This window comes from Rugamonas sp. GW822-FHT03B10 (genome assembly GCF_058801745.1).
On record NZ_JBXANP010000018.1, the window covers coordinates 1 to 55389 of the forward strand.

A 55389-nucleotide genomic window follows, 5' to 3' on the forward strand; every position below is an offset into this window, starting at 1 on the left:
GCTCTCTCCAAGACTTGGGTGCTTAGTCTTGGACAAACGTTCCCAGGGGAAGTTCAACACTTAATGGGGACATAGCCAAAAAAAAAGCCCGCTACGGGAGCGGGCTGAATCTATTTCCTTGGAGGAGAATAGAGGAGACAGGTGAATGATGCTGCATTGCGCAAACTTAATCCAATTTAAGTTTGTGATGAGAGAAATTTCCCAAACGCATAACTCCTGACCGCCTGGCAAAATTTAAACCGGGGTCAGGTCATGCCGGCGCGCAATTTGCGCGATGGCATGACCTGACCCCGGTTTTGGGTTACTTGTTGGCTTCCATGGCGTAGGGCAGCACGCGCGATGCCATGCGGGTGTCCGTCTTCAGCAATCCGACCTCGTCGGCCAGGATGTGCACGGCCTCGTTCAGCAACACGTCCTTGGCCGCCTTGGCCGCCTTTTCCGCGTCCAGCTCGGCCGACAAGGCCCGTTCGTCCGCCTGCAGGCCGTCATCCGTGCGCAGCGCGCCCTTCACGGCCGCCACCTTGGCCCCGGCCTTGCCGCCGGCCTGCTTGACCAACGCCTGTTGCCTCAGCAGTTCCTTGGGATCGGGCACCAGCACCGGGTCGTCGCCACCGGGCACGGCCGCCACCGCCAGCCGCGATTCGCGCAGCTTGGCGCGCGCTTCCTGGGCGTCACGCTCCTTGCGGCGCACGGTCTCGTTGAGCGAGATCAGGTTGTCCTTGCGCTGCTTTTTGACCAGGTTGATGTCTTCCTGCAGGTACTGGAAGTCCTTGTCCTTGGCCACGCGCGCCTCGTGCTTCTTGTCCAGCAGCGGCACGATCTCCTTCAGCTCGCCAGCCGGGATGTAGGTGGCCGGACGGATCGACGTCCACGGCAAGGCGTTGTCGTAGCTCGATTCGCCGAAACTGTCGGAGTCGGCCATCACGGGCAGCTTGATGTCGGGCGTGACACCGCGCAGCTGGGTGGTGCCACCGTTGATGCGGAAGAACTGCGCCACCGTCATCTTCAATTCGCCCAGCCGGGCCTTGTCGCCCTGGGCGAAGCGGTCCAGGTTGATCAGCTGCTGCACCGTGCCCTTGCCGAAGCTCGGTTCGCCGATGATGATGCCACGGCCGTAATCCTGGATGGCGGCGGCGAAGATCTCGGACGCCGAGGCCGAGCCACGGTTGATCAGCACGCCCACCGGGCCATCCCAGGCCAGGCCGGGATTGGTGTCGCTCTCGACCTCGATGCGGCCTTCGGCGTTGCGCTGCTGCACCACGGGGCCACGGTCGATGAACAGGCCGGTCAGCTCCACCGCCTCGTTCAGCGAGCCGCCGCCATTGCCGCGCAGGTCGATCAGCACGTTGTCCACCTTATCCTTCTTCAGCTCGCCCAACAGGCGGGCCACATCGCGCGTGGCGCTCTTGAAGTTGGGGTCGCCCTTGCGGCGCGCCTCGAAGTCCTGGTAGAACGTGGGCAGCGAAATCACGCCCACGCGGCGCTTGGCCGTGCCGTCACGCACTTCGAGGATCGATTTCTTGGCCGACTGCTCCTCCATGCTGATCTTCTTGCGCACCAGCGACAGCGACACGTGCTTGCCGTCCGGTCCGGCGTCGGCCGGCAGCACGTCGAGCCGCACGGTGGAATCCTTGGGACCACGGATCAGGGCCACCACGTCGTCGATGCGCCAGCCCAGCACGTCCGTCATGGGCGAGTTCTCGTCCTTGGCCACGGCCAGGATGCGGTCGCCGACCTTGATCTTGCCCGACAGCCCGGCCGGGCTGCCCGGCACCACCTCGCGCACCACCGTGTATTCGTCGCGCGTCTGCAGCACGCAGCCGATGCCCTCCAGCGACAGGCGCATGGCGATGTCGAAGTTCTCCGACGCGCGCGGGCCCAGGTAGTTGGTGTGCGGCTCGATCGACATGGCGTAGGCGTTCATGAAGATCTGGAACACGTCTTCATTGTTGAGCTTGCGCGAGCGGCTCAGGTAGTTCTCGTAGCGCTTGTCGAGCGTCTCGCGGATCGCCTTGTCGTCCTTGCCGGCCAGTTTCAGGCGCAGCCAGTCGTTCTTCACACGCTTGCGCCACAGTTCCTTGATCTCGGCGTCCGTCTTGACCCAGTCCGCCTTCTCGCGGTCGTACTGGTAGCTTTCATCGACGCTGAAATCGAATTTGGTCTTGAGCAATTCACGGGCGTAATTGATGCGCTCGTTGAAACGTTGCTGGTACAGGTTGTAGATGGCGAACGGCACGCTCAGGTTCTCGCCGTTGATGGCGTCGTCGAGCCGGGTGCGCGAACCGGCGAACTGGTCCAGGTCGGGCTGCGTGAAGAACAGCTTCTCCCCGTCCAGCGACTTGAAATAACGGTCGAAGATCTTTTCCGACATGGCGTCGTCGAGCGGGACGGCCTTGTAGTGGTAGCGCGACAGCACGCGCGAAGCCCACAACGCCGCCTGCGTCTGCTGCGGCAGGGGTTTCAGCTGGGCGTCGCCCATTTTCTCCGTCTGCGCCGACACGGCGCTCAGCGATACGGACATGGCCAGCGCGACCAACAACATGTGCTTCTTCATCGGCTTACTCCGAACTTTGATGTGTGCATGAAACTGCGCACGGGACTACCGGCGCATGGAACGACGGGGTTGCGGCATTTTTTTCCGCTTCAATTCTACAGGATAGCATCTGCCGCACGACTCGTCGCCGCACAGTTTCCGCGCCAAGGCTTAAGCTTAACTGAAGACGACGCCCCTTGGCGCGCCGCATTATCCCCATGCCTGGGCCCACTGGCGCCATGCCAGCCACAGCGCGGCCGTGATCAGCAGGTAGGGCCAGGAGCGCAGGGCGATCTTCCAGTCCACTTTCGAGGGCCAGCAAGCGAGGAATTGGGGCGCGACCGCGAACGCCAGCGCCAGGTCCAGCCACTGGAAATGCCAGCCGGGCCGCGTGCGCCAGGCCGCCACCAGCACCGGCAGCAGCACCACCAGGAACGGCGCCAGCGCGGCCGGCGCGGCGTTGTACCAGCGCACGCGCGTCAGCAGCACGGAACCGAGCTCCCAGCCCTGCCCCACCCGGCGCGGGATGATGGTGAACGAGCCGGGCCGGGCGCCCGTCAACAGGCCGATGCTGAAATGGGCCAGCTCATGACAGGCCGTGCCGGCCGCCGTGAACACGAAAAAGACCGGATGGCGGGCCGACAACGAGCGGATCAGCAGCGCCAGCAGCACCGACGGGGCCAGATACAGCAGCATGTCGCCATGGCGGCACAGCCAGGCCGGCGCCAGCGCGCCGCAGCTGAGCAGGCTAGCCATGGCGGACTCCGATGGTGCTCATCGCGCAATGTCCACGCTTAATGTCCACGCTGAATGTCCACGCTGAATGTCCACGCTGGATCTCAACACCTATTCGGCGTAGAAACAGCGGCCGCAAGCCTGGCGGTAACTTTCATTGCCGCCGATACTGATCTGCTCGCCCTCCTTGATGCGCTTGCCATGCTCATCGACGCGGATGTTCATCGTCGCCTTCTTGCCGCAAGTGCAGATGTTCTTCAGTTCTTCGATATCGTCGGCCAGGGCCAGCAGGTAGGCCGAGCCGGGGAACGGCTCACCCAGGAAATCCGTGCGCAAGCCATAGCAGATCACGGGCACGCCGCGGGTCTGGGCCAGCTGGTGCAGTTGCCGCACCTGGCGCGGCGACAGGAACTGCGATTCGTCGATCAGCAGGCAGGCCACCTTGGGAATGCCGGCCAGGAAGTCCGTGTCCGCCGTGAACACCTCCACCTCGCGCTGGGGGCCCAGACGCGACGTGACCCGGCCCACGCCATAGCGGTCGTCGATGGCCGCCGTGTAGAGCCGCACCTGCTGCCCCTGTTCCTCGTAGTTATGCGCCACTTGCAACATTGCCGTGGATTTGCCCGCGTTCATCGCGGAGTACCGGAAATAAAGTTTTGCCACTGCTGCCTTTGCCTCTGCCTTTGCCCATGTTCTTGCGCCTTGCCGGCTGGCCGATTATAAACCGCCGTCCGCCAAAAAAGCGCATACTTGTCGCACTGGCACCGCGTCCAGCGCGGCCAGCTCGCATCAACCAATCCGGGATTGGGAGCGTCCATGCAAACACCCGCCCTGTTCAGTCTGATCGGCAACACGCCGCTGGTGCAGATCACCCGGCTCGACACCGGACCCTGCCAGCTGTTCCTCAAGCTGGAATCGCAGAACCCCGGCGGCTCGATCAAGGACCGCATCGGCCTGGCCATGGTGCAGGAGGCCGAGGCGGACGGCCGGTTGCGCCCCGGCGGCACCATCGTCGAGGCCACCGCCGGCAACACGGGCCTGGGCCTGGCGCTCGTGGGCCGGCTCAAAGGCTACCGCGTGCTGCTGGTGGTGCCCGACAAGATGTCGCCGGAGAAGGTGCTGCACCTGAAGGCGCTGGGCGCCGAGGTGCGCACCACCCGCTCCGACGTGGCCAAGGGCCACCCCGACTATTACCAGGACTACGCGGCCCGGCTGGCCGGCGAGCTGCCCGGCGCCTGGTTCGCCGACCAGTTCAACAACCCGGCCAACCCGCGCGCGCACGAGACCACCACCGGCCCGGAAATCTGGGACCAGACGGGCCACGATGTGGACGCCATCGTCGTCGGCGTCGGCTCCTCGGGCACGTTGACGGGGCTCACGCGCTACTTCCGGCGCGTGCACCCGCAACTGGAATTCGTGCTGGCCGACCCCAAGGGCTCCATCCTGGCCGACTACGTGCGCACCGGCCGCGCCAGCGACACCAGCGGCTCGTGGGCGGTGGAAGGCATCGGCGAGGACTTCGTGCCCGCCATCGCCGACCTGAGCGCCGTGCGGCTGGCCTACACCATCGACGACCAGGAAAGCTTCGCCAGCGCGCGCGCCCTGCTGCGGGCCGAGGGCATCCTGGGCGGCTCGTCCACCGGCACGCTGTTCGCCGCCGCGCTGCGCTACTGCCGCGCCCAGAGCAAGCCCAGACGCGTGGTCAGCTTCGTGTGCGACACCGGCACGCGCTACCTGTCCAAGCTGTACAACGACGGCTGGATGCACGACCAGGGCTTGCTGCCGCGCGTGCCCACCAACGACCTGCGCGACCTGATCGGCCGGCGATACGACGAGGACGAGGTGGTCAGCGTGGCGCCCACCGACAGCCTGCTGGTGGCCTTCAACCGCATGCGCAGCGCCGACCTGGCGCAACTGCCCGTGATCGACGGGGGCCGCCTGGTGGGCATCATCGACGAATCGGACCTGCTGCTGAAGGTGGACGACGACCCCGCGCACTTCGCCGCCCCCGTGGGCGAGACCATGAGCGCGCGCGTGGAGACGCTGTCGCCCACGGCCGGCCTGCACGCGGTGCGCGCCACGCTGGACCGGGGACTGACGGCCGTGGTGGCCGACGGCGGCGTGTTCTACGGCCTGATCACCCGCTTCGACCTGCTCAACCACCTGCGCAGGAAGCTGTCATGAGCGGGCCCGATAACTCGCGGCCGCCAGCGCTGGCCACGCGCGTGATCCACGCCGGGCAGGCTCCCGACCCGTCCACGGGCGCCATCATGCCGCCCATTTACGCCACCTCCACCTACGTGCAGGACAGCCCCGGCGTGCACAAGGGGCTCGACTATGGCCGCTCGCACAACCCCACGCGCTGGGCGCTGGAGCGCTGCGTGGCCGACCTCGAGGGCGGCGCGCAGGGCTACGCCTTCGCCTCCGGCCTGGCCGCCATCTCCACCGTGCTGGAACTGGCCGACGCCGGCGCCCACATCGTGGCCGGCGACGACATGTACGGCGGCACCTACCGCCTGTTCGAACAGGTGCGCCGGCGCAGCGCCGGCCACCAGTTCAGCTACGTGGACCTGACCCGGCCCGACTGCCTGCTGGCCGCGCTGCGCCCGGAGACGCGCATGGTGTGGGTGGAGACGCCGACCAATCCCATGCTCAAGCTGGCCGACTTGCAGACCGTGGCCGAAATCTGCCGCGTGCGCGGCATCATCGCCGTGGCCGACAACACCTTCGCCAGCCCCATGGTGCAGCGGCCGCTGGAATTCGGCTTCGACATCGTGGTCCACTCGACCACCAAGTACCTGAACGGGCATTCCGACATCATCGGCGGCATGGCCGTGGTGGCGGGCGAGGCGCACCAGCACGCGTGGCGCGAACAACTGACCTTCCTGCAGAACGCGGTGGGCGCCATCGCCGGCCCGTTCGACAGCTTCCTGGCGCTGCGCGGCGTGAAGACGCTGGCGCTGCGCATGGAACGCCACTGCGCCAGCGCGCTGGAACTGGCGCAGTGGCTGGAAGCGCAGCCGGAGGTGCGGCGCGTGTACTACCCCGGCCTGGCGTCGCACCCGCAGCACGAACTGGCGCAGCGCCAGATGGCCGGCTTTGGCGGCATCATCTCGATCGACCTGAAGACGGATATGGCCGGGGCGCGGCGCTTCCTCGAAAGCTGCCGCCTGTTCGCGCTGGCCGAGAGCCTGGGCGGCGTGGAGAGCCTGATCGAACACCCGGCCCTGATGACCCACGCCACCATCCCGCTGGCGCAGCGCGCGGCGCTGGGCATCAGCGACAGCCTGATACGGCTGTCGGTGGGGATCGAGGATGTGGACGACTTGCGGCGCGACCTGCGCACCGCGCTCGACGCGATCTGATTGGCGGCACCTAATTGCGCAATTACGATCTGGCCTGGCAGACGTCGACCCAGTCGCCGGCCGTGATGTCGGCCATCTGCTGCGGCGACATGCGCACGGCCGTGTGCACGCCGCCGGCGGCCGGCATCACTTCGTCGTACGTGCGCAGCGACGTGTCGAGATACACGGGCAGCGGCTGCGCCAGCCCGAACGGACACACCCCGCCGACCGGATGGCCGGTCAGCGCCACCACCTCCTCGGCCGGCAGCATCTTGCCCTTGCCCAGCGCGTCCTTGAACTTCTTGTTGTCGATGCGCGCGTCGCCGGCCGCCACCAGCACGATGGCGCGGCCGTCGCCGAGCCGGAACGCCAGCGTCTTGGCGATGCGGCCCGGCTCCACGCCGTGCGCCTCGGCCGCCAGCGCCACGGTGGCCGTGCTCACTTCCAGTTCGATGATGGGTATATCCAGCTGGCGGGCCGCGAAAAAGGCCCGTACCGATTCCAAACTCATTAGCTGTTCCTTATGGCCACCTCCGTCGTCCCCGCGCAGGCGGGAACGACGGAATTTGGGGTTAACTTATGTTCTTATGATATTACTGGCCCGGATGGTAGCGCCGTTCCAGGTTCTTCTCCACGTCTTCGCGGTAGAACAGCACGTCCTTGAATTCGCCGCGCGCGTACATGGCCGCCTGGTCGTTGAAGTGCGGCGAGGCCGGGTCGCCGCTTTCGCCGCCGGCCAGGATGCTGCGCGCCTTGATGCGCGGACCGAACTCCACGGCCGCCACGAAGCTGTTGCCACGCTCGCCGTAGATGCGCCGGGTGTTGGCCTTGGACGTCATCCCGAACGCGGCCAGCGAACCCCAGTTGGCCGACGCGAACGCCACCGGCAGACTCGGTTTGCTGTCGTCGAACGGCTGCACGATGTCGCCCGTCAGGCGCTGGAAGCGGTTGATCTCGCCCCACGGCGTCTGCCAGCGGCCGAAGTCGGCGGCCAGCTTGTCGGAGGCGCGCGCCAGCGCCGTCAGCCGGTCCATCGGCGTGATGGCGTTGGCGACGTAGTCGAGCACCAGCACCTCGCGCGCGTGCGCGGCCGGACCGAACGTGTCGGCCAGGTTCTGGGCCCAGAAGATCGCCAGCGAGGTGGGCACGGAATCGAGCCCGAAGCGCATGTCCCAGCCGCGCAAGGCCGCGATCTGCGGCGCCAGCCTGGCCTTCAGCGGCACCTCGGCCGGCAGGCTGTCGTAGTCCTGGAACAGCTTGGGCAGCAATGGCTCGAAGGCCGTCAACTGGCTGTCGTAGGCCTTCGCGATCAGGCCGTCGATGGTGAGGTCCTTGGCGTCCTTGAGCACGCGCACGGCATGGATGCCGCGCGCATTCTCGGGATTGACCGACATGTAGGCCGGGTAATCGCGCTGGCGCGGGCTGTAGGCGCCGGCCGCCGTGAACGGCCAGTTGTTGGTGTTCTGGATCCAGCCGTTCTTCGGGTTGAACAGCGTGATGGTGTCCTTGACCTCGTGCAGGCCTTTCCACTCGGTGGCCGGGTCGCTGCCATCGACCGGGTGGGTGAAGTCGAAGCGGGTGTCGCGCACGGGGATGAAATTGCCGTGGAAGTAGGCGATATTGCCGTCCGCGTCCGCATACACGGTGTTGTTGGACGAGTTGGTCCGCAACCGCATCACCTTGTAGAAGGCGGCGTAGTCGCGCGCCTTGGTGCGGCTGAACGATTGCGTGAGCGCGCGCATCGGATCGTTCATCAGGCGCACGGCCACCCACTTGCCGCCGGCCTCGCGCACGATGGGGCCGTGGTGGCTGTAATAGACGGTGACGACCTTCTTCGCCATGCCGTCCGCCGTCTTGTACGGCAGCGTGATGTCGACCGCCTTCAATGGCCGCAGCTCCTTGCCGTACTTGTAGAAATAGCGGCCATCCTTTTCCGTCACCGTCTCCAGGTATTCGTCGATCACGTCGCCGCCGCCGGACGTGTGCATCCAGCCCAGCCGGTCGTTGAAGCCCTGGTAGACGAAGAACTGGCCCCACGTCACGGCGCCGTAGGCGTTCAGGCCTTCATCGCTGCTCACGTGCACTTCGGGCCGGAAGTAGAACGAGGTGTGGGGATTGATCAGCAACAGCGCATGGCCGTCGCGGGTCAGACGCGGCGCGATGGCGAAGCCGTTCGAGCCGGCCGGTTCCTGATCGAGGTCGCTGCCCGCGTAGGCCAGCGGCACGTCGGCGCGCTTGCCGTAGAACCGTTCCAGCTGCGTCAGGTCCACGTCCTCGATGTCGCCGCCGATGCTGCCCTCGCTGAAACTGAGCGCCATCCACGGCTCGAAGCGCGTCAGCAACAGCGGCCGCACCTGCGGGTGGGTGTACAGGTAGTAGTTCAGGCCATCGGCCCAGGCGTTCATCAGCTTCTTCAGCCATGCCGGGCTGGCCGCGTACTGGCCCTTCAACTGGGCCGGGTTGATGAACAGCTTCATGCGCAGGTCGCGGTACAGTTCCGCCTCGCCGCGCACCTCGGCCAAGCGCCCCATGGCGTTGATGAAGTTGAGCTCGACCCGGTTGAAATCGTCCTCGGCCTGGGCGTACATCATGCCGAACACGGCGTCGGCGTCGGTCTTGCCGTAGATGTGCGGGATGCCCCACTTGTCGCGCAGGATATCGACGCGGCGCGCCGTGCCCTGCCAGCGCGCAGTGTCGGCCGGGGACACGGTGGCCATGGCGGCGGCGGGCGGCGCGGCCAGCGCGGCGCCGACCGGCATGGCGCACAACATGGCGAACAGGGCATGGCGTTTCAGCATGGGCAAGCCTCCACAGGGCGGTTGGACTGGTTCAGGACGCGTCGATCAACGCCGCGATGCGTTCCTGCAGCGCCGCGTTCTCGGCCTTCAGGGCCGCGTTGCGCTGTTTGAGGGTGGCGATTTCGGCGCGTAGCTGCTCGACTTCCGACAGCGGTTCCTCGCCCTCCTTCGCCTCTTTGGGCGGGCGCATGGCCGCGCGCAGTTCGCGCACCTCCTTGGCGGCCTGCTGCAACTGCTTCTTGCCGCCGGCCACGGCGGCCACCTGCGCCGCTTCCGGCAGCGAGGCCACGGTGGCGGCGGCGTTGATGGAGATGGTGCCGGAGCGGACCGCCTCCACCAGTTCCGGCGTGGCCGTCTTCTGGATCTTTTCGATCTGGCTGATGGTGTTGCTGCTCAGACGCGCGGCGCGCGCGATGTCCTCGCGCGAGGCCAGCGGCATGGCGGCCGGTTTGGCTGCCTTGGCGGGCGCGTCGTCCGTCTCTGGCGGCGCGATGGCCGCGTCCTCGGCGGCCGCCAAGGCCGCCAGCTCGGCCGCACGCTCGGCCATGATCTCCTTCTTGCGCAGGGCCAGCACGCCGCGCTGGAAATCCGACACGCTGCGCCGGCCCAGGTGGTTGTCGATCATCCACAGCTTGACGTCGTCCAGGCTCTTGAAGCTGGTGTTCTCGGTGACCTTGAACGGCACGCCGTGCTGCTGGCAGATTTGATAACGGTTGTGGCCATCCACGAGCACGTCGCCCCACAGCACGAGCGCGTCGCGGCAACCTTCGACCAGGATGCTGCGCTCGAGCGCCGCATATTCCGCCTCGGTCAACGGATCGATGTAACTACGCAGTACATCGTTGATTTTAATTTGCATGTTCCATCCTTGAATTGCTGGCACGGCCATGGCCGTCCCGCATGCTACACCATCCGGGTGGCGCCTGCCAAAGCGGCGCCGGCCCGCCATATGGATGGCGGGCCGGGCGAATTCAAGGTGACAAACCGCAAACCAGGGTCAGACCCCTCGGGGTCAGACCCTGGTTCCGCGGCGGTTACAGCATGCGCGCCAGCAGCGCCTTGTCGTAGCGCGCGTCGAGCGCGATGCGCACGCGGTGGCCGCTGCCGGGTGCCGCCTCCATCGGGGCGCCGTCCAGCGACTGGATCTGCTCCACGCGCACCAGCGTGTTGCCGCCCGGGTGCAGCACTTCGAGCTCGTCGCCGACGGCGAAGCGGTTCTTGACGTCCACCTCGGCCCAGCCGTCGCGCACGCCCTGCACGTCGCCCACGTACTGGCTGCGGTGCAGTTCGGACGCGCCGGCCATGTAGTTCTGGTGGTCCTGCGTGTGGTGGCGCTGGTAGAAGCCGTCCGTGTAGCCACGGTTGGCCAGGCCCTGCAACTGGCCCAGCAAGTCCATGTTGAACGGCCGGCCGGCCACGGCGTCGTCGATGGCGGTGCGGTACACCTGGGCCGTGCGGGCCGCGTAGTACAGCGACTTGGTGCGCCCTTCGATCTTGAGCGAATCGACGCCGATCTTGACCAGCCGCTCCACGTGCTCGACGGCCCGCAGATCCTTGGAGTTCATGATGTAGGTGCCGTGTTCATCCTCGATGATCGGCATCAACTGGCCGGGGCGCTCGGCCTCCTCGATCATGTACGGCCGGTCGGCCAGCGGGTGGCGTTCCATGTCGCCCATGGACGAGAACGAGGAGTTGGCTTCCTCCAGCGCCTGCCGGTAATTGAGGCTGATGCTCTCGACGGGGATGCGGGCCAGGTCGCCGCTGGCGTCCTCGGCCGCGTTCATCACCTTGTAATCCCAGCGGCAGGAATTGGTGCACGTGCCCTGGTTGGGGTCGCGATGGTTGAAATAGCCCGACAGCAGGCAGCGGCCCGAGTAGGCGATGCACAGCGCGCCGTGCACGAACACTTCCAGCTCCATGTCCGGGCAGCGCTGGCGGATCTCCTCGATCTCGTCGAGCGACAGTTCGCGCGACAGGATCACGCGCGTCAGGCCCATGCGCTGCCAGAACTTGACGTCGGCCCAGTTGACGGCGTTGGCCTGCACCGACAGGTGGATCGGCACCTCGGGCCACTGGTCGCGCACCATCATGATCAGGCCGGGGTCGGCCATGATCAGCGCGTCGGGCTTCATGGCGATCACCGGCTCCATGTCGCGCAGATAGGTCTTGAGCTTGGCGTTGTGGGCGAAGATATTGCTGGCGACGAAGAACTGCTTGCCGCGCGCGTGGGCCTGCTCGATGCCCAGCGCCAGCACTTCCTGGCGCGAGAATTCGTTGTTGCGCACCCGCAGGCTGTAGCGCGGCGCGCCCGCGTACACGGCGTCGGCGCCGAAGTCGAAGGCGGCGTGCATCTTGGCCAGCGAACCGGCGGGCAGGAGGAGTTCTGGAGCGCGAAGCATAGTGGCTTTCAAAAACGGAAAAAACCGAGCATTCTATGCGCGCCGCGCGCGCCGTGGCCGGCGCAATGCACGCATCTTGATATCGCGCAAAGTGTGGTATTTAATGCAATAATGGAGCATGGCGCGCCGCCGTCGGCGCCGGATCGGGGTCGCTGATCGCGTAACGCTGCAGCAGGCGCGCATAGTCGCCCGACTGTTTCATCTGCACCAGCGCCGCGTCGAGCTGATGCGCGATCTCATGGGCACCCGGCAGTCTGGCCGAGAACCCGACCACCAGCGGCAGGTAGTGCTCCAGGCAACCGCTCTGGCGCACCGCATGCTTCTCGCCCAGTTGGGCCAGCAAGTGCTGCATCACCGTCTCATGCTCGAGCACGACGTCGTAGCGGCCGTACAGCAGCTTGCGGATGTTCTTCACGCCCGCGTCTTCGCCGTAATTGAACTCGACCAGACTATGATTGTGCCGTTCCCTGGCCAGATAGGCATCCATGGGGCCGTCGTCGTAGCCGTAATCGGCGATCACGCCCAGCTGTTGCCGGGCCAGCGAGGTCTGGCCCTGGTAATGCCAGGAACTCACGCTGCGCGTGTAGAAACAGGCGCGCGACCGGATCAGCGGCGCGGTCATGACGAGCCGCCTGTCGATTGCTGGCGCGTACAGCCCGTCGATCTGCCCGCCCAGCACGAGGGCGAGGGCGCGGTTGAGCGGCATCAGCAGCGGCGTCACCGGCAGACCGGCCAATTCCAGCGCCCTGGCGGTGGCATCGACCAGGAAGCCGGAGGTGATGGCGCGACCGTCGCTGCCCACGCAAATGTAGGGACACCAGTCGTCGGACGCGATGCGCAGCGGCGCGGCGGCGCGGGCCGGCCCCATGAACACCAGCGCCAGCGCACCAGCCGCCATCCACATCCAGGACCGCATCCGCCCTCCTCCCGGCGCCATGGCCGTTCTTCCGGCACCTGCGGTTTATCATGCCATCGGCCACCGGCGCCCGCAAGCGGCGGCCAGTGCTGTCCACAAATCGCCACGCCGGCGTTTCCACAATGCTACTATTGGTGGTATCACCATGCCGCCGCGGAGATTCCATGAGCAAGACCTTGCGCCGTTCCCAGACCTGGTTCCAGCGCGCCTTGTGGCTGGTCGCTTTCGTGTTCGCCTGGTTCCTGATCGGCCTCGGTGGCAAGCTGGTCGACAACCTTGGCGGCGCCGAGCCCATCCCTACGCTGGAACAGCTGATCGACGCCGGCCAGGCGGCGCAGGTGCGCGCCGACCAGGAGCGCGCCGACAAGGTGATCGCCACGGCCAACGACGCGCTGGCCCAGGCCCGCCAGCAGCACCAGGTGGCGCAAGCGAACACGCACGCGGCGGCCGAGACGTTCCAGAACTGGCTGGCCACGCGCCGCGCCACGGCCCGCCCGGATCAGGATCCCGACCTGGTCGCGCGCACGCGCGAACTCGATCGGTTGAAGGCGGCCGAGCGGCAGGCCCTGGCCGCCGTGCAGCAGCAACAGCAGGTATTGCTGGATGCGCAACAGCAACGCCAGCACGCCGACCTGCGGCGCCAGGCACTCGAAAAACCGGCGCACGATGCGCTGGAACGGGCCATGCAGCGGCGCGAGCTGCACATCTTCCTGTACCGCCTGATGCTGACGGCGCCGCTGCTGGCCGTGGCCGGCTGGCTGTACGCGAAACAGCGCAAGAGCGCCTACTGGCCGTTCGTGTGGGGCTTCATCATCTTCGCCGGCTTCGCCTTCTTCGTCGAGCTGGTGCCCTACCTGCCCAGCTACGGCGGCTATGTGCGCTATCTGGTCGGCATTGTGCTGACGGTCATGATCGGACGCCAGGCCATCGTCGGCCTGCAACGCTACCTGGCCCGCCAGCAGCAACAGGAAGCGCTGCCCGAAGACGAACGCCGCGCCACGCTCAATTACGAGCTGGCGCTGAAGCGGCTCGGCCATGGCCTGTGCCCCGGCTGCGAGCGCAGCGTGGACTTGAAGGACACGACGCTCGACTACTGCCCCCATTGCGGCATCGGCCTGTTCGACCATTGCGGCCGCTGCAAGGTGCGCAAGAACGCCTTCCTCAACTTCTGCCAGCTGTGCGGCACGCCGGCCCGGCCCCACGGCACGGGCGGCCAGGGCCAGCCCCACGCCTGATCATTGCATCAAGCAAGTAAGTGTCGTTTTAATGATGCAAATATGACGGGTTTGACAAGGCACAGTAAACTTTTTGAATCACAACATAGTAAAATGACACCCTCGCGCAACGCGTATCCGCCAACGAGGCCATCATGGACAATGCACACCCTCCCCGCAGCAACACTGAAATGGCCAGCATCGTGGACCAGGCCATCGCGCTCGACGCGCGCATGGGCGCGGCCAATGCCTGGGTATTCATGGAATCGGCGCAGGTGCCGCTGCCGGTGGTGAAACGCGTGCTCGGCATGCCGGCCCAGCGGCGCAGCGCCGGCCGCGCCAACTGACAGGTCGCCGCGCATCGGCCACGGCCAGGCGCCACCGGCGCGCCTTGGGCCGGCAACGACAAGTCACTGCCGCGCCGTCGGCTGCTGGTCGTAGATGCGCGACGTCGGCATGCCGGGCGCCGTGCGGCCCCAGAAATACGCCAACGTCATCAGGAACACCAGCAACGCCAATCCCTGCGTGTAGACGAGCGGGAAATGGCGCGTCTCCAGTCCGTGCACGCGGGTAAAAATCTCATGGATCAGGGCCGCCGTCAGCTGATAGTAGCTGAACAACATGGCGCTCAGGTGGATGCGCAGCCAGTGGCGGCGCGGCGCCTGCATGCAAGCACAATAGAACGCCAGCGCCAGACACCCCAGTGAAACGAGGGCAAACACGTGGAACAAGTGGAAGGCGCCCAGCTTGTGGATGCCCAGCGCGCTGAGATTGGCGAGCGCCGCCGCGTACAGGTACTGGCGTCCGGCCCGCTTGTGCGCCCGCTCGCCCTTGGGCTCGGACAGCACCAGCGCGCCGGCGCCCAATGCGTACAGGGACGCCAGCGTGTGCAGCCAGCCGATCGCGCTCAAGTGCAATGCCATACCGCCCGTCTCCCTCGCCGTGTCCCGCCACCGCAGTTCGCCCTTGCCGCCGGGCGCCGAATGTTTCAAGCAGATTAACGCCAGCCGCCGCTTCTGTATAGCATCGTCCGCCTCGCCACCCGCCGCTGGTGTTGCTTGCGAGATACAGCAAGCCGGGCCCGCGCCAGCGCCCCGCCAGCCGAGCCGTGCGCGTGTGTAACAGGCGTGTAACACCGCTGAGCAAGGCCGGAAAACTGGTATATATTTTTCCTGGCAAACATCACGTCGCCGTCGCGCAGTCCCGCTTTCCGTTCGATGAGGGCCAGCCATGCCAGCTTCCACGTCCACACCTCCCGCGCCGCCGGCGCCGGCCAGCGGCGGCGCCAGCGCCGCCGATGCGGCTACCGCCACCACTGCCACCATCGCCTTGACGGCGGCCACGCTGCTGTCGGCCTGCGGCGGCGCCAGCCCCGGCGCCGCCGACAGCGCCAGCCCGCGCGCCAGCGTGCTCGGCACCGTCACCCGCGCCGACGCCATCAGCGACGCCGAGGCGGCGCGCTTCCTGGCCCAGGCCGCCATGGGCTGCGAACGGACGCAGATCGCCAGCGTCCAGCAACTCGGCTATGAAGGCTGGCTGGCGGCGCAGTTCGCCCTGCCCGCCTCCGGCACCCGCTGGGACTGGCTGGTGGCCAAGGGCTACAACGCCAGCACCAACAAGAACTCGGAAGCGGGCTTCGACGCGGCCGCCTGGCGCAAGCTGATCGCCGCGCCCGACACGCTGCGCCAGCGCGTCACGCTGGCCCTGTCCGAGATCATCGTGGTCGCCATCGACGGCCTGGTCGGGCTGGGCTGGCGCGCGTTCTCGGCCGCCGCCTGGCTCGACCTGCTCGAAGCGCATGCGTTCGGCAATTACCGCGCGCTGCTGGGCGCCGTGTCCACCAGCGTGGCCATGGGCCAGTTCCTCACTTTCCGGGGCAACAGCAAGGCCAATCCCGCCACCGGCTCCCATCCGGACGAGAATTACGCGCGCGAGCTGATGCAGCTGTTCACCATCGGCCTGGTCCAACTGAACGGCGACGGCACGCCCAAACTGGCCGATGGCGCGCCCGTCTACACCTACGGGCCGGACGACGTGAGCGGCCTGGCCCGCATCTTCACCGGCTGGGACGTGGATCTGGCCGGCACCAGCACGGCCACGCCGGACTTCATCCGCCGCCCCATGCGCCAGTACCCGGCCCGCCACGAGAGCGGCGCCTCGACCTTCCTTGGCCACACGGTGCCGTCCGGCCTGAGCGGCGCCGACGCCCTGCAGGCCGCGCTCGACATCATCCACGCCCATCCCAACGTGGGTCCGTTCATCGGTCGCCAGCTGATCCAGCGCCTCGTCACCAGCAACCCCAGCCCGGCCTACGTGGCGCGGGTGGCCGCCGCCTTCAACGACGACGGCCAACACGTGCGCGGCAACCTGCGGGCCGTCCTCAAGGCCGTGCTGCTCGATCCCGAGGCGCGGGCCGGCATGTCCGGCGCCACCACGGCCGAAGGCAAGCTGCGCGAACCGATCCTGCGCCTCACCGGCTGGGCGCGCGGCTGCAAGGCCAGCTCGGCCACCGACAGCTGGGGCATCGGCAACACCAGCAACCCGGCCACCCGGCTTGGCCAGAGTCCGCTGCGCTCGCCCACCGTGTTCAACTTCTTCCGTCCCGGCTACGTGCCGCCCAACAGCGGCATCGCCGCCGCCGGGCTGGTGGCGCCGGAATTCCAGATCGCCAACGAGTCATCGGTGATCGGCTACCTCAATTTCATGCAGCGCGTGGTCGCCGTGGGCGTGGGCGACGTGCTGCCCGACTACAGCGCCTGGCTGCCGCTGGCCGACAACGCCGGCGCCCTGCTGGCCGAACTGAACACGGTGCTGGCCGCCGGCCAGATCGGCAGCGCCAGCCAGACCTTGATGCTCGGCGCGCTCAACGCCATGCCGTCCGGCAGCGACGCCCGGCGCCTGAACCGCGTGCGCACCGCCGTGCTGCTGGTGCTGGCCGCGCCCGAGTTCCTGGTGCTGAAATAAGGAGGCCGACATGACCCGCGATCACACGCTCAACGCCTCCCGGCGCGCCTTTCTGCAACGGGCCTCGGCCCTGTCCGTGGCCGGCGCCGCCACCCCGTGGCTGCTCAACCTGGCCGCCATGGCCGAGGCGGCCGCCGCCACGGCCAATGACTACAAGGCCATCGTCTGCGTCTTCCTGTACGGTGGCAATGACTACGGCAACACGCTGGTGCCGTATGACAGCGCCAACTACAACGCCTATTACAACCTGCGCCCCGGCCTCGCCTACAGCCGCGCCAGCCTCGATGGCACGGTGCTGGCGCCCGTGGCCGCGCCCGTCGACGCGGGCGGCTTCCAGCGCCAGTACGCGCTGGCGCCGGAACTGGCGCCGCTGCTGCCGCTATTCAACGCCGGCAAGCTGGGCGTGCTGCTCAACGTGGGCACGCTGGTGCAACCGACCACCAAGCTGCAATACACGAACAAAAGCGTGCCGCTGCCGCCCAAGCTGTTCTCGCACAACGACCAGCAATCGTTCTGGCAAGCGTCGGCGCCGGAAGGGGCCATGTCGGGCTGGGGCGGACGGATGGGGGACTTGTTCGTCTCGGGCAATGGCAATGCGACCTTCACCTGCGTCAACGTGTCGGGCAACGCCGTCTTCCTGTCGGGCAACACGGCGGTGCAATACCAGATCACGGCCGACGGCCCGGTGCCGCTCGGTGCCCTGCAAAAGCCGCTGTACGGTTCGGCGGCCGCCAGCAGCGCGCTGCAAGCGCTGATGACCCAGCCCGGCGTCCACCTGTTCGAGCAGGAGTACGCGCGCGTGACCCGCCGCGCGCTGGACGCGAACAGCGTGCTCAGCGCCGCGCTGGCCAGCGGCCCGGCCATCAGCACGCCCTTCCCCGCCAACAATGACCTGGGCAGCCAGTTGCACATGGTGGCCAGGATGATCGCCAGCGCCGGCGCGATCGGCGCACGGCGCCAGGTGTTCTTCGTCTCGCTGGGCGGCTTCGACAACCACGACGGCCTGAACACGGTCCACCCCGGCCTGCTGACCAGCGTGGCCGAAGCCATGGCCGCCTTCCACGCGGCCACGGTCGAACTGGGCGTGGCCGGCAACGTGACGGCGTTCACCGCATCCGACTTCGGCCGCACGCTGACGGTCAACAACGATGGCTCCGACCACGGCTGGGGCAGCATGCACTTCGTGCTCGGCGGCGCCGTCAACGGCCAGCGCTACTACGGGGTGCCGCCCGCCGTCGCCAGCGACGGGCCGGACGACGTGGGCCAGGGCCGATTGCTGCCCACCACCTCGGTCGACCAGTACGCGGCCACCCTGGGTAGCTGGATGGGCGTGGCCGACAGCGATTTGCTCGCCATGCTGCCCAACCTGAAGAATTACCTGCCATCGACCCGCAATCTGGGCTTTGTCTGAATCGCCAGCGCGCAAAACAAAACGCCCCGTGCGGGCGCAGGGGGCGTCTTGTGAAGCGTGGCGGTGACGGCGCTCGGCCGTCCGCCGGCACGGCTTATTGCTGCTTGCGGCGGCGGGCCATGAAACCGGCCAGACCCAGGCCGGCCAGCAGCATGGCGTAGGTTTCAGGTTCCGGCACCGCGCTCACCTGCTGGTCGCGGGCGAAGATGGTCAGGTTGGAGAAGCCCGGCACCTGGCCGCCGTTGTTGTACCAGTTGATCGCCCACGTGCCGCCATTGCCAAGCGGCGAGCTGGTCAGCACCTGATTGTCGAAGAGGAACGCGCCGCTGCGGTTGGCCGCGTGCAGGGCGAACACCAGGTCGACCGTGACCGGCTTGCTGACGGTGATCGTCCAGGTGCCCTTCTTGGCGCTGGCGCCTGGGGTCTCGGTGAAATTGATCTTGTAGTCGACGCCGCCGAACGTGGCGGACGAGGTCGCGGAGGCGACGCTGGAACCCGTCACCTTGCTCAGCAGCGACCAGCCGTTGCCGAAGTTGTCGGTGAAACCGCCAGTGTTACCGTTCGGACCTTGAGCTGGATTGACGGTGGCGATATCGCAACCATCGGCAATGTCGCCGCCCAGGGTGACGTCGTTACGGGACGCGGTATGCACGGAAACGCCGGTGCAAGCGAGGTTGATCGCCATCGCAGGCGCGCCAGCCGTGCACAGGCCGGCGAGGAGGAAGGTGCCAAGGAGTGCTTTTACTTTCATGGAGTTGCCCTTTTTATTGAGTGCCTTGCTTAAATCACCGGAAAACCAGATATCCGCACCAACGCGCTCCAATGTACCGAACGCGTCACGCAGCCGAGAATTCTTAATTCAGGTTAAGAGATTACCAGAACAGCAACGGATAGTAAATAACTGCAACATAAATAGCATTTTGATATCCAAGCCGTGCCGGCAGGGCGGCCGCAACAGAGACGGCGCGGTGCCGAACAGGCAGGGAAAACTGGTGATTTTGACTATGCCTGTGCTAGAATCTCGCCTCGCTGCCCGGATGGTGAAACTGGTAGACACTGGAGACTTAAAATCTCCCGCTCGTAAGGGCGTGCCGGTTCGATTCCGGCTCCGGGCACCAGCGAACAATTTGAGCAAGGCCAGAAAAAGCCATTAAACCAAGTAAAATCAACGGTTTAGTGGCTTTTTACTTTCTGCATAAACACGACAAAAGGCGACTAAAACCGATAAAAACGCCGATTCATTACGCCAGATTTACGCCATAATTACGCCATCAATGGAGATATGAATGGCAACATATAGAAAGCGATCCGGCGGCTGGCGAGCGGAGATTGCGGTAAAGGACGTGCGGGAGTCGAGGACGTTCAGCACGAAGGCGGAAGCGGTGGCGTGGGCGACGGAGCGCGAGACGGAGATCAGGCGCGGCGCGGGCCTGGGGATTGTACTTGGGAAGACCTGCGGCGATGCGTTCGACCGCTATCTAGAGGAAGTGTCACCGCACAAGCGCGGGCATCGGTGGGAGGTATTGAGGCTCAAGGCCGTTGGAGAGTCCGTCGTCAACGGGCGCGCCATCAAGGACGCGCCGCTTCAGGAAATGACGCCGGAGATACTTGGCGCGTGGCGGGATGCGCGAATGACGGGCGAGAACAAGGTATCCGGGGCGACGGTGAGCCGCGACCTGAATCTGCTGTCACACGTGTTCAGCACGGCGCGGAAGGAATGGAAGTGGATCGCGGCCAGCCCGACAACGGACGTTAGGCGGCCAAAGGCGGCGCAAGGGCGCGACAGGATTCCTACCGACGACGAGATCGAGCGACTGAGCAACGCGCTGGGCTTCGATGGCGGCGCCGTGACGAACAAGAGCCAGGCGGTAGCCGTGGCCTACCTGTTTGCGATCGAGACGGCAATGCGGGCCGGCGAGATATGCGGCTTGCTTCCAGAGTGGGTATCGGGTGCTGTGGCGCGCCTGCCGGCCTCGATCAACAAGAACGAGACGAAGCGGGACGTGCCGCTATCGAAGCGTGCGGTCGAACTGCTTGCGCTGCTGCCGAAGGTTGAAAGCGGGCCGCTGTTCGGGCTCACGACGGCCACGCTCGACGCCTTATTCCGCAAGGCGCGGGACCGGGCATGCATCGAGAACCTGACGTTCCACGACAGCCGGCATGCGGCCATCACGCGGCTGGCGAAGAAGTTGAACGTACTCGACTTGGCGCGGATGGTCGGGCACAAGGATTTGCGCATGTTGCAGATTTATTACAACGAGAGCGCGGAGGAAATGGCGGCGCGGCTGGATTGACGGACGCCCTACTTCTTTCCTGCCTGCGCCGGCCACGCCTCGATCAAGGTTTGCTTTTCGGAATTGAGTCGCTCAGCTTCTTCTGCCAGTCCTGCGCGTCTTGCTGCGCACTCTGCAAAAACGACCCCGTAGGCACTGGTGATCGAACGTAGGGCATCGGCGGAATAGCTGGACATGCTGCTGCTGATACCGGCAACTGTGTCCCGCAGCCCGACAGAAGCAGTAGCGTTGGAAGCAGCAAGGCTGCGGATAGTTTGCTCACGTTGATTCCCCTTGGTGATTGCGTCATCGCGCTGGGCGCGCAGTTCATTTTCGCGCAGGCGTGCGGCTTCCTTTGCCTCGGCCAGCTTCTGGGCATACTCGGCGCGTACCTCATTGCGGCCGATGTCTCGCTCATGCTCCAGAAACTCATGGACTCCGAAGCAGATGCCGGCTATGAGCGCCAGGGCTGCCATGAATTCGGCAACCCGGATATAGGCCAGCGGATTCATTTGTCGGCCAGCGCTTTGTTGGTCTTGAAGCGGAGCAGCACGTTGATGACGACGACCGAGATCACCGCATACTTGACTACCTCGGGCGTCAGGTACTGCTGCGCGAACGGGATGTTTTCCTTGATGGTGTCGCCCAGACCAAGCACCGCGCCGACGACGGCGTTAAACCAGATGGTCAGGGATTTCCATGCGTTTTTGATGTGGTTCATTTTGAGCCTTTCTTGCTGAAGATGGAGGAGATCAGGCCGAAGATCGCGGACAGGATGCTCGGTGGTTGCGTGTGGACTTCCGGCGCTGGTGGCGCCGCTGGTGCTGGTGCTGCGTCCGGCGCCGGATCGGCATCGTATTGCGCCATATCGTGCGAGCGCATGGTGGCGATCAGCTTGTCGGCATAGTCTGGATCGGTGGCGTAGCCGGCGGCGGCCACTGCGCGGGCCCATGCTTCGCCACCGGCCGCATTGAAGCAGGCGGCATAGCGCGGATTGGTCTTGAAGAACCGGGCCCGGTCGTCCATGCAGGCTTGCCAGTCTGGATACATGCGCCAGCGCGCCGGCTGCAGCACGTCTTTGCCGTCGACATGCTCGGTGCTAGCCATTTCCCACCATGGCCCGGTCCACGACTTGTCGGCCTTGATGTTGAACAGGTTGCGGGCGTTGGCCGCCGTCTTGCTGGTGCCCCAGCCAGATTCCAGCGCGGCCTGAGCCAGCGTGAAGCTGGCCGGGATGCCGGTGGTCTTGGCGCTGGCGCGCGCGGCCGGCGCCAGCATGGTAATGAAGTCGTCAGGTTTCATGTGGTCAGTCTCTTTTCCCTGTCCGCTTGCGCTCACGGCGCGCGCGCATTGGCTCGGAGTGGTAAAACTGGAATGCAATCCAGGCGATAGACGCGGCTGCAGCCATCGGCGGGAGTGCACTGGCAATCCATCCGGCGATTGTGTAGACGGCGGTCAGCAGTGACAGCGTTTCCAGCAGGTGTTTGATGTTGTGCATCACTTCCCCTCGTCGGCAGGCATGTATGCCTTGCGGTTGTTGAAGGATGCCTCGCAGTGATTCGGCCCCCAATAAGAAAACAGCCAGTCGATGACTGGCCGCGCGGTTTTGTAGGGCTGGAACTCTCGCAATCGCCAGCAGCGAGAGCTGATCGATTCATCGGCATAGCCGCCGAGGAGAGTGTTCAGGAACTGGTCAAAGGCAATGGCGATTTGCTTGATCTTCATGCGCTCTCCGGTCATAAAAAAACCCGCCGAAGCGGGTAAATGGTTGGGAATATCCTGATGGATGGACTATTCTTGTTGGTGCTGTTTAAAACGAAAACCTATTGGAGAATACAATTGGATACCACCCCGTTCTGGGTCATGGCCCTGCGGCCATTGATGCTGATCTTCATCGTCATCCCGTTCCTGCAAGGCTGCGTCAAGCTGACGCGCCGGTATGCGCCGCCCAAGCTCAGGTCGATCCTGCTTTATAAGCTGTGGACGGCGGATCACGAGAAGGAATCACTGAGCCGGCTTCCGGCGAATCCCGCCAACAGCGGTAAGCGCGCTGACCGGCGCAAGCGATGATGCGTGGTTGGCGATCGCTTTGGCGATTGGCTGCGCTATGTCTGGGCGATTGCTGACGCCTGCCCGCAGAAGCGACTGAACCGGCTTAGCGTAAGCGCCGGCGCCAACGGTCAGGCCAATTGGAATCCCAGGGTGGGCAAAATAAGCCCCCGCAGCGCCGGCATTCAAACCCAGGCGCAAAGCTGCGCGCCCGGCGGTCCCACTATCAGGGTAGTTGTTGCCAAGCACGTTTTGCCCAGCGTTTCCAAGGTCTTGCATCAGCGCAGTTCCGCGCGCGACGGCGCGACCGCGAATGCTGTCATCCGCGCTTTGTACGGCGCCATTCAGTTGTCCGGGTGTGAAAATGCCGGTATTGTTTTTCCCGACCTTCGCTGCCTGCTCCACGCGCACCAGATTTGCCCATCCAGCATCGGCGGCGTTCAGTTGCTGCGCCACCTGAGGGTTCGACCGCATCATCTGTTGCTTCAGTAGGCTTTGCAGTTGAGCGATCACATCGCCATACTCTGACTCGGACGCCACCTGCGACTTTCCGAATTTCGATGCGATGTTGCCAAGTTCGCTGTCGATCGTCTTGTAGGTATCGCCCAGCATCGAGCCCTGCGGCGAGACGCGACCCACGATCAGGTCATTGACCGTCTTGTTGAACTTGGCGCGCATGCTCGGCACAAGGTTCTGCGCCATGCCCTGCAGTTGCCCCATGTCGGCATGGAATTGCGGATCGAGCGTGACGTGCTGCACCTTGGACAACGCGTTCTCGTAACTCGAACTGAGCGCGTCGCCGGCGGCCTTGACCGCATCCTGCCCGGCGCCATTGATCTTGACGCCGATCGGCGCCGTGGCGCGATTGATTGCCGCATTGTTAAACTGATCCTTGGCCCGGTTACGCGCCGCCGTGATGGCATCGCCCATGATTGGAACGCTTTGGAGCTTTTGCTCCATGGTATTCCACGCGCCGCCCAGCGTCTGCCCAATCGTCGGCTGCACGCCTTCGGACTTCAAGAGTGCCAGGTCTGCATTGGTGGATGCGTTCGGGCTCACCACCCGCGAGACGCCCTTGCCGATACCGTATCCTATGCCGCCGCCCACGGTGCCGGCGACAGTGTTGCCCAGCACCGATTCGCCGGTGGCGGTCGGACTGGCTGCACCGAGCAGGCCGCCGGTTATCATGGAGCCGGCCAATCCTTGCGCACCGGGAACAAGCCCGGTGGCCAGTGCCGGCGCGGCATTGCCAGCGAAGTTTCCAACCCTCCCGCCGCCGGTACTCATGATAGGCGCATCCAGGCGGCGCTTCTCGTCCACATCGGCTTGTGTTGGCAGACCTAGCGTGTCGGCGAGCGATTTACCACCCTGCGGCGGCGCGACCGTTTCAATGGCGCCGCGCAGGCGCTGGCCGACGCCCTGCCCCAGGTCGGTAAAGGCCTTGCCGACGCCGATCGCTGCGTTTTGCAGGAAGGAATTGCCGTCTGCCACATTGGGATCGATTGTGGCAGTCGCTGCGGCTGGCTTCGCGGCAGCCGGCGCCGCCGGCGCGTCGAACTGATCAAATGGATTGGGAGTCTGCGACGTGGCCGCATTGGCCGAAGGCATGATCGCGCTGGTCATGGCGTTTGCCGCGCGCAGCAACGGATTTCTTGCCCTGCTGGCCATGTTTGCAGCCGCTGTCACTTTCGATGCATACCGTGGATCTTGTGCGTAGCCGCCTGCCGCGAGCGCGCCGGCGAACTTCGCCGCGTCATCGCCGGCGCCGACCGCGCCCTGATACTTGCGACTGACCAGATCGGCGTAGTGGTCCGCGAAGTCGTTGGGCGTGGCGAACGATCGATACTTGTCCTGGCTGCCGGTGGCGTTGTCGGTGGCCGATACCCCGCTGCCGGTCATGTCCTTGATGTTGCCAAGGTTGTTCGTTCCTGGAACGATGGATTTACCCCACCCAGTCTCAAGACCCCACTGTCCCAGCAGAACATGAGGCGAAACGCCGAGCTTTGCGCCGGCGCGCGCGGCTGCATCGCCGTAAGTGCTGGAGAAGTCCTGCGGCGTGCCGGCGCGAGCCGCCGGCGCCGATGGCTTTGCCGGAGCGGGAGTTGCGGCAGGAGCATCAAACTGATCGAATGGATTTGCCATTATTTCCCCAATATCGAGGCGGCTGCGCCGGCCCCATACTTCTCGTCAAATCGAGCGCGCAATTCAGGATGCGCTTGCAGGTGTGCCTTGGCAGTCGAGGGCGGCCCAGACTTAGGTGCTGTGTTGGATGGCGTGGCGGGAGCCGGCGTTTTTGTCTTATCCTGCGGCTCCCCCGCACTCAACTTATCAAACGCCGCCTGATTTTCCTTCGATAGGATTTGCAGGGGTGCGGCCTGCGGCCCCATGCCACGCACATACTTGTCGTTGATGGCGTCCATACGCCCCTTCAGAAGTCCCAAAGCTGCCTCGATGGTCGCCTTTTGAGCGGCTGGCGTAGTGTCAGTAGAGAAACTTTTCTTCCAGTCGTCAATCTCTCCTTGCGACATGCCGGATGAGCGGAATACCTTTGCCATCTCGCCCGCCACGCCCTTTGCGTCGGTTTCCACGGCTGCAGAATTCTTTTGGATTTCCGTATCACCTCGTTGGTTTCCGAACCAGTTGGCAAATGCGTTCCAGGCTGGAACTCTTCCATTATCCAGCGCCTTCATGTGCTCATTCAGGTGGACAAGGTGAGCTATCGCCGTGTTCAGGGACTTGATGTTCTCGGCGTCCACGCCGGCCTTCATGCTCGACTGGAGCTTGGCGCGCGCGTTCATATCCTTCACGTCAAAACTCGGATCGGCCTGCGCGACCTGAGCCATCAGGCCGGGATTTTTCGCAAGGATGAAAGGCGAAACCTGCATCCCGCCTCCGATGATCGATTTGACGAGCGCGGCGCGGTTCGGTTGCAGCGTTTTCAAGTAGTCGTCGCCGGACAAGCCTTGCGTGGATGCTGCGCCGGCGCCGCCCGGTGCGGTTGGGTCGCCCATGCCCTGCGTGACCATCTCGCTACGAATCTTGGCATCAGTCTGCGCCTTCAGCGGGTCAGCTTGGTTGAGAGCGTTCTGCTGGCGCGCGGCGAGGAAGCCGCTGATTGCGGTCGGGCCGGCATTGGCGACCTCCTGCGGGATTTCTTCCATCGGCGCGCCGTCCTTGCCCGGCACGGCGGTCGTCTGATCCAGCCCGCGAATGATCTGCACCGGACCGGCGTCCTGACTCGCCTTTTGGGCTTGCTCGTTGAATGCCTGCACGTCGGCAGGCAGGGGCTGGTGGGTATCCAGTTGCGTCTGCGTGCCGTCCTTGTTCGTGACGAGCGCCCCGCTGCCGCCATCTGCGCCCTGCGCGGCGCCATAGGTGATGAAGGAGATTGGATTGGGGTTGAAGCCATCAGGCGGAGTGGCGGCTGGTGGTTCGCTCGCGGGCGGCGGCGCCTCGCTTGCGCTGGCCTGTGGCATCTGCTCGGCCGCCGCCTGAGCCTGGATGCGCTGCAGGCCATCGACATACTCCGGCGACGGCGCGGCGGCCTGCGGGGCGGCCTCTGCGGCGGCCGGCGGGCTGGCTGACTGCGGAATGGTTGCTGCGGCGGCGGTCGGGGTGACTCCCTGGCGCGCGCCAAGTTGCGGTGCGCCGGCCGCTTGCGCCTGTTCCGCGTAACTGCGGCCCAGCCCGATGTGACTGGCGGCGTTGTCCAGCCACGAGGCGCCGGGCACGTTTTTGTCGATCCACGTGCCAGGGGTATCGCCAGGATCGACCGCGCGCAGAGCTTGATCAACAATCATGCCGACGCCAGCTCCCCTTGCCAGTCTTCCAGCCAGACCGGCGGCGCGGGCCAGTGGGCCGGCGGCGGCTTCCGGAGCTGCTGCGGCTGCTGCTGGAGCGCCAGCACCTGGCGTTGGCGCGCCAAGGCGAGGTGCTTGCTCGGGGGTGTACATGGGGGCCTGTCGCGCAGGGAGATTGGCGCCTGGGCCACCAATGGCCGGCGTTCCCTCGGGCGTGTAAAGCGGAGCCTGCATGGCGGGAACTCGGGACGGCGCGCCAAGCGAAGGAACCGGCCGCCCGGCACCCAACTGCGGCGCACCTTCCGGCGTGTACAACGGCGCCTGAACTGCTGGCACTGGCGCCGGGCCACCGATCTGCAGCGGAGCCTTTGGCGCGCCGAGCTGCCGCATCTGCTCTTGCGTGTACGTGCGCAGCCCTTCGGTCGGCACCTGCGGCCGCACAGTCGGAGCTCCGCCAGGAACCGCGACATTGCCGCCACGGCGGATCAGTTCATCAGTGCTTGCCATGTTTATTCCTTATGAGTCGTGATGTCGCTGCCGCTGTCGCTCGCCGTGAAGTTGGCGGAGGTCGAGTGCGAATTGCTGCTTGCGTTGCTGCTGCTGTTCGACGTCGAGTTGACCGACGAATCGCTGCTCGACTTGCTGCTCGAGTTGCTGGATGCGTTGGACGAGCTATTGGACGAGCTGTTGCTCGACACGTTGGACGAACTGTTCGAAGTCGAGTTCGAAGTCGAGTTCGACGCGCTGTTCGAGGAGCTGTTCGAGTCGGACGAGGAAATCGAGGCGTGCACGCTGCGTGCCGACAGCGCGGCGGCGGCCAACTGGCCCGACAACTGCCCGGCCGCGCGCAGGGATGCTTGCGCCGTCTCGGATGCTGACACCGCCAGCTTCAGATTCGCTTCGCCGGCCTGCAGGGCAAGCTGCGCCTGACTGGTGTACACGGCCGTCGTCGCCTTCACGACCTCCACGGCTGCCTTGGTGTGCTCGTTTTTCACTTCCTCGGTGGCGGCGAACGCTTTCACACGGGTTTCAAACACGGTTGCCACGGAGCGTAGGCGGTCGCTCTCGGCCTGGATGCCGGCCTGATAGCTCGCCACTTGGCTCTTGAACACTTCGAGCGGAAACTCGGCCGTCTGCTTGAAATTCAGGTTGGCCTCGCCGAGTTTTGCGTTGACCAGCGTGCCGTAAGCCTCGATCCGGCTCTTGTAGGCGCCAACCTGCTCACCGAACATCTGCACTTTGGTCAATTCGGACTTCACGCGCGTTCCGTAGGCTTCGTATTCGGTGGCCTTGGCCTTCACTTGGCTGTCGTAGCCTTGGAGCTGCGCCGTGTAGATGCCGACGCGCTGCTGCTGCACTTCGATTTGGACCTTGGCCGCCGCGACGCGGGTCGCGTACACGTCGACAATCGCCTTCACCGCCTCGATCTGGCCGGTGTACTGCTGCACCATCTGCGTATTGAGCTCGCCGATCAGCTTTTGGCCTTCCAGCGTGGCCTTGTAGATGTCGAGCTGCGCCAGCGCCTCCTGCAGGCGAACCTTGAACACCTCGGCGCGCGCGCTGAATGCCTGGATGTCGGCTTGGTAGAGTTGCACCTGGGCGTTGAAGATCTGGATAACGGCTTCGAACGTGAATTTTTGCGCGTCCAGCGCGCGGGTTTGCACTTGGTTGAACAGGTCGATCAGGTGCGATTCTAGCTGTATAGCGGCGTTGAAGGCAAACTGGAAATTGCTCTGCTCGAGCTCGGCCTGCTTGATCATCACATCGCGGCTCAGTGCCGCATCGGCGTCCATGCTGTCCTGCAGCGCCTGCTGGATGATGCGCAGCAGCGTGCCGCCCGGGATCTTGAAGCCGCGCGAGGCAAACAGGCGGGTCGCCTCATCGACTCCGCGCTGCGTGGTGATGGCCTGACGGTCGCGCGCGCGATTCCAGATGGCCGCCTCGACGCCTGGGCTTAGCCCCGTCGACATGCCGTTGACCAGATCAACCAGTCGGCTGTTCATGGTGCTGAGCAACTGGGTATCATAGGCGACTTCGCTGTACGAGAAGCCGGCGGCCGGCGCCACAGGGGCATCGGGCAGCGTATCCGTGAACTGCGGCAAGTCCAGCACCGGGACGCTCGGCAGATTCAGGCCAAGCATCGTCGGCACACTCGGCAGCACGAAGCCTGGCTCGACCGGCATCGAGATCGCGTCCAGTTCTGGCGCCGCCGGCACGACGGCCGACAGCGGGTCGGGCAGCGGAATGTCGATCAGCATCGGGGCCGCGACATCGAACACTGGTTCGTCGGACACCGATAGGATCGGCGGCGCAGGGATCGTTGGCGCGCTCGGCGCGAGCGGGAACACCGACACCAAGTCGGCAGGCTCGGCCGGCGCGGCGCCGATCGTATCGAGCGTGACGCTCGGGACTGGGATCGACGGCATGGTGAGCAGCGGCAGGGACATGGAGAACCCGCCCAGCCGCGTGATTGCCTGCAACGCCGAAGCCTGCGCGGTCTGCGCCAGCGATTCCGAGCTGGCCATGTACTCCGAAACTACGCTATTCGCCCTGCCATCAATCCACGGGGCGGCGTCAGCAGGGCTTGCTGGGTCAGCGGCCGGTGCAGGAGTGGCAATCGGCGCGGCATTGACTGCTGCCACCTCCTGCGCTGGCGGGGATGGCGGCGCGGCAGGGGCGGCTGGTGCCGGGCCGACGTTCGCCGTATTGAGTGATGGATGGTAGCCCATTGATTGCCTCTAAAATACTTCCGCTTGCGGCGGGATTATTAAACGTCGTGCTCGATTTTCCAGAGATCGATCTCTGTCGTGTTTGTGGCTACCGATGTCGCCCAGCCGCGCGTAGTGCCTGGGATCAAGTCAAGCAGCGTGAGTTTTGCCTTCTCACGGCCTAAATCCCACATGGCAGGCAGGCTGTTGGTATCGTTCTGCGCGCTGCCGACGATCACCTCGCCATCGTCCGAAACGTCGTATGCGCTGGTCCAGTCGCCAAGGGAAACCACCTGATTCAAGCCATCCAGATACCAGCCGTTCGGCGTGTTGCTGTCGTAGATTTGATACGTTGTGGTGACGATTGTGACCCCGTCCGTAGGCGTGATGTGCTGGACAAGGACTCTTGTCATCAATGGCCCGGAATTGCTATTCCCGGCGATTGTTTGCGAATCGTTGGCGATGGCTGTCGCGTCACCGTCTGCGACATATGTGCAAGCCGGGGTGCCGACATTCCACATGAAAGCCGTCTGCGGAGACAGTGGATTGAATAGAAGTGGGTGCTGGTCTGGCGGGCTGATTCCATGATCGTAGTCGATATGAAATATAGTCTCCACCATGTCCAAGTGGGTGGAATACCCAACCACGAGTCCATCATCTGTGACGCTTACCGGCATACTTTGGTCGCCACTCCACAGGGGGCCGGATAAGCCCGGTTGAACTGCGGCCGGATCGCCATCAATTTGAATGCCGTATGGGGTGGTAATTGTGCCCGGAATGGGAATCTCAGCAAGCTCACCATCGACCCATACCGCGCCGACATAGACTTGCTGCGGATCGCGCCGAAGCACCGTCCCCACGATATATCTGCCGTTCGGCGAGATGCTTGGACTGACATCGTAGCGGAGCAAATTCACGCGCGTAGGTGTCGTCGGAACACTGATATCCGGCACCCCAAGGCCTAGGTCTGGCAATATCTCAAACCCTTTTGGCTCAGTCCAGCGCCACGCGTTGAATGAGTTGTCTCCGTTCCTGCTAATGCCACAGATTACCGAGCCATCATCAGATACATCGGTCGCAACCGCGTAATTATCATCGCCAACCGGGCCAAGCGTGCGCATGCCGTTTGACTCATCCCAACGGAAAGCCTGCGTGCCGCCGGCGCCGCGCGAGTATCCGACAACTACCGTCCCATCAGATGAGATCGACAATGCCTCGCCGGTCGTGCAGTCCTTCAGGTTGCCAAGGTCGATCGCGTATTTTGCAAATCCCCATACGGTCGGGTGCAGATTTGTGCCGTCGTCGCATGAGCCGCAAATCAGCACGCCCGGGTATTCCACTTTCAGCGATTCGGCCACCCTCTTTCCGACGACTTCTGACGTCCCCTCTTTCGATGTAGTGGAGGAGGATTCGGCAGTCGCAGTCTCCTCTTGCGATTCTGTCGATGCCGATGCTGCGGTCGTCTGCGATGCGGCCGTGATCCGCATGGAGTCGTGCCCGTCGTTCGTGAAGACCTCGATCAGCGTCCCGTCCGGCAATTCGCGCTGCATATGGTAATAGCCACCCGGCTCACCGTTGGCGATGCGCTCATTCACTCCGTGGATAGTCCGCATGGTGCCGATCATGCTGCGCGCAATCGTCATGTAGGCCTTGGCCTTCTCCTCGTCGCCGGAGAACTGCTTGTAGGCCCAGCCGGACGAGATCGGCTCGTTAAGAACCAAATCCTTCTCGTTCATGCCGTGCGCCGCGACAAGGGCTGGACATCGAGCGTCACGGCATCCATGGCGAACGCGGAGCCGGTTTTGTTGGCCAGCTTCCATTGCCAGTAGCGGCCCTGGATGCCGCGCCCCAGCTTCACGCGGCTTGCGTGCGTATGATCGAGCTGTCGCGGTGCGAGCTGATAGATGAACTCGTGGTGCTGGTCGGTGATCATCGTCATTTCCATGTCGCCGTCGGCCCGGTAGCCGACGTAGGCGCACAGCACGCGCTTGTACTGTTCAGACTTCAAATCCGACACGCCGCCAGCCACCATGGCATCGATCGGCGCGCCGTCGTCGCTGTCGCCGATCAGAGCCACGATGCCGGAAGCGGTCGCAGCCAGCGTCACACCACCGAAGTTCGCCAAGCTGTTGATGCCAAGCCCGGCATACGTGCTCGCGGCCTTGGTCTGCGTGTTCAGCACGACACTGGTGAAGACTGGCGCCGGCACGGCCGATTGCATGACCGCCTCGACAGACAGCAGTGGGAGTGCGATGGAAGCCGTGCCGATGGCATCCGCGAAGCCGTCGGCCGAGATCGCCATCAGCGGCAGGGTCAATGTGCCGGTGCAGATGTTGCCGGCGGCGGCGCTTGCGCTGACGGCTGCTGGCGAAAGCGTGACCGAGCCGCTTATGACAGCACTCGAATCGCCGGCCGCGCTGATAGACCATTCTGCAAGTTCGATCTGGCCGTCTGCGATCCCGTCAGCGTAGGCGATGGCGCCATCGGCTACCGCGACTAGACGGGTCAGAGCAACGTCGCCGGCTCCGATGTTGCCAGCGATCGCCACGCCGGCCGCATCGATCGACGGAAGGATGATGTCACCTTCCGGGCCACCCTCGGCGCTCAGCAGCGGCAGCGACACGGAACCAATGCCGATCCCGCCCGCCAGGCACGCACCGGCGGCGTCCATCGTGGCCATACTGATGTCGGACACGGCCACGGCGCCGCTGATCATATCGCCGGCCGCGTCCAGTTCAGGCAGCGCCAGCGGCGGCTCCATCGAGCCGCCGGGATTCATGGTCATGCTCTGCATGCGCGCCACGCCGATAGACACGGAGCCGGACACGCCAGTCGCCGACAGCGTCATCAACGGCAGCGGCAGCGGCCCTTCCAGCGAACCTTCCAGCGTCGGTGGCGCGATTGCCAAGTCGCCGCCGGCCGACATCTGGTGCGGATATCCGGTAGCGCTGACCGTAGCGGACGGCAGGGTGATAGCGCCGTAACCGTCGTTGACGAAGATAACGCCATCAAGCGACAGTTCACTGATAGACATTTCGATGCCAACCAACGTGTTATCCGGGACGCTCAGCAAGCCAGCTTCCGTCGGCTCAAGCAGGGTGACATCGCCGTCATTGCTGGGTGGCGGTGGAAGCGTAAAGGCGCGCGCCTCGGAATACGACCATGCCGTCTGACTGGACTGGGTATCGGCAACCACCCAGCTTGTGGCGTCCCAATATTCCAGCGTCCAGTCCTTCGCCTGTTGATTGACGCCGTTGAATGGTGGGTGGCTGGGTGCGGTGATGACGTACTCGGCGACTGCGAACGGCGAGTTGAACTCGTATTGCAGCCAGCCAGTCGTGTTCCCACTGGCCGTCAGCCAGCCGGTATTGACCGTGTTGTCGCATGCCTGCTCGGCGCCGTAGCTATTGCCGTATGGCGGCGCGTCCGGGGCCTTGTTGGTGGATGCGGTTGCTGTGCCTTCCGCCGTCGTCACATTAAAATCGACGTCATAGCCCTTGTTGACGACGCCAGCGCCAAATGTGGCGGCTTGCGCCCGATAGTAACCGTCGGAAACGTATGCGATCAGGCCATCCGGGCCGGCGGCGTATGCACTTGACTCGAAGTCAACCCGCGCCACGTTGGGCGATGCGGATGCGAACGTGACTTCCCATACCGTATTGGCCGCACCGCCTGGATCAGTGTCCTGCGCGAACATCTCCAAGCGGATGCGGAAGGTCGTGCCGCTGTTTTCGGCGCCAGCATACAGAGCCTTGAAGCCGCTGAAGCCTGAATCGGCGCCTGGGCTGTGGATGATGCTCGGGAAGCCCTTCGGTAGGTTTTCTACTTGGAAATAGTCATAGCCGTAGGTAGCACCGTTCTCGCCAAACGAAATCTGGCCGTCCGACGTGACGACGCACGTGGAATACGACACGCCGCCGAGAATGACGGGGAAGGAAAACGTGATCTGATGCCACGAATACGCCTCGAAGGCGGAAACGATGGGCGTGAGCGATGCCGCGCCCAGGATGTTGGCCGCGCCTGTGTTCGTCGCTGAAACTGTGAAGAAATCACGGACGAATGGACGCGCGACCCCGGCGGTGGAGCGCAATTCCAAGCCGCCAATGCCGACGAAATTGGTGTCGCCATTGTTGGCCGTGACGTTTAAGCGCCACTTGGTCGGGGTCGTCATGCTTCAGGCTCCGTTACAGCGTGGGCAGCGTGATCGGGAAGGAACTGATCGTCTGCGTGGCACCGGATGCGATGGTGGTGCTCGACATGTTCAACTGCGCGCCGCTGGTGCTGATCGCGCCATCCATGCGGAACTGGCTCTCGGTGGAGTCCAGGATGCCAGAATCGGCCACCGAGCCGACGAAGCGGAACCAGCCGGCAGTGCCGGACGCGCCGGCGACGCCGGACCAGGCCTGCGATGCCAGTTTTGGTAGGATGCCGCCGGCCGCGTAGCCCAGTTTCAGGCCATTGACGGACGACACGCCGCCCGACATGGCTGCATAGGTCGCGGTCATGGTGGTCAGCGTGCCGGCCACCACGAACGTGTTGGGCGCCGATCCGGAGCCGCGCTTGGCGCTGATCGTGACGACGGCACCGGACGACGTGGCGGTGTATTCCGGGCTGGACTCGCTGTTATTGATGGCGACAGCCAGGTCGGCAGCCGTTTGCGTCAGCGTCGAGTTGAACGGAACGGAGGCATCCAGAATGCCGACGCCATCGACCGTCACCGCGTCGACCGAACCGGACGAGCCGGACAGGGTCATGGTGCCGGTTGCTAGAACCTCGTTGGTCAGGGCGCCGGATGCGGCTGTGATGGTCGCCAGCAGCGTGCCGGTGGGTGCGGCGTCGGCCGTGGCGGGCTGTGCGCCGGTGTAGATCAGGATCTGGCCGCCGGTCAGTGCTTCCTTGACCGAGCCGCCGGACAGGCAGAAATTGCGGATCGCCGTGGATAAGCGGAGCGTCATGTGTTTCTCCAAGAAAAAGCCCCGCAAACGCTGGGCGAAAAAAACCCGCCGAAGCGGGTGCAGGGACTGCGTGTGAAATTGCGTTAGGACATGAATAAGAGGTATTGGCTCAGCGTGGAGAAGGAACGGAAGCACGCCGCGCCGAATGCGGAAGTTGGGAAGCGGTAGCGCTCATACGTCAGGTTGATCGCAACGCCATCCTCGCGGCCGAAGAAGATGCCCATATCGGTTGCGAACAGCGCGCCCTGCTGGCTGGTCATGGACTGGTCGCCTGTCACAGCGAAGCCGTCCGCGATCACAGCCGAGCGCGCGACGGCGGCAGCCTCCACCACACTTGTCAGCACGAGGTCTTCCAGGCGGTCGCCGGCGGCGAAATACACCTGCTTCTCGGTGCCGATGAACAGGCCGTGTTCGACGCCGATCACAAACCGGATCGTGCTGCCGTCGATCGCCAGGTAGTCGCGGCGGTCGCAGTGCTCATACCCGAGCGCGGCGGTGGCGAATAGGAACGCGCCGTCGGCGATGAAGATGCGGCCACGGTAGGTCGTCATGGACTGGCCTGCCGGCGGCGCATCGAGCCACTGTGTATTGAGCGGCAGCGACGAGCGCAGCGTTGTTACGTCGGCCGTGCCGCCCACTTGCGCGGTGCCGGCGCGGTACAGCGTTTCGCCGTTCGGCTCGCTGATGTACACGCAGACCCGGCTGATGTCGGGATCGGTAGGAGTCGCCCATGAGACGCGCACGCCGGAAGCATCTGGTAGTGCGATCTGTGCCGACATGCCGGCGCCCGACTCCTGGCCATCGGTGCGCAGGTAGGTCAAGGCGATCTGGTACGTACCGACTGGCAACGTGCCGCTGATTGGCAGAAGGCCTGCCGTTTCCGGCATCTCCATGCCCCAACTGCGGTTGAATCCGTCGGCGATGACGCCGGTTTGAGCGCCGTTGCTCCAGTAGATGCGCCCGCCGGCCTCAACGTAGCTGTTGGGCAGATCGGCGGTCAGGCCAGTGGCAAGCGTCGTGCTGGTGAAATCTGGCGCCAGGCGCATCAGGGACTGTCCCTGCACGTAGAAGCAATAGTCGCCCTGCGCCCACAGCGAATGCGCGGCGCCGGCAACCTGCAGCGTGGAGCCGGCGCGGCGCGCGATCTGGCCGCTGTTGTCGATGTCGACGTTGACGGCGGCCGACAGGTCGCAGCTTGGGTTATCGCGCGATGGCAGCGAATGCAGCCGCTCGGCCGGCAGCGTGTTGCGGATGCCGGCGAAGGAATTGAAGGTGACGTCGGTCATGGCTTACCAGATCGCGCGGTTTCGGTGCGGCCGGTTGGCCTGCTGGCGCTTGCGCAGATCGGCATTTGGCCGGCTGCCGAAATACTTCTCGAAGGCGGCCTCAGCGAGCGCCGACTTGTCCGGGTTCAGCGTCTCCGTGTCCGGCTTCTGGTAGGCGCGGTGCAGCACCCATTGCACCAGATGCCGGTGGTGCTTGGCGACGATCTCCGGCGTGTCCTCGTCGGCGGCCATCGACTCCATCGGCAGGCGGTACACTTCCAGGTTGATCGTGTAGGAGGCGTCAGGGATGCAGTCAACCTCCATGTGGTCGTCATACTGGATGATCGCTGTCGGGCGGTAGGTCTGCGAGCGCCAGTACGGCCGGACTTGATCCAGCTCGTCCGGCGATGTCTTAGCCAGGCGGTACGGGAACATCTGGGCGGCGCCGGCGTAGACCATGCTCGCGTAAGCGATCTCGATGATGCGCGGATCGAGCGGATAGGTCGTCGTCGGGTTGGAAATGGCGATCTGGCAGATGTCAGTGTTGGCCTTCTCGCGGATCAGCCGGGCGCGGATGCACGCTTCGTCCTCGGCCTCGTTGAACCACCGGATCAGGTCGTCGTCGGACCACAGATACGGCTCGACCCGGTCATCAGCATCGGCTCGGAACGACTGGATCAGGTCGGCAAGGTTCATGGCAGGCCGTATTGGTCGGTGAGTTGGACCGCGTAGGCGCGCAGATTGGCGACCGAGAGGCGCATGTCAACGCTGCGGTTGAAATTGTTCTTGACGAACGTCTGCACGCCCTCTTTTTCGAGCGTGGCGATCATGTCGTAGGTTTCCTGCAGCTTGTCAGGCTCGGGCGCCTTTTCTGGCACCACAACGGCCTTCACGGCGGCTTTCTCGTCGCTCTTGACGTAGACGTCAGGATGGCGCAGCATCTTGCGCGCCAATTCCTTGTCGATGTTCTTCGTCTCGCCCTCTTTCCAGTCGCCAGTCTTGTAGATCAGATCGGTGTGGTTGGGGCGCGGCGAGATGCATTTGATTGGGACCATGCTTACCTCATCATCTTGGCGAGATTGGAGGCGCGAGCCTTGTCGAACGGCGCCCGTTCAGCCTTCTCGACGGCAGGCGACTCCTTGGCTTCCTCGGCCGAGTCGTCGGTTTCCAGCTTCAGGTGCGTGATCTGGATACGCATGCTGGTGCGTTCGCCGTTTTCGGACGCCGTTTTCGATGCGCTCGTGACCTTGCCGGTCGCGGTGATCGAGTATTCGTCGCCAACTTCCGGAAGTTCGGTGATGCCAAGCTTTTTGAGTTGTTCGGTGTCGAACGACAGCTCCAGGCCATACGGATATGGACTTTGCTTGTACGAAACGGTGTTCTCTTTCTTCGCCACCGCCGGCGAATTCTTCATGTGGACGAGGTTGGCCATTGCCGCTCCTTGAATCGGCGGGGCCGAAACCCCGCCGGTGCTGCGTTAGATGCCAGCGTTGATGCCTTCGACAATCACATCCAGGATGCCGGCCGATGCGTGTGCGGCGCCGCCGATGGTCAGGACGAGGTACGCATCCTTGGGCAGTTGCAGCGGAGCCTTGACGCCGGTCTTGCGCGACACGCTGGTGGCGTCCGTGGCCTTGGCCGAGACGAAGTAGGCGGCGTCCTGCGCGGCGGTGGTGTCATCCACGCCATCGCAGTACAGGAAGCCCACGCTCGCCGTGGTGGAGGCCGTGAACGCATCGGAGATGATCAGCAGCATGTCGTGCATGATCAGGCCGGCGGGCAGGATGCCCAGGCGCACCACGTCGCCGGACTGCACGGCGGTAGCCAGGTCGCTGTTCTGGTCGATGCCAGAAGCGTCCGTGGTGAAGTTGTATTGCGATTTCCAGGCATTGCCGAATGGCGTGCCGCCCATGCGCTGCTGGGTGGACATGCCGTTGGTGTTGATGGTGGTCATTTGATGCTCCTATTCGGGTGAGATTGGCCGCACCATTAGGCGCGGCCGTTCTGATTAGATGCCTGGCAGCGTCACGGCGGTGTCGATGGCGACCACGCCGAAATCGGTGTATTCCGACTGCGCACCCATGTCCATCAGGAACTGGATCTTGGAGCGGCCGTTCACCATGCCCGCCAGAATCTCCAGGCGGGCGCCGTGGTCCATGATCTCTTCCGAGTAGAACATCGGCACGCCGTCTTCCGACGTTTCACCGGCCTTGTTCTGCAGCTTGGCCTTGCCCAGCGCCTCGCCCAGCGCTTGAGCGCCCAGCAGCAGCGCGCGGTCGACCGCGAACGAGGTGCCGAATGCGGCCGGCACGAGGTCGGTGGTGGTTTCGGTCAGGCTGGTGGCGCTGGCGCAGTGGTTGATTGGCTGACCGGCGAAGAAGCGGATCGGCTTGGGCATCTTGACGATCAGGATGCCGTTCCAGAGGCCGGCATCGCCCAGCATCAGCGGGTTCTGCTTGGCCATGGCGGCGCGGGCGGTCGACTGCGCCTGCAGCGCGCGGAACACGCCCGAACGCAGGAAGGCGGTGTACTGCTCGCTCGACACCAGCAGAACGCGCAGCGGGCTGTCCTCGGCCATCTCGTCGCCGTCGAACTTCACGGCGCCGGGTGCGAAGGCCACACCGTCCAGCCAGGTACGCAGCGAGTCAAGCACATCCATGCTCATCTGGTCGGTGGTCTGGATGTTGATGGCGTTGCCGGTTGCCGTGACCTTGGCGATGTTACCGCCAGATGCGACGAAGTGGCGGTTGTGCGAAGGCGCCTTGACCGGGTTGATCATGATCTTGGCGAACGACGGGTCGGAGGCCAGCGGGATCACCCATTCGCCGTTGTTGGCGAAGCCGCGCGCGCCGGCAAGGTGCACCAGCGTGCGCTGGTCTTCCAGGCGCGACAGGTAGCCGAAGGCCTCAGCGGTGGCCAAGCCCTTCAGTTGGTGCAGCGTGCGCTGTTGCGACATGACCGAGCCGGCCGAGATCGGCTTGCGGGTGATGTCGATGCGCAGACCGTCCTGTGCGAACGACATCGCGTCGCCCAGGCCTTGTGCGTAGGCGTCGCCCATGATTGGCGCGCCGCCGACGTGGTTCACCAGGTCGAAGGTGATGCGATCGCCGGCGAACTTGGTCAAGTCCATGTTACGCACGATCGGGTAATCGGTGCTGGACTGGATGCGCAGGCGGTTTTCCGCATCCTTCTGTTGCGGCATTTCGCCGACGAGGCGGTTCAGGATCGTCTTGCGCTGCATGGTGGCAGCGAACAGGCCGACCGACTGGCGCAGCATGGAAATCAGGCTGCCAAACGGAACGTTGGTAGAGGACATTTAAAGCTCCAGTTAAAGGATTGCGCCGTCATCCCGACGGTGCGTGCTGCTTGTGGGTTATGCGACCCTGGAGAGCAAATCCAATATCTGCTTTGGCGATTTCCCGTGCATCTTCGTGAGAAGCTGCGTCGAGTTCATCTTCTCCATCGCTTCCATTTCGTCCACCGGCGTGATGGTGCCGGACGGAACATCGGATAGGCTGGTCGGGGTCTTGCCTTTGGCTTTGGCGACGTTCGCCGCTGCCTGCGCTGCTATTTCGGCCTTGGAAGGTGCGACTGCGACGGGTATTTCGGGGGCTTTTGGAAGTGATGCCTTGAAGGCGTTGAGGAGTTCGATGACCTGGGCGGAAGTCCCGTTTTCGAGCACGGCCTTGTACTGGTCGCGCACAAACGAGGGCTGCACATCCATCCACTTGCCCAGCTCTGGTTTTTCCAGAATCTGATCGGTGTCGGGGTGCGCGTCGTAGATGGCTTTGAAGTGGGTTGCCGTTGCCGCTTCCGCCGCCGCCTTCTGCATCGGGGCTAGCGCTTCCGCAAACTCAGCTTTGAGCGCCGCAGTGGTTTCCGCGACACGCTGGGCTACCAGCTTTTCCACACCATCTTTCAGGGCCTTGTCCGAGTAGTCGCCGAATGGTGCCTCGGGTTCTGCGGGCGCGACCTTGGCAGCTTTCGCCGCTTCGACTTCTGCTTTCAGGGCTGCGACCTGCGCGGCTGCGTCGGCTGCATCCTTCTCTGCCTTCTTGGCGGCCTCGCGGGCGTCGATCAGCTCCGAATAAGGAATGGTGTGTTTGCCATCCTTGGTCAGAACGACCGGCTCGTCTTCGACTTTCGTCTCGACTGCCTTTGGTGCCTCTTCCTTGATTTCTGGATCAGTGACGAGGACTGGCGCTTCCTCGTTTTCCGATATGACCGGGGCCACTTCGGTATCGCCATATTTAACAGTCTCGCCTCGTGCAAGCGCTTGAATCTGTTCGTCTGTCAGAGCGTCGTATGCCTGTTGATCACCGAGAAAATCGGCGATCCCGTACTCGTTGCCTGCGTCCATCGTGCCATTCTCCATTTACCGGAGCCAATCACGTCATCCCGACGTTATCAGTAGCGGTCCGCATATCGCAGCGGGGCGAAATAGAGCTTACTAAATTCTTATGAGTCGGGGCCGAAGCCCCTTCTCTCCAACTCGTGGGAACCGGCTATTAGCCAGCTTTGCGCTGCTTCCCAGCAGTGCGTGTTACAGGCGAGAACATATCAGAAAAAATAGGCTATCGCAAGAATTTTCTGCCGAAAATTTTTAGTAATCGCCCAGGTTGACCCAGGAGATCGTGATCGTGCCCGTCACCGACAGAGCGCCATCGGCGTCGATGTCGGTCGTGGTCGCGAACGCTGCGTTCAGGTACACAGGGATCGCAGTGCCGGTGCCGTCCAGTTGCGCCGATGCCGCCAGCGCGTTGGTTGACGCGGTGTTGAGCGCCGTGGTCGCGGCCGACAGCACTTTCGTTGCCAGCGGCAGTTGGTTGACCATCGTGGAGGTCAGCGCGACGTTCGATGCGGCTGCCGATCCCAGCGACCACGTGAGCGAAGCGCTGTCGTTGATAGTGGTGGTGCGGTCCGACGTCACGGCGAATTGCAGCGAGCCGGTGGCGCCAAGGATGTTGATGCGGCCGGCCGGGAACGTGTAGAGCAGTTTGCTCGCGTAGGCCAGCGCATCGGTCACGGCCAGCGCCATAGCGTCGAACGTGAAGGTGGTTTGGTGCACGAAGCCATCAGCGCACGTGTCGGCGGCGGTCAAGCCGGTGACGACTTCCAGGCCATCGGTGACGACGGTGGCCGGCACGGCGGCGCCGTTCTTGCCAACGATGGTGAACACGCTCGTGTGCGGGCGGTACAGATTGATCACGTCATCGTCCACGTAATCGCTCTCACCGATAGCCCAGTTGCCGACGGCGTGGGATACGGTCTCCATGCGCTTCGGCATCGTCTGAACAGTGCCGGAGATATTCTTGACCAGATACATTTTTAGCTCCTGAAGTTTGCGCCTGAACGCGATTGGACTACCGAATGAGAACCCAGATTGCCGGCGAACCAGTGCCGCCCAGGGCGATGTAAAGGCCCGTGGTCAACTCCAGACCATCGGACGCCGGCGGTGGCGCGGTCAGCGTTCCAACGGCGCCGCCGAACGGGCTGATGAACACGCCCGGCACGTTCGACGTCGATGCCGACGTGGTGGGGATGATCAAGTTGGCGGCGGTTGCTGCGCTGTCGTCATAGGCCGTGATCGTGGTCGATGTTCCGGCGACCTGCGTGATAATTCCGCCGAACACGTCGCCGTGCGATATGCCGGGAACGATGCCGGTCGCGGTCACTTTGACCTTGCGCCAATCCTTGGTTTTCATGCTGATCCTTATGTCGGGGTGTGGTGCTTCTTGATGAGTTCGTTGAAGAACTCGGGGCCGAGCTTTTGCACCACATCACTCGGAATCACGAACTCGCCGGCCGAAACCTTGATCGGCTGCTTGCCGTCGACCACGGCGGGGATGGAATCGCTGGTGCCGCTGCCGGGGCCGAAGATCTGGCCGCCATTGGCGAAGCGCGAGATGCCGGCTGAACTGTGGCCAGCAAACGCGGAATCGGACAGCATGCTGTGCACGGTGCTGCCGCTATCCAGGCCGCCAGTGTTGAAGCTAGAACCAGCCAGCAGGTCATGCACAGGGCTGTCGTTGATCGCGGTCGGCGCCAAGCCCATCGGGGCGAGGTTGTAGCTGTTGAGGTTGTCGGGCTCGTTGTTCGGGTTGATGAAAGCGCCGCCGCGCGCAAGAATGGCGCGCGCGTCGCCCGTGCGGCCGCTCGGTTGCTGACCGCCAGACGCGTAATGCAATGCCATGCGCTCATCATCGTTCAGCCCGTCATAGCCGATCATGCCGCCATCAGCAAAGCCCGGTGCGCTGTCTGGCCGCATCGTCTCGATCCCGCGACGCTCGCCAACTCCGGGCGTGGCCGGCGCTGCCGGGCCGGGCGCCACAGCCGCAGCGGGCGCCGCTTGCGCAGGGTTGGCGGGCGACATCGGATCGGTATTGCCGCCCGGCGCGATCTGAACTCCAGTCCGGTTGTTCTTGATCGGGTTGAGCGCGATACCGGGCGCCGGCGCGCCGGTCGGGAAGTTCGGATCAACGCCGCCATTTGCGGGCGCCTGATAGCCGGCCGACTCCATCAGCGCATCGGCAATCGGCGCCACTTGCGGCACGGCGGCGATGACTTCGCCCGACTGCATCGCGGAGAATGCTGCTTCTACGCCAACCTTGACCGCTTCCGCCTTGATCTTGGTGATCTGAGCGTCGTTGAGTTGCTGTTTCAGGTCGAGCTCGCGACCCTTGGCCTCGACTTGCGCCTTCGTCAGCGCCTGACTCACGGCGTCCTCGATCTGCTGTTGGATCTCTTGCGGCGTCGGAACCTGCGATGCGTCCTTGACGGCCTTGATGACATCCTGCTTGTTCGGCACGTCCATCAGGCTCAGCAACTGCGGGAACAGCACGCGCTGGAAGTCCTCCGGCGCCGATTTGAACACTTCGGTGAAGGACTGCAGTTGTTGGCTGCGGAAAGACGGCGTGTGCGGCACATCTTCCAGCGTGACCTTCAACATTGTGCGCTGCACGTCGTTGTCCAGGTACTGCAAGCCAGTCTCTGGATCGTGCGCCGGCTGATTGAGCTTGATGGTGCGGTCCTCGTTGACCGCGCCGCCCTTGATCATCACTTCCTGCGGCTCGTTGCCCATGTCCTCGACCACCAGCGACAGCAGCAGTTCGCCCACCTCGGCGCGCGCCACGCGGAAGTTGTCCATCAGGTCGGCCAGCGACTGCGTGGACTGCTCGGCCAAGTTGGCGACCTTGACGCCGGAATCGGATGCGCTGGCCGCGCCCATGAATGCATTCTGCACGCCGCCGACGCGCTTGATTCCGTCGCGCGAGTCGGCCAGCATCTTGTACTGCTGCTCGTTCAGCGCGAAGTCACGTTCGACCTTGAACGTCGCACCAGGCTTCGCCATGTGGTCGGCATCGAGCACGATATCGGCGTCTGGTCGGGCGATCTCGCTGCGCAGCGTGTCGTCATCGTCCAGCGCGGCGCCGTCGGTGCGGATTGTCCGGACCGCCGACAAGCCCCAGCGAATCTTGGAGGTAGTCGCGTTGACGTTGTCCTGCAGGTACATCATGCCGCGAATCAGGCCGTATGGAACGCCGGTGCGGTCCTCGCGCTTGCCCCAGAACGGGACGTAGGGGAACTTATTATGCTTGTAGGGCGACGGCTCATCGGTCAGACGATGCGGGCCCAACCACCATGAGACGCGCACCTTGGAGATGACCGCATAATCAGGCGTCGCGGCGCCGGTCGCGGCCAGCATCTGGTGCGCCTCGTTCGCCTCGTCGTACTCGACCACGCGGCCATCCGGCATCTTCATCACCAGGGCGCGCAGCCAGATGCGATACCATACTTCGAACAGGCACACGCGGTTGTTGGTCACGTCGCGCCATTCCTGCTCCTCGAGCGACGATCCGCGCTCGGCAGTGTAGGAACTGGCCAGCATCGGGAATGTCGTGCCGCCATCTCCGGGAACAGGGCTCGTCACCGCGCCGTAGGACTGCGGAAACTCACTGCCACCCATCGACAGGTGAGTTGATTTCCCGCCGTCATTGGTCAGCATTGAGTCGTAGCCAGACCAGCCGCGCGAGGCCATCTCGATCACGTCAGCCTTGTTCGGGAACAGCAGCTTTGCCTGCTCCTTGTCGGTCCACTTGCGGCGCACCAGATAGCGGTAGTCGTCGGTGCCGTGTTTGGCCTGCGCGCGCCAGTCCCAGTAAATTTCGTTGCGTGGGATCGAAACTGCGCGATACGGGAAGTTGAACGGGTTGCTGTCGCGCGATACTTCGACCCAGCCGATGCCTACCGATGCCTGGCCGGCGAACGCATCGCCGCATGCCTTATCGGCCTTCGATTGGCGCTCGGCCGTGTTGAGCTTGTTGTTGAGCGCGGCGGCCACATCGTCGCCGTTGACATCGCTGTCAGGGATTACACGCCAATCGGTGCGGTGCTGCGCTTCCATGCCGAGCACGGCGTCAATCACCGGACCAATCAGCGGCTCAATCGCCGGCGGCATGCCGATGGCCTGCTGCTTGCGCAACACTTCGGAGTCCAGCTGGTTGCCGTCGCGGTAGTCGCACTCGCGGTCGGCGTTCTTGCGCCATACAGGCTGAGCCTTGATCTCGTCGTGCCACATCTGGAACTGTGCCAGCGACAGGCCAGCTTGGGCGGCATTTTCTCCGTCGTCGCCTTGCTGATCGAGTGCTGTGTTCATTGGCAGTTGTCCTGTTGGGGCGTAAAAAAACCGCATCTAGTGCGGTTGGTATCGGGTGTTACAGGCGCCAGTCTGGCGCGCGGCGCGGTCGGCGTTGCTCAGTGCGGCCGGCCATCGTGATCAAACCGCCCTCCTTCGCCTGGGCGAACTGGCGGAATGCGTCGGCACCTTCCGAGCATCCGTTGGCCTTGTTTGGCTCATCGATCCAGCGGTTGTCCTTCTGGCTGAACCGCTTGCGGTAGTTCTCCAGGCGCTTGATGCCGGATACCGTTCCGCATTTGCAGCCCTCCTCATCGAAGCAGACGGCCGGGAAATGCTTGCGTGTCATCTGGATGCCGGTGTTCAGGTCGGTGATGACCGGTACGATCACGGTGTTGTTGATGCCCAGATCGTTCAGCATTTGCTCCGTCGACTTGTTCGTGTCGCTCAGCCGCTTGTGCGCGGCGTCGTGCGGTAGGAAATGCTTGTTGTACAGGTAGTCGCGGCTCTTGATCTCTTTCGCGTAGTGCGCCAGCGTCTCGCCGTGCGCCTCGTAGTAGCCGATGAAGCGGTCTTCCATTCCGACCTGCTGATGGAACCAGATCGCGCAGCCATCGCTGTTGCCGATGTCCCAGAAGGTGTTGACGGGGATATCGAGCCTCGGGATGCGCAGAATGCGCCCTTGCTTGCGCGCCTGCGTCATCTGGGCCGTGTAGTAGCATCCCTCCGACGACACCTCGAAAGCCTCGTCCGGCGTGCTCGGGTACTCCTGCAGCATGTTTTCCTCGCTGCCCACGAAGTCGGCCTCACGCGTCGCCACGTACCAGGCGCGCTGCTCGGCATCGATCTTCGTGCTCATCTTTGCTTCGATGGAGTCGAAGTATTCGTTGTCTTTCTCGGAAACGATGACTGTGTGCGCCGCCATCCGGTAGCGCGGCTCATCCCACCAGGGATAGAAGTGGAAGCGCCAGTCGCGCCCCGTCAGTTCTTTTCCTGCGTCATGCATTTCCATTGCCTTCTTGGTCAGATCATAGAAGCGCCCCTCGGCGCCCTCGGCCGTGCTTTCGATGACCGTGATGCCGTTGAGCGGGACTGATGGGATCGATCCGGTCATCACCTCTTTAGCCTTGAGGGGGAACTTGGCGCAAATCTTGCCGAACTCGGACACGTGCAGCCGGTGGATCGTCCCGGAACGCATCGAGGTCGCCACGCGGATACTGCTGTTGTTGTGCGCGAAAAGTAGTTCTGAGGCGTTATCCGCAGCCAGCGGCATCCGGGCCCGCAATTCCTCTGGCAGGTTGTCGTATGCGAACTTCACCTTGTCGCGGAAGATGATGCCGGCCGAGTCGCGATCCTGAGCGATGATGCCGCAGCGGCTGTTCGCGTTGAACAGCGCGTGATCCAACCACACGATACAAATCAGCGTCGTGAAACCAAGTTGCCGAGCCTTCAGAATGATGTTGCGATGATGCAAGCGCGAGATGAATTTGCGCTGCGCCCGGTTCGGCTTGAACTCCACCACCAGATCATCTTCATCACCATCACCTTTGATGATGATCTTGTACAGATGGCTGATGCGCCAGATCGGGTCCGCCATGTTCTTGGCGAACTGCTCCAATTCGGCGTTGTTCATTTTGCTATCGGGAGGGACGATCCGTTGATTTGTGCAAGAAGGTCACTCAGGCTATCTGCGGCCGCCGGCGCCTCATCCTTGATGTTGAACGCCTGGCGCTCGAGGCCAACCCATGTTTTCGTGGCGGTTGCTAGATTGACCGCGACACTTGCATGCGTCCCGAGTGACACCGCGCGCATCAGGCGAGTACGGCGCTCGGGTGACTTGTCTTCCGAGCACATCTCTTCGATCTGATCTTCGAACTCGTCGCGCCGGCCGGCAACGTCGATCAATTGCTTCGTCAGCAACTCTACCAACTGTTGGCCCTGCGTGATCGCCTTGCGATGCGAGCGCACGACGTGCACAACGGTCGCTGCGGCTTCCTCGACAATCTCGCGTTCGGTTTGCGGGTTTGCAGTGCGAACCTCGCTGCGAACCAGTTCAGTGCGAACCTTCTCATTGACGCGATCCGTCAAGTCGCGCTGCCACCCTTCGCCCTTTGCCTTCTTGCGGATTGCTGTATCGGAAACGCCGTGAGTCTTAGCGATTTCACGGATCGAGAGAATGCCGGCGCGGTATGCGCGCTCAATTGCCTCCCAATCAATGCTATTGCTACTCATGCTTTACCCCGGAAGCTGCGGGGAAGTCTTAGCCTTAACCGCATCCAGCGTGATCTCGCCTTCTGGGAAGTGATCAGCCAACACGGACGCCAACAACACAGCAATGGCAATGCCTTCCGCATCCGGCGACAGGATCGCCACGGGCTTGGCGCGCGACTGCGCGATATCCTCATCGGTCGCGTTCCGATACAGTTCCAGCGGCTGGCCTTCCGCGCATGGCTCGGCGATGGTGCAGTTGCCGATCTTGAGCGCGTTGATTGCCGTGATTGCGTTTTCCATCTTCAATTCCTTGTTTTGGCGATGCACTCGACCGCCCAGGCTGCGTGCAGGCCGGAGCCGCCGTCAGCCGTGATCGTTGCCGTGTAGCGCGCACCAGGGGTCAGGCTCAAGCCGTAACCAAGCGTTGCCCGGTAGGTGCCGCGACTCGATGCGACGTAGGCCATGGCGAGTGGCCACGAGCCGCCGGTGACGTTCGCGCCGGCGGCGTCCTTCAGCGTGACTGACATGGATGCGCCGTTCAGGTCCGCGCCGGTCAGGTCGCTCTTGAGAGCATCCACTTCGAGGATGTTGTCGTTCCCGACATACAACGTACTGATGTTGCTCATGTCGGCCTCGCATCGGTTCGGCCACGAACTGCGGCACTCGTTTTGTATATCGCGCCGACTGCGGGGCGAATCCTAATTCTGGCTGTTATGGTGCCAGTGCCGGGAGCGAACCGCGCCCCGCCAATCGACTGCGCCTGGCTCGTCGCGCTAACGGCGTCTACGGCAGTTGCCGCGTGCGCTGCGACAGACTGGCCTTGCCGGCTGGCTATCGCGGCGGCGGCCGAGATGCCACCCACTGCAATTGCCTGCTGCCCTTGCTTGGTGCCGACCTGCGCATCCGCGCCGATAGACCCCGTAGCGACAGCTGATTGCGCCTGCCCCGTCGTCGCTTCGGCGTTCAACGCATCCGATGCACCCCCGGCGCCGGCCGCGCTCTGGGCCTGACTGGAACTCGCCACACCATCCGTCGCTATTGTTACGGCGGCTTGGGTGCTCTGCGCTTGAGATGCGCTCGATGTGACGCTGGTGCTTACTGCGGTGCTTGCCGCGACCGACTGGCCCTGCTTCGTGGCTCCGGATGCGGCGCTTGATATGCCGCCGGCTGCCGCCGCGCTTTGCGCCTGGCTACTAGCGACACCGGCAGCAGATGACAACGCCGCACTAGCGGCGGACGTCTGTCCTTGCGATGTGCTTGAGGCGGCGCTGATCCCCGGCGCCTGGCCAGGGAGCGCTAGCGTCGACTTCGCGCCGATGAACAACTGATATGGATCGCGCGTCAGTTCCACCAATTCGGCGCGCGACAATGCGCGAGGCCACGCGGCGAACAGGTAGATTTCGCAAGGGCGCGCCGATTCTTGGCTATCACCCTTCTTCGACAGCAGGAAAGTGGTTCCGCTGGTGCCGAAGGGGGCTGTGGTCGTGGTGGAACTGACGTCGCATCCATCAAGAGCTAACGCAGCATTCGTTCCGTCATACGATACGGCGGCAACAAAGGTCTTACCGACTGTGACCTTGGGCCCGGCTGCAATCGATTCACTGACAATATAGTGATTGTCATATACGAGCAGCAGGCGGCCGGTTGCGGTATCGACACCGAATTGCGCGCTGCCAGTGGAACTCCCCACGGTTGTAGAGGTTTCCGAAATCGTACTTGTGACCGACGCGAACGCATCGAACCGGACTATGGCAAGCTGCGTGAACGCGGCACTTTTCAGCTCGGCGTGCGAGCCAAGATTCAGGTAGTCGGATGTGCTCGAACACCGTACACCGCTTGCCCCGTTGAATTTACCAACCGTCGGCGAGCCAACGAGCGCCATCTTATACGCCGGGAGCGAGCCTAGAGAATTCTGGCTGCCATCCATGGGGTAAACGATCGCCCCATTGGCAAAATTGTTGCTGCGGTTGAGTTGTAGACCAGCCTCCGGCTTACGCTTGGCACGGCGCGGGCCGAGTATCCTGGCCATGGCTTACACCGTCTGCTTCTGCACTCGGTGGTAGCAAAGTTGGTGATTGCCTCCGGTGGAATCCAGATTGACGGCAGTGCTGTGTACCACCACCACCGACCAGAATGGCGGCAAATCGCCAAACAACGATGCGAGCGAGGTCGGCGGCATCGAGTAGACGCGGCCGGTCGTGTTGTCTACGGTGGTCGACCATGCCAGGCGCAGCGAGGAGAACTTCACGTTGTCGCTCGTGAGCGTAATCGCAGCGTCGGATCCGGTCACGGTGTCTGGATAGGTCGCAGTGCCGGACGCGATCGACGTCGGCGCCGCAACCCATACCTCGATTTTCGTTCCGGCGGTCGGGCTAGTGCCCGTCTTGAAACGGCCGGATATCAGGTGATCGAGGTCCAGATTAGTGCGGTTGTCCACAGCAGTGGATTCGCGGCCGACGAGCAGCGTCGAGCTGGTGGCCAGCGAGGCCAGCGTAATGGTCAGGTCAACCGTGTCCGCGTTCGAGGCCGGGTATTTCTGCTTGATGTCGGACATGCTATCTCCCGCTGATTACAGGCCGGAGCTCGACTGCAGCACGTCGTGCGTGAACGACGAGCAGGACACGGTTTGCGTGGCCGTAATGGTCGTCGTGGACAGGATCATGTTCGCGGTCGCCGTGCCAACCGAGCCATCCATCACAACGGTCGTGCCGTCAGATTTCAGGGCACGGAACCATGACGCCGTGCCGCTCGCCGCCGCCGACGATGCGGCAGTGATCGCGTTGAAGGTCAGCACGCCGCCAGATGCGGAAGGCGCGGCGGTCGCGTTGAAGCGCAGTTCGGCCAGCAACACCTGGCTTGTAATCGCCGTGTCGGCCGTAGCGGGCTGCGCGCCGTCGTATAGGCGTAAATACCCCGAATTTAGTAGGGTCGCCAATGAGTTGGCTTGCGAGTTGACCGTAGCGGCGGCTATTTGCGTGTTCAGTGCCATGATTTACTCCGTATTAAGTTGTTCCAACTTGGCCAACTTATTAGCCAATCTGGACGCAGTCCTTTTGGCGATTGTTTCGGCAGATACCTTCTTGCCTTTATGGGCGGCAGATATTTTCATCCGCGCCTCAAGCGAAGGCGTTTTCCCCATATTCGCTGCGCTCAACTTACGCTTTGTTTCTTCCGATCTTGGCTTGCCAATTTTCGATGCCGATATCTTTGCACATCGCTCTGGTGTAAATGGCGCGCATACTCGACCTATCTGCGCTTTCCCTATATTCGCCCGCCACTCTGCCGACATCACTCGCCCCTTCAGCGCCCTACTCATGTTGGCCTTATGCTGCTCCGAGCTTTTCGCGCCAAGCCTACTGCCAGCTGTTGGGTTTATGTTGTATCCGGTCTTCACCGCCTCATATGCGTCCAGCGCCCGCTGCTCATACATCAGCAACTGCTCTGGCGCGCAAAGCAGTAGCGCCTTAAACTCAAATGCGTCGGGGCCGTACTTCACCCATGCACGCTGCAATTTCTGACAGTGGTGAGTGCTGCAATTCAATTGAGTGCGGTGCTTGCTCCACCGCCGACCCATGTTGATTGCGCTGCCGACATATACCTTGCCGTTGACGGCGTTCCTGATGGTGTATATGCCGCTTGCTTTCATCCCCGTTACAGATCCAGGGCAGCCATCGCGGCGTCGGCCAGCGCGGTCAGCCGCGCAGCCTCGTCGGCATTCGACAGGCCGGCAGCGAAGGTCTTGATCTCGTTGATCGCGGCCACGGTAGGCTGCAGCGCGGCCAGCGATGCCTGATCGGCAGCCAGGGTCGAATTGGCGGTGGCCAGGGCTGCGTTCGCGGCGTCAACAGCGGCCTGGGCAGCGGTAATAGCCGCCTGGTCAGCGGCGATTTTGTCTTGGAGCGACATGATTTTCCTCTTGCGTGAGCCGCAGAAAAGGCGGCAGATGAAATTTGCCATTACTGGCCCTGGAATAAAAAAGCCGCCGGCGACTGGCGCGCGGCGGCAAAGCTGACGCTTGGTAGCGGCAGAGGAGACGCGGCTAGATCAGATCTGCATGTGACTCAGGATGCGATCCAGATCGGAATTGACGCTTTGAACGCGCTCAACTTGTTGCTGGATGCGCGCCGCAATTGGGACAAGTGAAGACATCTTCACGCCGCCAGACTCGCCAACGGGGTATTCCAAGCACCCAGTAATCGGTTCAAGTCGCTTCAAGAGAGCTTGAATAATGTCCTGCTGCGCGTTCAGCGCGTATTGCATCTGGTTCAGTTGGTCATGAACCTCGCCGGTCATCAAAGGCTCTGGCTGGATAGCCCTTTGACCACCTACGTTGTCATATTGGGATTGTTTTACGGTATTCAGACTCGACATGCTGTTCTCCTGTGAAGTTGAGGGTAACGGGCCTTCACAGGCTTTAGACTTGAATTGGTGCCGGTTACAGCGTCCGGCGTCGTTCTGCGCCCCGATTGGAGGTCGGGGCCGACTGTGCGGTTAAAACCGCCGCTCAAGTTGCTATGTCATTGAATGGCTAATTGATGCGTTAAGGCATCGCCAGTGCCAAGCTACCCGCTGCCTCGATGGCTAATTGCGCGGTAAGCCGCCTTCACAATATTCAAGTGCGTTTTTCGTGTACGCCTCACGTCTGCCTGCGCCGGTACCGGCCAAGCAAATTCTGTTCTGGTGCCAGGACGGGACTCGAACCTGCGCACCCGGATTATTAGACCGGAGCTCTCCCTGTTGAGCTTTACCTTGGCGTTAATCTCTGTCGCTGCGATCTGGCCGGCGATTGGCTGGAAGTAGCCACCAACCTAACTCGCGCCTGATCTCGTCAGGTGTGGGCGGCGGCTCTAGCTGCTCGTGCGTGCGGCGATCCATGTACTCGCGCACCTCCTGTTTCGTCGGGCGCTTTATATTGGTCATGGCTGCCTCGCAAAGTGGCGCCGGAAATGAAAAAGCCACCTCTAGGGCGGCTTTTGGTTCGTTGCAAAACTATCTGTTATGTCAACTACAAATTTCAGGGCGAACAAGGCTTAAGCAACTTGTTTCCGATAAACCGGCTGTTCTCGAATATCGGCGGCCCTAGTCCTGCTGAGCGGTGAGGCTCGCGCCTACATTACGCGGGGCAGAACGAATGTGCAAATATATTAGCCTTTTTCCTTGCGGTTTACAACTTAAAAACACATCGCCGGTAATTATTTTTGCTTGTCTCGTTTTTCCGCTCGTATTCCGGAGCATCCCATAACGCGGCGCGGACAACGCCATTCTTCCCGCCAAATCGAGCGCGCAGCTTATTTGACCAGCGCCGAACTTCTTTTGCGCATCTCATGCCGCCCTCCAGAGCCGCCCAGCAGCGCGCGATCCTTGCGACTGGAGAATGCCCTCCAACTCGCCGGACATCTGCTGCGCACGCTCAACGATCAGTCGGCCACCAGTCATCGGTTGAAGCTTAGACCCCTTGCAGGCTGGACATGTATGTTGATTTGTCTGGACGCCAGTCCCTTCGCAGGTAGTGCAGCGACTGTCGAGCCAATGCGCCAAAGAAATTTCTGCCACCTTTTGATAGAAAGTCTCATTGGCGAGCACATCCCACTCCGTGCGCGGAACCGGAAGCCAGCCGCGCTCCTTGCCCTTGCGGCGCACCTCGACAGTCCAGATGCGCAGCGCCTGTGCGATGTTGATGGCGCGGCCCTCGAAATCCTTGTGCACGATACCGTCCACGAATTTGATGCGCATCAGAAGCGCGCCGAGATCACGATTCGACGCGGCCATGCTTGCCAAAGCCGACGCGCAAAGCGCCTCAGTCTTGCGGTGAAATGCATCATCCATCAGGTTGCTGGCGTTGACTGAATCTGCGTATCGTTCGGCAAACATGAGCGCTCCTTTCGTGAACAGGCGAAGGTTAACACCATAGAGAACTATGTGTCATCAGGAATCGCAGGTTTTCCAGCAGCATCGCGCTCGCGCCGTTCGCTGCGGTCGAATTCGACGTAGTTAGAAGGGTCGCGATAGGCACGAACCGGAAGCGCACGGCTCTTTTCCTTACCCTGGCGATAGAGCAGCAAGGCGTAGCGCTCGGCGCGCGTAAGTTCCTTCTCTTTCATGCCGCACGCTCGACGTTGATCCCGCTCCGGATGCGCCGTACAACCTCGTCGGCTGCGCGTTCCACGTCGATTATTCGGGAGGCGTCAAGCTGGGCATCATGCACGTCCATCGCGAGATTGAGCGCCGCCAATTCTTCGCCCTTGAACACGAAGCGGCCGATCTGAAAATACCGTTCGCGCACAGTCATCATGGCATCACGGGCGGCGAGCATTTCAGCCCGATATTCGTCGCCCGTGCCGCGCTCGCACATGATGTTGCTCATGTTGATGGCGCCGACGATCAGATCCCATGCGGCCCGGTTGCCGTGCCCAGTGGCCAAGTCGGCCATGGCCTTGTGGTTCTTGATGCGCAGCGCCTGCAGGTGCTCGGCGTCGATGCGTTTCAGGCCGCCGAAGAAGTAATTCACCGGGTTCTGGACGACTTCCTTGGGACGGTATGCCTTACGGGGTTTCTTAGTCTTGGCCATGGCTCACCCTATCGAACGGATTGCGGCGCGCGCTTCGGCCAGCTCCCGGTACAGCTCCGTCCGGTGCTTGTCGACCTTGAGAGGCCGCGCAGGCTGAGGCGTATGCTCTGGCGATGCCGCCGCGATCGGATCGACCGTCGGAACGTAGTACGTCCGGTCGCGCTTCGCCAGCGAGATCATGATTTTGTCGCTGCGCGATAGGGCAAGCAGCACGCGGGAGGTGTGCGAGAGCGTCCAACCAAAATGCACGGCAATCTGCTGGCAGCACAGCCGCGCGCCGGCCTTGGATGCGAGATAGGCGTGGGCTAGTTCCATCGAGGTTTCTGTGATTTGTGACATGATTTTTCCTATGAAGATAATGGCCAGCTTTTATCCACGAAATCCATCGCGGCCTCGGGCGACCTAAAACGCCGATTCATCACCTGACGCTCAATCCCAGCCTCTATGTACGGTGGCCACGCTAGCCAGTATGTGCCCGTCGGCACGCCACGGTCGTCATGCGGCCGCGCCACGCTGGCATGGTCCTTTCGCATAAAGCTGGACGACTGCCAGAAGCACCATTGCACGGGCACGATTACCCCTTGCCTATTCATCGCGCACCTCGCTAAACGTGGTGACGATGACCGGAACGCCGCGCACCATCTTGAACGTCACGGCATCCGGGGATACGGGATGGCCGGCGTCGGCTTCCATTCGAAATCGAACGATGGCCATGGCTTTTGGTAGATCTGCGATGTCGGGCGCCTTCTCGTCGTTCAGCGCTTCGTCGGGCTGGGTTGCCATTTTTCCTCCGGATTGGAAATGCGGCTTTCTAAGCCGTTTTCTTTGGCGGGTTGGTGTGCTGGTAGCCGAGTGGTCGCGTTCGCGGCGTGGCGGGTCTGTGGTAAAGCCGCAGAGGCATTTGCGTTCGTCATGCAGACCTCCGAAAGCTAGGCCAGTCGAAATTGCAGACCATCGCGTTTTCGTGAAGCCGGTCATGCACGCGGTCACCGACGAACTGCGCCAGGTTGTCCAGCGACTGATTCGAGATCACGATCATCGGTTTGTCGCTGCCGTAGCGGCGGTTGATGATTTCGGTCAGCAGCAACGCCGAGTTGTCCTTGTTCGGGATGGCGTCGATCTCGTCGAGGATCAGCAGGTCGTACTGCACGAAGCGGTCGATCTCGGAGTCCTCGGACTTCCCTTCCTTGCCGTAGCTGGCCTGGATTTCCGAGATCATGCCCTTGGCCGTGATGTAGCGAACCGAGCGCGACAGGCGGTTGATGTACGACTCGGCGAACTCGCATGCGAGCTGCGTCTTGCCGGTGCCGACATCGCCGATCAGGATCAGTGCGGCCCAGCGCTGTTCCGCGATGATGAAGTCCCGGAACGAGGCGGCCACCATGCGAACCGCCTTGTGCGCCGCCGTGCTGGGCGTGAATTTTTGCCCCCGATACTTCGACGGAATCTCGGCAATCGCGTGCAGCGCGGCGTTGCGCTCGTTGGCCCACTTCTCGGCGTATTCGGCAGCCAGCTTCACCTCCAGGCACGAGGGGCAATGCCACTGCTGGCCGCGCCGCGTCATCACCGTGGCCGGGCCATGCTGATCGCAATTGCCGTCCATCGCGACGACGTTCGCCGTGAGGCAGGTCAGCAGGTTGGCGGCAGTTTCCGGGGCGCTCACAGCTCAACCTCACCGTCAGGGACCGCGATGCCGAGCCTCGCCATGGTCGCGGCCTGGGCGGCAGCGTCGCCGGATCGGTCGACGTTGGCGAAGTTGAACTTCTCAGACTGCTGTTGCGCAGACCGAGCGCCGGCAGCCACATTCCAAACGGACTTGTAGTGCTCACCGGGACCGAAGAACGTGGAGGCCTGCTTGATGTACTGCGGCTCGGTGCGCTGGCTCAGCACGTGGGCAGCGTAGCGCAGGACGCCGGCCAGGATGTCGGCAGCGGGAACTCCGGCCTTGATGCGGGCAGCCCATGCCTTGTGTGCGTCCTTCTTGCTTGCGCCGGGGCGCGGCGGGTAGGCAGACCAAGTCTCCTCGAACTCATCGGGATATTCCGGCGAAGCCGATATAGTTTTTGACTTTGGTTTTATAGATGTAGGTGAAGGTGAAGGTGACGGGCATTCATCAAGCAATGCTTGGGGCATGCTTGGAGCATTGCTTGGAGCATTTTTACCCCATCTTTTGTCTGCTGCAGCCTTCGCGCGGGCCTGATTCTTGTCTTTATTGACAAGTGCGTTCGCTTTTTCTTGGTCGATTCGACCATGCACAAGCATGCCGTCCTTATGCTCGAAGAATGCTCGAAGAGTGCTTGAAGCATTGCTCCAAGCATCACCCATCCGGCTGATCGTTGCCAGGCGAACGTCGTCATCAGGGATCGGGCCTGACTTCCAGTAGTGCAGGATAAGCATCAAATACCCGCCATGCTCTGCGGGGGTGAGATGCATGGTGTCGGCGAGATAGTCGGCGACGTAGAACGGCATCCAGATGTCTACGTCAGCCATTTTTCTTGTCCTTGATGACGTTCCAGCAGATGCCGCAGAAATACCTCATCGCCGCTTCTGCATCGCACGACCGCTTCGCGCAAGCCTTGTGCATGTACTCAGCAAGATCTTCGGCGTCTAC

57 protein-coding genes and 1 tRNA gene (1 of these 58 only partly in view) are annotated in these 55389 nt (G+C 63.2%); 9 read left to right on the top strand and 49 right to left on the bottom strand.

The features are described from left to right. Nucleotides 1-301 precede the first annotated feature (301 nt). The 3 genes from AC1RQG_RS22435 to AC1RQG_RS22445 form a co-directional block, all read right to left on the bottom strand. On the bottom strand, nucleotides 302-2554 hold the full coding sequence (locus AC1RQG_RS22435; protein ID WP_493134714.1) for a carboxy terminal-processing peptidase: 2253 nt from the start codon (nucleotides 2552-2554) through the stop codon (nucleotides 302-304). Between the two features lie 189 nt (nucleotides 2555-2743). Further along, entirely contained in the window at nucleotides 2744-3289 is a 546-nt protein-coding gene (locus AC1RQG_RS22440) for a hypothetical protein (protein ID WP_493134716.1), read from the bottom strand. A 90-nt stretch (nucleotides 3290-3379) separates the two neighbouring features. Then, entirely contained in the window at nucleotides 3380-3931 is a 552-nt protein-coding gene (locus tag AC1RQG_RS22445; RefSeq protein WP_493134718.1) for a thymidine kinase, read from the bottom strand. 153 nt (nucleotides 3932-4084) lie between these two features. On the opposite strand from AC1RQG_RS22445, the gene AC1RQG_RS22450 reads away from it, so the two are divergent. Beyond that, nucleotides 4085-5452, top strand: a complete 1368-nt coding sequence (locus AC1RQG_RS22450; RefSeq protein ID WP_493134720.1) for a pyridoxal-phosphate dependent enzyme — start codon at nucleotides 4085-4087, stop codon at nucleotides 5450-5452. After that, nucleotides 5449-6633: a trans-sulfuration enzyme family protein gene (locus AC1RQG_RS22455; protein WP_493134722.1), complete on the top strand. Its 1185-nt coding sequence runs from the start codon at nucleotides 5449-5451 to the stop codon at nucleotides 6631-6633. Before AC1RQG_RS22450 ends, AC1RQG_RS22455 begins: the two co-directional genes overlap by 4 nt. Nucleotides 6634-6655: 22 nt before the next feature. Here AC1RQG_RS22455 and AC1RQG_RS22460 read toward each other — a convergent pair whose 3' ends face one another. The 5 genes from AC1RQG_RS22460 to AC1RQG_RS22480 all read right to left on the bottom strand — a co-directional run bounded on the left by AC1RQG_RS22460 (nucleotide 6656) and on the right by AC1RQG_RS22480 (nucleotide 12725). Further along, nucleotides 6656-7123: a YbaK/EbsC family protein gene (locus AC1RQG_RS22460; RefSeq protein WP_493134724.1), complete on the bottom strand. Its 468-nt coding sequence runs from the start codon at nucleotides 7121-7123 to the stop codon at nucleotides 6656-6658. Nucleotides 7124-7205: 82 nt separating this feature from the next. Continuing rightward, nucleotides 7206-9410: an acylase gene (locus AC1RQG_RS22465; protein WP_493134726.1), complete on the bottom strand. Its 2205-nt coding sequence runs from the start codon at nucleotides 9408-9410 to the stop codon at nucleotides 7206-7208. 31 nt (nucleotides 9411-9441) lie between these two features. Then, nucleotides 9442-10269 carry a hypothetical protein gene (locus tag AC1RQG_RS22470; RefSeq protein WP_493134728.1) on the bottom strand — a complete coding sequence of 276 codons (828 nt, stop codon included), beginning with the start codon at nucleotides 10267-10269 and terminating at the stop codon, nucleotides 9442-9444. A gap of 175 nt (nucleotides 10270-10444) precedes the next feature. Then, nucleotides 10445-11809, bottom strand: coding sequence for a prephenate-dependent tRNA uridine(34) hydroxylase TrhP (trhP, locus tag AC1RQG_RS22475; RefSeq protein WP_493134729.1), 1365 nt, complete (start codon nucleotides 11807-11809; stop codon nucleotides 10445-10447). A gap of 100 nt (nucleotides 11810-11909) precedes the next feature. Then, nucleotides 11910-12725, bottom strand: coding sequence for a substrate-binding periplasmic protein (locus tag AC1RQG_RS22480; RefSeq protein ID WP_493134730.1), 816 nt, complete (start codon nucleotides 12723-12725; stop codon nucleotides 11910-11912). Nucleotides 12726-12889: 164 nt separating this feature from the next. Here AC1RQG_RS22480 and AC1RQG_RS22485 point away from each other — a divergent pair, with 164 nt between their 5' ends. Further along, entirely contained in the window at nucleotides 12890-13960 is a 1071-nt protein-coding gene (locus AC1RQG_RS22485; RefSeq protein ID WP_493134731.1) for a serine endopeptidase, read from the top strand. Between the two features lie 134 nt (nucleotides 13961-14094). Continuing rightward, entirely contained in the window at nucleotides 14095-14286 is a 192-nt protein-coding gene (locus tag AC1RQG_RS22490) for a hypothetical protein (protein ID WP_493134732.1), read from the top strand. A 63-nt stretch (nucleotides 14287-14349) separates the two neighbouring features. Here AC1RQG_RS22490 and AC1RQG_RS22495 read toward each other — a convergent pair whose 3' ends face one another. After that, the gene (locus tag AC1RQG_RS22495; protein ID WP_493134734.1) at nucleotides 14350-14862 is read right to left on the bottom strand and encodes a DUF2306 domain-containing protein; all 513 of its coding nucleotides are present in this window, start codon (nucleotides 14860-14862) and stop codon (nucleotides 14350-14352) included. 307 nt (nucleotides 14863-15169) lie between these two features. On the opposite strand from AC1RQG_RS22495, the gene AC1RQG_RS22500 reads away from it, so the two are divergent. Further along, nucleotides 15170-16903, top strand: coding sequence for a DUF1800 domain-containing protein (locus tag AC1RQG_RS22500; protein WP_493134735.1), 1734 nt, complete (start codon nucleotides 15170-15172; stop codon nucleotides 16901-16903). A gap of 10 nt (nucleotides 16904-16913) precedes the next feature. Further along, nucleotides 16914-18314, top strand: coding sequence for a DUF1501 domain-containing protein (locus AC1RQG_RS22505; RefSeq protein ID WP_493134737.1), 1401 nt, complete (start codon nucleotides 16914-16916; stop codon nucleotides 18312-18314). A gap of 94 nt (nucleotides 18315-18408) precedes the next feature. Here AC1RQG_RS22505 and AC1RQG_RS22510 read toward each other — a convergent pair whose 3' ends face one another. Beyond that, complete coding sequence (locus AC1RQG_RS22510) at nucleotides 18409-19065, bottom strand: FxDxF family PEP-CTERM protein (protein ID WP_493134738.1); 657 nt, start codon at nucleotides 19063-19065, stop codon at nucleotides 18409-18411. Between the two features lie 280 nt (nucleotides 19066-19345). Between AC1RQG_RS22510 and AC1RQG_RS22515 the strand changes: the two genes are divergently transcribed. Beyond that, a tRNA-Leu gene (locus AC1RQG_RS22515) sits at nucleotides 19346-19432 on the top strand. A 168-nt stretch (nucleotides 19433-19600) separates the two neighbouring features. Next, nucleotides 19601-20608: a tyrosine-type recombinase/integrase gene (locus AC1RQG_RS22520; RefSeq protein WP_493134739.1), complete on the top strand. Its 1008-nt coding sequence runs from the start codon at nucleotides 19601-19603 to the stop codon at nucleotides 20606-20608. Between the two features lie 8 nt (nucleotides 20609-20616). On the opposite strand, the gene AC1RQG_RS22525 is transcribed toward AC1RQG_RS22520, so the two are convergent. Genes AC1RQG_RS22525 through AC1RQG_RS22545 form a run of 5 tightly spaced genes read right to left on the bottom strand, consistent with a single transcriptional unit; the run spans nucleotide 20617 to nucleotide 22312 of the window. Beyond that, on the bottom strand, nucleotides 20617-21099 hold the full coding sequence (locus AC1RQG_RS22525; protein WP_493134741.1) for a hypothetical protein: 483 nt from the start codon (nucleotides 21097-21099) through the stop codon (nucleotides 20617-20619). Beyond that, a complete protein-coding gene (locus AC1RQG_RS22530) occupies nucleotides 21096-21308 on the bottom strand; it encodes a hypothetical protein (protein WP_493134743.1) in 213 nt (70 codons plus the stop codon). Before AC1RQG_RS22530 ends, AC1RQG_RS22525 begins: the two co-directional genes overlap by 4 nt. Further along, entirely contained in the window at nucleotides 21305-21889 is a 585-nt protein-coding gene (locus AC1RQG_RS22535) for a glycoside hydrolase family 73 protein (protein WP_493134745.1), read from the bottom strand. Before AC1RQG_RS22535 ends, AC1RQG_RS22530 begins: the two co-directional genes overlap by 4 nt. A 4-nt stretch (nucleotides 21890-21893) precedes the next feature. Beyond that, nucleotides 21894-22085, bottom strand: coding sequence for a hypothetical protein (locus AC1RQG_RS22540; RefSeq protein WP_493134746.1), 192 nt, complete (start codon nucleotides 22083-22085; stop codon nucleotides 21894-21896). Beyond that, complete coding sequence (locus tag AC1RQG_RS22545) at nucleotides 22085-22312, bottom strand: hypothetical protein (RefSeq protein WP_493134748.1); 228 nt, start codon at nucleotides 22310-22312, stop codon at nucleotides 22085-22087. Before AC1RQG_RS22545 ends, AC1RQG_RS22540 begins: the two co-directional genes overlap by 1 nt. Before the next feature lie 114 nt (nucleotides 22313-22426). Between AC1RQG_RS22545 and AC1RQG_RS22550 the strand changes: the two genes are divergently transcribed. Then, complete coding sequence (locus AC1RQG_RS22550; protein WP_493134749.1) at nucleotides 22427-22657, top strand: hypothetical protein; 231 nt, start codon at nucleotides 22427-22429, stop codon at nucleotides 22655-22657. On the opposite strand, the gene AC1RQG_RS22555 is transcribed toward AC1RQG_RS22550, so the two are convergent. From AC1RQG_RS22555 to AC1RQG_RS22720, 34 genes are all read right to left on the bottom strand, one after another. Continuing rightward, nucleotides 22592-24778, bottom strand: coding sequence for a glucosaminidase domain-containing protein (locus tag AC1RQG_RS22555; RefSeq protein WP_493134750.1), 2187 nt, complete (start codon nucleotides 24776-24778; stop codon nucleotides 22592-22594). The genes AC1RQG_RS22550 and AC1RQG_RS22555 overlap by 66 nt on opposite strands. After that, on the bottom strand, nucleotides 24778-26943 hold the full coding sequence (locus AC1RQG_RS22560) for a hypothetical protein (protein WP_493134752.1): 2166 nt from the start codon (nucleotides 26941-26943) through the stop codon (nucleotides 24778-24780). The genes AC1RQG_RS22555 and AC1RQG_RS22560 overlap by 1 nt, the downstream gene beginning before the upstream one ends. A gap of 2 nt (nucleotides 26944-26945) precedes the next feature. Beyond that, a complete protein-coding gene (locus AC1RQG_RS22565; protein ID WP_493134754.1) occupies nucleotides 26946-28961 on the bottom strand; it encodes a hypothetical protein in 2016 nt (671 codons plus the stop codon). A 242-nt stretch (nucleotides 28962-29203) separates the two neighbouring features. Next, nucleotides 29204-30880 (bottom strand): hypothetical protein, encoded by a 1677-nt coding sequence (locus AC1RQG_RS22570; protein WP_493134756.1) that lies wholly within the window; start codon nucleotides 30878-30880, stop codon nucleotides 29204-29206. After that, nucleotides 30877-33315, bottom strand: coding sequence for a discoidin domain-containing protein (locus tag AC1RQG_RS22575; RefSeq protein ID WP_493134758.1), 2439 nt, complete (start codon nucleotides 33313-33315; stop codon nucleotides 30877-30879). The genes AC1RQG_RS22570 and AC1RQG_RS22575 overlap by 4 nt, the downstream gene beginning before the upstream one ends. Nucleotides 33316-33328: 13 nt before the next feature. Next, nucleotides 33329-34099, bottom strand: a complete 771-nt coding sequence (locus AC1RQG_RS22580; protein WP_493134760.1) for a hypothetical protein — start codon at nucleotides 34097-34099, stop codon at nucleotides 33329-33331. Between the two features lie 83 nt (nucleotides 34100-34182). Next, nucleotides 34183-35385: a hypothetical protein gene (locus AC1RQG_RS22585; protein ID WP_493134762.1), complete on the bottom strand. Its 1203-nt coding sequence runs from the start codon at nucleotides 35383-35385 to the stop codon at nucleotides 34183-34185. A gap of 3 nt (nucleotides 35386-35388) precedes the next feature. After that, nucleotides 35389-36060 (bottom strand): phage adaptor protein, encoded by a 672-nt coding sequence (locus AC1RQG_RS22590; RefSeq protein WP_493134764.1) that lies wholly within the window; start codon nucleotides 36058-36060, stop codon nucleotides 35389-35391. Further along, nucleotides 36057-36419: a hypothetical protein gene (locus AC1RQG_RS22595; protein ID WP_493134766.1), complete on the bottom strand. Its 363-nt coding sequence runs from the start codon at nucleotides 36417-36419 to the stop codon at nucleotides 36057-36059. Before AC1RQG_RS22595 ends, AC1RQG_RS22590 begins: the two co-directional genes overlap by 4 nt. Nucleotides 36420-36421: 2 nt before the next feature. Then, nucleotides 36422-36796 (bottom strand): capsid staple protein, encoded by a 375-nt coding sequence (gene gp10, locus AC1RQG_RS22600; RefSeq protein ID WP_493134768.1) that lies wholly within the window; start codon nucleotides 36794-36796, stop codon nucleotides 36422-36424. Nucleotides 36797-36841: 45 nt separating this feature from the next. After that, complete coding sequence (locus AC1RQG_RS22605) at nucleotides 36842-37318, bottom strand: hypothetical protein (RefSeq protein WP_493134770.1); 477 nt, start codon at nucleotides 37316-37318, stop codon at nucleotides 36842-36844. A 54-nt stretch (nucleotides 37319-37372) separates the two neighbouring features. Continuing rightward, a complete protein-coding gene (locus tag AC1RQG_RS22610) occupies nucleotides 37373-38680 on the bottom strand; it encodes a phage capsid family protein (protein WP_493134772.1) in 1308 nt (435 codons plus the stop codon). Between the two features lie 57 nt (nucleotides 38681-38737). Then, nucleotides 38738-39724 carry a hypothetical protein gene (locus tag AC1RQG_RS22615; protein WP_493134774.1) on the bottom strand — a complete coding sequence of 329 codons (987 nt, stop codon included), beginning with the start codon at nucleotides 39722-39724 and terminating at the stop codon, nucleotides 38738-38740. Between the two features lie 243 nt (nucleotides 39725-39967). Further along, entirely contained in the window at nucleotides 39968-40639 is a 672-nt protein-coding gene (locus AC1RQG_RS22620; RefSeq protein WP_493134776.1) for a hypothetical protein, read from the bottom strand. Nucleotides 40640-40727: 88 nt separating this feature from the next. Next, nucleotides 40728-41069, bottom strand: a complete 342-nt coding sequence (locus AC1RQG_RS22625) for a hypothetical protein (RefSeq protein WP_493134778.1) — start codon at nucleotides 41067-41069, stop codon at nucleotides 40728-40730. An 8-nt stretch (nucleotides 41070-41077) separates the two neighbouring features. Continuing rightward, nucleotides 41078-44020 carry a portal protein gene (locus AC1RQG_RS22630; protein WP_493134780.1) on the bottom strand — a complete coding sequence of 981 codons (2943 nt, stop codon included), beginning with the start codon at nucleotides 44018-44020 and terminating at the stop codon, nucleotides 41078-41080. Between the two features lie 58 nt (nucleotides 44021-44078). Beyond that, nucleotides 44079-45632 (bottom strand): terminase, encoded by a 1554-nt coding sequence (locus AC1RQG_RS22635; RefSeq protein WP_493134782.1) that lies wholly within the window; start codon nucleotides 45630-45632, stop codon nucleotides 44079-44081. Further along, nucleotides 45629-46231, bottom strand: coding sequence for a hypothetical protein (locus AC1RQG_RS22640; RefSeq protein ID WP_493134783.1), 603 nt, complete (start codon nucleotides 46229-46231; stop codon nucleotides 45629-45631). The genes AC1RQG_RS22635 and AC1RQG_RS22640 overlap by 4 nt, the downstream gene beginning before the upstream one ends. A 3-nt stretch (nucleotides 46232-46234) precedes the next feature. Then, a complete protein-coding gene (locus tag AC1RQG_RS22645) occupies nucleotides 46235-46510 on the bottom strand; it encodes a hypothetical protein (protein ID WP_493134784.1) in 276 nt (91 codons plus the stop codon). A 2-nt stretch (nucleotides 46511-46512) separates the two neighbouring features. Continuing rightward, entirely contained in the window at nucleotides 46513-46836 is a 324-nt protein-coding gene (locus tag AC1RQG_RS22650; RefSeq protein ID WP_493134786.1) for a hypothetical protein, read from the bottom strand. Next, nucleotides 46833-48239, bottom strand: a complete 1407-nt coding sequence (locus tag AC1RQG_RS22655) for a LamG-like jellyroll fold domain-containing protein (RefSeq protein ID WP_493134788.1) — start codon at nucleotides 48237-48239, stop codon at nucleotides 46833-46835. Before AC1RQG_RS22655 ends, AC1RQG_RS22650 begins: the two co-directional genes overlap by 4 nt. A 3-nt stretch (nucleotides 48240-48242) precedes the next feature. Further along, complete coding sequence (locus tag AC1RQG_RS22660) at nucleotides 48243-48764, bottom strand: hypothetical protein (protein ID WP_493134790.1); 522 nt, start codon at nucleotides 48762-48764, stop codon at nucleotides 48243-48245. Nucleotides 48765-48779: 15 nt separating this feature from the next. Next, a complete protein-coding gene (locus tag AC1RQG_RS22665; RefSeq protein ID WP_493134792.1) occupies nucleotides 48780-49199 on the bottom strand; it encodes a hypothetical protein in 420 nt (139 codons plus the stop codon). Between the two features lie 3 nt (nucleotides 49200-49202). Further along, nucleotides 49203-49856, bottom strand: coding sequence for a GIY-YIG nuclease family protein (locus tag AC1RQG_RS22670; RefSeq protein ID WP_493134794.1), 654 nt, complete (start codon nucleotides 49854-49856; stop codon nucleotides 49203-49205). A 5-nt stretch (nucleotides 49857-49861) separates the two neighbouring features. Next, the gene (locus AC1RQG_RS22675) at nucleotides 49862-50116 is read right to left on the bottom strand and encodes a hypothetical protein (RefSeq protein WP_493134796.1); all 255 of its coding nucleotides are present in this window, start codon (nucleotides 50114-50116) and stop codon (nucleotides 49862-49864) included. 138 nt (nucleotides 50117-50254) lie between these two features. Beyond that, nucleotides 50255-50581: a hypothetical protein gene (locus AC1RQG_RS22680; RefSeq protein WP_493134798.1), complete on the bottom strand. Its 327-nt coding sequence runs from the start codon at nucleotides 50579-50581 to the stop codon at nucleotides 50255-50257. Nucleotides 50582-51532: 951 nt separating this feature from the next. After that, nucleotides 51533-52081 carry a hypothetical protein gene (locus AC1RQG_RS22685; protein WP_493134800.1) on the bottom strand — a complete coding sequence of 183 codons (549 nt, stop codon included), beginning with the start codon at nucleotides 52079-52081 and terminating at the stop codon, nucleotides 51533-51535. A 44-nt stretch (nucleotides 52082-52125) separates the two neighbouring features. Next, nucleotides 52126-52311, bottom strand: coding sequence for a hypothetical protein (locus tag AC1RQG_RS22690; protein WP_493134802.1), 186 nt, complete (start codon nucleotides 52309-52311; stop codon nucleotides 52126-52128). Continuing rightward, nucleotides 52308-52778 (bottom strand): hypothetical protein, encoded by a 471-nt coding sequence (locus tag AC1RQG_RS22695; RefSeq protein WP_493134804.1) that lies wholly within the window; start codon nucleotides 52776-52778, stop codon nucleotides 52308-52310. Before AC1RQG_RS22695 ends, AC1RQG_RS22690 begins: the two co-directional genes overlap by 4 nt. Nucleotides 52779-52781: 3 nt before the next feature. Then, nucleotides 52782-53117, bottom strand: a complete 336-nt coding sequence (locus AC1RQG_RS22700; protein ID WP_493134805.1) for a hypothetical protein — start codon at nucleotides 53115-53117, stop codon at nucleotides 52782-52784. Nucleotides 53118-53363: 246 nt separating this feature from the next. Continuing rightward, complete coding sequence (locus AC1RQG_RS22705) at nucleotides 53364-53561, bottom strand: hypothetical protein (RefSeq protein WP_493134806.1); 198 nt, start codon at nucleotides 53559-53561, stop codon at nucleotides 53364-53366. 127 nt (nucleotides 53562-53688) lie between these two features. Next, nucleotides 53689-54441 (bottom strand): ATP-binding protein, encoded by a 753-nt coding sequence (locus AC1RQG_RS22710; RefSeq protein WP_493134808.1) that lies wholly within the window; start codon nucleotides 54439-54441, stop codon nucleotides 53689-53691. Further along, complete coding sequence (locus tag AC1RQG_RS22715) at nucleotides 54438-55268, bottom strand: YdaU family protein (protein ID WP_493134809.1); 831 nt, start codon at nucleotides 55266-55268, stop codon at nucleotides 54438-54440. Before AC1RQG_RS22715 ends, AC1RQG_RS22710 begins: the two co-directional genes overlap by 4 nt. Next, nucleotides 55261-55389: the 3' portion of an HNH endonuclease gene (locus AC1RQG_RS22720; RefSeq protein WP_493134810.1), read on the bottom strand. It continues 420 nt past the right edge of the window; 129 of the gene's 549 nt are visible here — the last part of the coding sequence; its start codon lies beyond the right edge, outside the window — the gene reads right to left on this strand; its stop codon occupies nucleotides 55261-55263. The genes AC1RQG_RS22715 and AC1RQG_RS22720 overlap by 8 nt, the downstream gene beginning before the upstream one ends.

Excerpts from the sequence above, each read along its gene's own strand:
- AC1RQG_RS22435 (WP_493134714.1), bottom strand. The coding sequence starts at position 2,554 with ATGAAGAAGCACATGTTGTTGGTCGCGCTGGCCATGTCCGTATCGCTG.
- AC1RQG_RS22440 (WP_493134716.1), bottom strand. The coding sequence starts at position 3,289 with ATGGCTAGCCTGCTCAGCTGCGGCGCGCTGGCGCCGGCCTGGCTGTGC.
- AC1RQG_RS22450 (WP_493134720.1), top strand. The coding sequence starts at position 4,085 with ATGCAAACACCCGCCCTGTTCAGTCTGATCGGCAACACGCCGCTGGTG.
- AC1RQG_RS22455 (WP_493134722.1), top strand. The coding sequence starts at position 5,449 with ATGAGCGGGCCCGATAACTCGCGGCCGCCAGCGCTGGCCACGCGCGTG.
- AC1RQG_RS22460 (WP_493134724.1), bottom strand. The coding sequence starts at position 7,123 with ATGAGTTTGGAATCGGTACGGGCCTTTTTCGCGGCCCGCCAGCTGGAT.
- AC1RQG_RS22465 (WP_493134726.1), bottom strand. The coding sequence starts at position 9,410 with ATGCTGAAACGCCATGCCCTGTTCGCCATGTTGTGCGCCATGCCGGTC.
- AC1RQG_RS22470 (WP_493134728.1), bottom strand. The coding sequence starts at position 10,269 with ATGCAAATTAAAATCAACGATGTACTGCGTAGTTACATCGATCCGTTG.
- trhP (WP_493134729.1), bottom strand. The coding sequence starts at position 11,809 with ATGCTTCGCGCTCCAGAACTCCTCCTGCCCGCCGGTTCGCTGGCCAAG.
- AC1RQG_RS22480 (WP_493134730.1), bottom strand. The coding sequence starts at position 12,725 with ATGCGGTCCTGGATGTGGATGGCGGCTGGTGCGCTGGCGCTGGTGTTC.
- AC1RQG_RS22485 (WP_493134731.1), top strand. The coding sequence starts at position 12,890 with ATGAGCAAGACCTTGCGCCGTTCCCAGACCTGGTTCCAGCGCGCCTTG.
- AC1RQG_RS22490 (WP_493134732.1), top strand. The coding sequence starts at position 14,095 with ATGGACAATGCACACCCTCCCCGCAGCAACACTGAAATGGCCAGCATC.
- AC1RQG_RS22495 (WP_493134734.1), bottom strand. The coding sequence starts at position 14,862 with ATGGCATTGCACTTGAGCGCGATCGGCTGGCTGCACACGCTGGCGTCC.
- AC1RQG_RS22500 (WP_493134735.1), top strand. The coding sequence starts at position 15,170 with ATGCCAGCTTCCACGTCCACACCTCCCGCGCCGCCGGCGCCGGCCAGC.
- AC1RQG_RS22505 (WP_493134737.1), top strand. The coding sequence starts at position 16,914 with ATGACCCGCGATCACACGCTCAACGCCTCCCGGCGCGCCTTTCTGCAA.
- AC1RQG_RS22510 (WP_493134738.1), bottom strand. The coding sequence starts at position 19,065 with ATGAAAGTAAAAGCACTCCTTGGCACCTTCCTCCTCGCCGGCCTGTGC.
- AC1RQG_RS22520 (WP_493134739.1), top strand. The coding sequence starts at position 19,601 with ATGGCAACATATAGAAAGCGATCCGGCGGCTGGCGAGCGGAGATTGCG.
- AC1RQG_RS22525 (WP_493134741.1), bottom strand. The coding sequence starts at position 21,099 with ATGAATCCGCTGGCCTATATCCGGGTTGCCGAATTCATGGCAGCCCTG.
- AC1RQG_RS22530 (WP_493134743.1), bottom strand. The coding sequence starts at position 21,308 with ATGAACCACATCAAAAACGCATGGAAATCCCTGACCATCTGGTTTAAC.
- AC1RQG_RS22535 (WP_493134745.1), bottom strand. The coding sequence starts at position 21,889 with ATGAAACCTGACGACTTCATTACCATGCTGGCGCCGGCCGCGCGCGCC.
- AC1RQG_RS22540 (WP_493134746.1), bottom strand. The coding sequence starts at position 22,085 with ATGCACAACATCAAACACCTGCTGGAAACGCTGTCACTGCTGACCGCC.
- AC1RQG_RS22545 (WP_493134748.1), bottom strand. The coding sequence starts at position 22,312 with ATGAAGATCAAGCAAATCGCCATTGCCTTTGACCAGTTCCTGAACACT.
- AC1RQG_RS22555 (WP_493134750.1), bottom strand. The coding sequence starts at position 24,778 with ATGGCAAATCCATTCGATCAGTTTGATGCTCCTGCCGCAACTCCCGCT.
- AC1RQG_RS22560 (WP_493134752.1), bottom strand. The coding sequence starts at position 26,943 with ATGGCAAGCACTGATGAACTGATCCGCCGTGGCGGCAATGTCGCGGTT.
- AC1RQG_RS22565 (WP_493134754.1), bottom strand. The coding sequence starts at position 28,961 with ATGGCCAGCTCGGAATCGCTGGCGCAGACCGCGCAGGCTTCGGCGTTG.
- AC1RQG_RS22570 (WP_493134756.1), bottom strand. The coding sequence starts at position 30,880 with ATGAACGAGAAGGATTTGGTTCTTAACGAGCCGATCTCGTCCGGCTGG.
- AC1RQG_RS22575 (WP_493134758.1), bottom strand. The coding sequence starts at position 33,315 with ATGACGACCCCGACCAAGTGGCGCTTAAACGTCACGGCCAACAATGGC.
- AC1RQG_RS22580 (WP_493134760.1), bottom strand. The coding sequence starts at position 34,099 with ATGACGCTCCGCTTATCCACGGCGATCCGCAATTTCTGCCTGTCCGGC.
- AC1RQG_RS22585 (WP_493134762.1), bottom strand. The coding sequence starts at position 35,385 with ATGACCGACGTCACCTTCAATTCCTTCGCCGGCATCCGCAACACGCTG.
- AC1RQG_RS22590 (WP_493134764.1), bottom strand. The coding sequence starts at position 36,060 with ATGAACCTTGCCGACCTGATCCAGTCGTTCCGAGCCGATGCTGATGAC.
- AC1RQG_RS22595 (WP_493134766.1), bottom strand. The coding sequence starts at position 36,419 with ATGGTCCCAATCAAATGCATCTCGCCGCGCCCCAACCACACCGATCTG.
- gp10 (WP_493134768.1), bottom strand. The coding sequence starts at position 36,796 with ATGGCCAACCTCGTCCACATGAAGAATTCGCCGGCGGTGGCGAAGAAA.
- AC1RQG_RS22605 (WP_493134770.1), bottom strand. The coding sequence starts at position 37,318 with ATGACCACCATCAACACCAACGGCATGTCCACCCAGCAGCGCATGGGC.
- AC1RQG_RS22610 (WP_493134772.1), bottom strand. The coding sequence starts at position 38,680 with ATGTCCTCTACCAACGTTCCGTTTGGCAGCCTGATTTCCATGCTGCGC.
- AC1RQG_RS22615 (WP_493134774.1), bottom strand. The coding sequence starts at position 39,724 with ATGGACGCAGGCAACGAGTACGGGATCGCCGATTTTCTCGGTGATCAA.
- AC1RQG_RS22620 (WP_493134776.1), bottom strand. The coding sequence starts at position 40,639 with ATGGAGACCGTATCCCACGCCGTCGGCAACTGGGCTATCGGTGAGAGC.
- AC1RQG_RS22625 (WP_493134778.1), bottom strand. The coding sequence starts at position 41,069 with ATGAAAACCAAGGATTGGCGCAAGGTCAAAGTGACCGCGACCGGCATC.
- AC1RQG_RS22630 (WP_493134780.1), bottom strand. The coding sequence starts at position 44,020 with ATGAACACAGCACTCGATCAGCAAGGCGACGACGGAGAAAATGCCGCC.
- AC1RQG_RS22635 (WP_493134782.1), bottom strand. The coding sequence starts at position 45,632 with ATGAACAACGCCGAATTGGAGCAGTTCGCCAAGAACATGGCGGACCCG.
- AC1RQG_RS22640 (WP_493134783.1), bottom strand. The coding sequence starts at position 46,231 with ATGAGTAGCAATAGCATTGATTGGGAGGCAATTGAGCGCGCATACCGC.
- AC1RQG_RS22645 (WP_493134784.1), bottom strand. The coding sequence starts at position 46,510 with ATGGAAAACGCAATCACGGCAATCAACGCGCTCAAGATCGGCAACTGC.
- AC1RQG_RS22650 (WP_493134786.1), bottom strand. The coding sequence starts at position 46,836 with ATGAGCAACATCAGTACGTTGTATGTCGGGAACGACAACATCCTCGAA.
- AC1RQG_RS22655 (WP_493134788.1), bottom strand. The coding sequence starts at position 48,239 with ATGGCCAGGATACTCGGCCCGCGCCGTGCCAAGCGTAAGCCGGAGGCT.
- AC1RQG_RS22660 (WP_493134790.1), bottom strand. The coding sequence starts at position 48,764 with ATGTCCGACATCAAGCAGAAATACCCGGCCTCGAACGCGGACACGGTT.
- AC1RQG_RS22665 (WP_493134792.1), bottom strand. The coding sequence starts at position 49,199 with ATGGCACTGAACACGCAAATAGCCGCCGCTACGGTCAACTCGCAAGCC.
- AC1RQG_RS22670 (WP_493134794.1), bottom strand. The coding sequence starts at position 49,856 with ATGAAAGCAAGCGGCATATACACCATCAGGAACGCCGTCAACGGCAAG.
- AC1RQG_RS22675 (WP_493134796.1), bottom strand. The coding sequence starts at position 50,116 with ATGTCGCTCCAAGACAAAATCGCCGCTGACCAGGCGGCTATTACCGCT.
- AC1RQG_RS22680 (WP_493134798.1), bottom strand. The coding sequence starts at position 50,581 with ATGTCGAGTCTGAATACCGTAAAACAATCCCAATATGACAACGTAGGT.
- AC1RQG_RS22685 (WP_493134800.1), bottom strand. The coding sequence starts at position 52,081 with ATGTTTGCCGAACGATACGCAGATTCAGTCAACGCCAGCAACCTGATG.
- AC1RQG_RS22690 (WP_493134802.1), bottom strand. The coding sequence starts at position 52,311 with ATGAAAGAGAAGGAACTTACGCGCGCCGAGCGCTACGCCTTGCTGCTC.
- AC1RQG_RS22695 (WP_493134804.1), bottom strand. The coding sequence starts at position 52,778 with ATGGCCAAGACTAAGAAACCCCGTAAGGCATACCGTCCCAAGGAAGTC.
- AC1RQG_RS22700 (WP_493134805.1), bottom strand. The coding sequence starts at position 53,117 with ATGTCACAAATCACAGAAACCTCGATGGAACTAGCCCACGCCTATCTC.
- AC1RQG_RS22705 (WP_493134806.1), bottom strand. The coding sequence starts at position 53,561 with ATGGCAACCCAGCCCGACGAAGCGCTGAACGACGAGAAGGCGCCCGAC.
- AC1RQG_RS22715 (WP_493134809.1), bottom strand. The coding sequence starts at position 55,268 with ATGGCTGACGTAGACATCTGGATGCCGTTCTACGTCGCCGACTATCTC.